The sequence below is a fragment of the Corallococcus sp. AB018 genome (assembly GCF_003986945.1).
Taxonomy (GTDB): domain Bacteria; phylum Myxococcota; class Myxococcia; order Myxococcales; family Myxococcaceae; genus Corallococcus; species Corallococcus exiguus.
Genome location: NZ_RAWR01000081.1, coordinates 1 through 40463 on the forward strand (window position 1 = coordinate 1; position 40463 = coordinate 40463).

The following is a 40463-nucleotide window of genomic DNA, read 5'->3' on the forward strand; positions in this document are numbered from 1 at the left end:
GGTTCATGAAGGGCTCCTCTATCACGCGACGCTCGCCTACCGCGAAGGGGAGGGGAAAGCTTCCCGGAACAGGCGCCGGGCATTCTCGGTCGTCCGCTGGGCGAGCGCCTCCACCGGCTCTCCCAGCACGTGCGCCATGCCCGCGAGGATGTGGGGCAGGTAGCCGGGTTCGGACCGCTGCCCCCGGAAGGGCGTGGGCGCCTGGTCCGGCGAGTCCGTCTCCGACACCAGCCGATCCGCCGGAATCACGCGCAGGGCGTCCAGCGGCTTGCGCGCCTCCGCCCAGGTCACCGGGCCCGCGAAGGAGAAGTGGCAGCCCTTCTGGATGTAGAAGCGCGCCAGCTCCGCGCCGCCGCTGTAGCTGTGCATCAGGATGCCGGCCTCCGGCCAGGCTTCCGCCTTCAGGAACTCCATCATCGCCGGGTGCAGCCGGTGGCAGTGCATCAGCACCGGCAGCCCGTGCTTGCGCGCCAGGGCCATGTGTCCGCGCAGCACCGCCAACTGCCGCTCCAGCGGGGCGCCGGGGAGGGATGGGCCATCCAGGCCGCACTCGCCCACCGCCACCGCGCCGCCTTGCGACAGCAGCGCGTCCAACCGCTCCAGGTGCGCGCCGTCATCCTCCGCTGGCAGGTCCGGCAGGAACTGGGGATGGATGCCCAGCCCCACCTGGATGCGCGCGTCCTTGCGCGGCAGCGCGAGCAATGGCTCCCACGTGTCCGGGCCCACCGCCGGAATGAGGATGCCGTGCAGGCCCGCGGCCCAGGCGCGCGCGACAACGCTGTCGCGGTCCGGGTCGAAGCGCGAGGCGTCCAGATGGCAGTGCGTGTCGATCATTGAGCACCCTTCTTCTCAATCCAGTTCAATCACCGACAGCCTCGGATGCCATGCCCTTCAAGGCCTGCCGGCACCCGTGAACGCGAAGCTAAGACGCGCCCCCTGACTTTGGAGCATCGCGACCTGGGAGGCGTGGAAATGATCAAGCGAGTGGTGTTGGGGGCGTTGTTCGGGGCGCTGACGGTGCTGGGGACGGGCTGCGGCGACGAGTGCGTCGATCAGTTCGACTGCCGTGACAAGGGCGCCGCGCCGGCGGGCCAGGAGTGGATCTGCAACGCGGACGACAAGTGCGAGCTGCAGAACCTCGTGCTCCCGCCGGAAGAGGACGCGGGCACGGAGGTTGATGCCGGCACGGAGGTCGACGCGGGCACGGAGGTTGATGCCGGCACGGAGGTCGACGCGGGCACCGAGGACGCCGGGACGGAAACCGATGCCGGCACCGACGCGGGGATGAACGTGGCCAAGGGCGGCGCGTGCACCGCGTCCGCGGAGTGCATGGCGGGCCTGCGCTGCGAGGCCGCCACCTGCCAGTCGCTCCTCATCGCCGTGACGGGCAACGACGGCGGCACGCGCGCGCTGGTGACGGAATACGACGTGCCGGGGATGACGTCGCTCAGCGCCGACGGTGTCGCCAGCGCCTACCCGCGCTTCGGCCCGGACGGCGCCCAGGTGGCCTTCGTGCAGGGCGACGTCACCGCCGCCGCGGGTGAGCTCGCGGTGCGCCCGGTGCCGCTCACGGCCGCCGCGCCCACCGTGCTGACCACGGGCACGGCCTCCAGCAGCACGCGCATCCGCTACATGGAGTGGGAGCCGGGCAACCTCATCACCTGGGTGCGCGGCAGCACGGGCATCTCCACCATCGCGGCGACGGGCGGCTCGCCCACGCAGGCCACCGTCAACGGCACCTTCCCGGACCTGGCGCCCAACGGCACGGACTACGCCTACAGCGCCGCGGGCAACGGCATCTACGTCTCCACGGGCGGCGGTGTGCCGGCTCCGCTGGCGGGTTCGCCCACCTCGGGCGAGCAGCCGCACTACAACCGCACCACCTCGCAGCTGCTCTTCCTGGCCAACCCGGACAACCTCACGGTGACCTTCGGCACGGACACCACCCCGGTGCTGCGGCTGTACTCGCTGCCGGTGACGGGTGGCGGTACCCCGGCGCTGCTCGCGGACAGGACCTCCGATAGCGCGACGGGCGGCACCGTGGACTCGTACATCGCGAACCCGAACTGGGCGCCGGATGGCAGCTGGGTGGCGTACGTGCGCGCCTACTACCAGAACATCAATGGCGCGGCCACGCTGTGCGGCAACACCGGCGCGACGCTGTGCGGGACCACGCCGGGCAACGTCATCTTCCTGCAGCGCGTGAACACCACCACGGGCGCGGCGGACGGCGCCCCGGTGAAGCTCGCCGACAACGCCACGCTGCCGTCCTTCTCCCCGGACGGTCAGCTCGTGGCCTACGTCTTCGGCGGAGCGCTCTACGTGCAGCCCATCGACCCGGCCACCGGCCAGCCCACCGGCACCCTCATCCAGCACCCGAAGGACACGTACACGGTGCTGACCAACGAGGGTGACGACTACCGCCCGCGCTGGCAGCCCCGCTAGTCCCAGGCACCCAAAGCCCCGCGCTCCGGGGTTTCCCGGCCCGTGTTCCCGGTTTTACGAGGGAGCACGGGCCTTCGTGTTTCAGGTGCGAAGCGCGCAGCACACCCGGCGCGAAGTGACGAACGCGGGCAGTCCAGGGTCCGGATGAACCCCAAGTGGATCCATTACCCCGTCCAAAGGATCCAGGTTCCAGGACGAAAAGAAGGGGAGAAGGACTCCACCCGCGCTCACGCGAAACGCGGCACCTGGTGGAGAAAGGCTGACAGCCGTGTCGCGACAGCTCCGCGCCCGCGCGCTCCGTTTCAGCGGAGCACGGCCTGGGGCTTCGCGGGGCCGGGACGCGGGCGCTTCAGCCTTCGACGACGATGCGGCGGCCCAGCGCGCGGGTCATCTGCGGGGAGGTGACAAGCTCCAGCACGCCACTCATCTCTCCGCCCGCGGTGTCGAACGCCGCCGCGATGACCTCGCCGAGGGTGAGCTGGGCCTTCTGGGCAGCCACCCGAGCGCGCTTTGCCGTGCGACGCAGCGCGGGCATCACCCGCCGACCCTGCCGCCGCACCGTGCCACCCTTCGTCTTGCCTGCGGTCCGCTTCGCCATGGTTCCTCCCGCTACTGCCGATACGCGGGTGAGTACCTCGTCGGTCTGACACCATGCAGGCGAGGTGCCAGGGCTCAGCCTCCCCGTCAGGTCCCTGAATCCAGGGGTTTTCCTCGCGGGTAGCGGGTTTCCGAGGGGCGGAAGGGCCTTCCTTTTTTCAGCCCTTCAGGGTCGTTCCTCGTTCTGTCGAGTTTTTCGTTCATCCAGCGCGGTGATTTCCACGCATCGTTCAATGGAGCGCACCCGCCCGAGGCCGTGCGACGACAGGGCTGGGTCGGGTGTCACCCCCTGGCCACAGCCCCTGCGGGCAGGCGACCGCGGTGCGGTTGGGACGCGGCGGGGATTCGCGGTAGAGGGCGGGCGCCCATGCGAGTCCAGGTCCTCTTCCACGACAACTGTTTCGACGGCGCGGCCAGCGCCGCGGTCTTCACCCGCTTCTACCGGGAGCGCGTGCGCGCCGACGCGACGTTCAGCTACCGGGGCCTCGCCCACAAGCCGGGGGCGGAGGGCATCGACCCGGCCGTCTTCACGGGCGACGAGAACGTCATCGTCGACTTCCGCTACAGCCAGGACGCGCGGCTCACCTGGTGGTTCGACCACCACGCCTCCGCCTTCCAGCAGCCCGGCGACGAGCCCCACTTCCAGCGCGACACCAGCGGCCGGAAGTTCCACGACCCGCATCGCAAGAGCTGCACGCTGTACCTGGCGGACGTGGCGCGCGAGCGCTTCGGCTGGGACGCGTCCCCGCTGAAGGACCTGCTGCACTGGGCGGAGATCATCGACGGAGCGCAGTTCCCCAGCCCCCAGATGGCGGTGGCGCTGGAGGAGCCCGCGCTGCGCATCATGACGGTGCTGGAGGCGACGAAGGACGACACGCTCATCCCGGAGGTCATCCGGCGCATGCAGACGGACTCGCTGGCGGACATCGCCCGCTCACCGCTCATCGCCGCCCCGCTGGAGCCGCTGCTCTTCAAGCACCAGCGCAACATCGACCTCGTGCGTGAGAAAGCCCGCTACGAGAACGGCGTCGTCTCCTTCGACCTGGTGGACGAGGGCGTGGACAGCCTCAACAAGTTCATCGCGTACGCGCTCTATCCGGACGCGCGCTACACGCTGTGGGTGGGGAAGGGCGCGTCGCGCGCCAAGGTCTCGCTGGGTTCCAACCCGTGGCGGCCGGAGACGCGCAAGCACGACCTGGCGGCCATCGCCGGCCGCTACGGCGGGGGCGGCCACCCGGTGGTGGCCGCGGCGAGCTTCAAGGCGGACCAGGCCGACAAGGCCCGCGCCGCGTACCAGGAGATTCTCGCGGAGCTGTCCGGCGCGCGCTGAGCGCCGGGGCTTAGGGGCGGGCGAAGAGGTCGAAGCCCGCCTGCCGGAGCAGCCGTACCACCGATAGCATGGGCAGTCCCTGCACGTTGGTGCGGTCGCCCTCCAGCTTCTGGAGCAGCGCCTGCCCCCGGCCCTCCACGCGGTAGCTGCCCGCGCAGCCCTCCCACTCGCCGGTGTCCAGGTAGCGCTCCAGCTCCTCCGGAGGGACGGGGAAGAACGTCAGGCGCGCGTCCTCCAGCGTCTCCGAGTGATGGCCGCCCGGCCCCAGCAGGCACACGGCGGTGTGGATGACATGGGTGTTCCCCAGCAGGCGCGTGAGCTGCGCGCGCGCCGCGTCCCGGTCCTGGGGCTTGCCCAGCACGTCGCGGCCCACCTCCACCAGCTGATCCGCCGCCAGCACCCAGGACTCCGGGTGGCGCTCCTGCACCGCGCGGGCCTTGCGCACGGCGAGCATCCGCACGGCCTCGTCGGCGGGCATGTCCTCGGGGACTTGCTCGTCCACGTTGGGGGCTTCGGTGCGGTAGGGCACGCCCAGCCCGTCCATCAGGACTCGTCGCGCGCTGGAGGTGGATGCCAGGATGAGGTCTCTCATGGGAGGCCGGAGGGTAATGCAGCCGGGGAGGGGATGGGACCCCTCAGGCGGGCAGGCACGTCCCCGCTTCCTGTGCATGGGGCGGATGCCATAGCCTCCCCGCCCATGTCGCGGCGCGGTCTGCTCGCTGTCTGTCTCCTCCTGCTCGCCTCCTGCAAACGGCCCCCTCCGGCGAACGCCGACGCGGGCACGGATGCGGGCACGGCCACCACCGCAGTGGCGGCTGACGCGGGCGCGCTCGCGGAAGGCCCCGTGGACGCGGGCCCCCTCGCCTCCGTGAGGCGCCCGGACGACGCGGTGGCGGAGGTGCACCCGCTGGCGGTGTGCGACGCGCGGGGTGGTGCGCCCCTGGACGCGGCCCGCGACTACTACGACTCCGGCCACTACGAGGAAGCACTCTCCTGCGCCGCGCAGGCCGCCGCGCAGGAGCCGGACCTCGCCGCCGCCCACGCGGAACGGGGCTCCGCGCTGGCCGCGCTCAACCGCGAGCCGGAGGCGCAGCTCGCCTACGCCCGAGCGCTGGCCATCGACCCCGGGGACGCGGACGCGCTCCTGGGCGCCGCGCACCTGTACGCGGTGCAACTGCCCTCCACGCGCGAGCGGGACGAACTGGGCGCCCTCTACGCCGAGCGAGGCCTGTCCCAGCCCTCCACGCCCCCGGAGCTGGTGCCGTCGCTGGCGCTGGTGGCCGCCATGGCCTTCAACGACCTGGGACAGGCGGAACAGGCGCTGGACCGCGCCGCCATCGTGCTCGCCCGCGAGCCGGGCAACGCCGAGGCGAAGTACGAGAAGGCCCTGGCCCTCTTCGAGCTGTGCCGCTTCCGCGAGGCGAAGGCGGCCTTCGCGTCGCTCCTGAAGGACAAGGACCGCGCGGCGCACGCGCACCAGCACCTGGGCCTGCTCCTGGAGCGCGAGGGCCAGTGGGCCAAGGCGGACGACCACTTCCAGAAGGCCCGCGCGCTGGAGCCCGAGGACTTCCCCCCGCCGCCCCTGCCGTCGGCGGACGAGTTCAAGGCCCAGGTGAAGCGCGCGCTGGCGGCCCTGCCCGCGGACATGCGCCGGGACCTGGAGGGCGTTCCGGTGGCCACGGAGGAGATTCCCTCCGAGGACGACCTGCTCGCCAACCAGCCGCCCCTGTCGCCCACCATCCTGGGCCTGTTCCGGGGGCCCTCCCTCCAGGAACCGTGCGACGGCTCGGAGACGCCCTGCCGCTCGGTGGCCCTCTACCGGCGCAACCTGGCCCGCGCGGTGCGCACCCCCGAAGAGCTGCGCGAACAGATTCGCGTGACACTGCTGCATGAAATCGGGCATCTGCGCGGGGAAGACGACGAGGAACTGGCCGCACGCGGCCTGGAGTGAGCCCCGACATGCCTTCTCTTCCCACTGCCCGGGTCAGCCTCAAGGGCGCCAAGACACTGCGTCGCGGCACCCCCTGGGTGTACCGCACGGAGCTCACCGACGCCCCCGCCACCGACACCCCGGGCGCGGTGGTGGCCGTGGTGGACCCTCAGGGAAATCCCATCGGCCAGGCGCTCTACGCCCGCCGCTCCCCGCTCGCCCTGCGGCTGCTCACGCGCAAGGGGCCGAATGAAGAGAAGGTGGATGACGCCTTCTTCATCCGCCGCCTGGAGGCCGCGCTCGCCCGCCGCGCGGTGCTGCCGGGGCGGGACGGCCTGCGCCTGGTGCACGGCGAGGCGGACCTGCTCCCCGGCTTCTTCGTGGACCGCTACGGCCAGGGCCTCACGGTGCAGACCCTGTCGGAGGGCATGGACGCGCGCAAGGAGATGCTCGCGCGAGCGCTGGTGGAGAGGACCGGCGCAAGCCACGTCGTGTGCCGCGACGACGCCTCCGGCCGCGACTTCGAGAGCCTGCCCCGCGAGGTGCGCCTGCTGCACGGCGAGGGCGCCGCGCGCTTCACCTACCACGAGGGCGACAACCGCTTCGAAGTGGACCTGCTGGGCGACATGAAGACGGGCGCGTTCCTGGACCAGGTGGACAACCACCTGCGAGCGGGCGAGCTGGGCCGTGGCGAAGCGCTGGACTGCTTCAGCTACCACGGCGGCTTCGCGCTCGCGCTCGCGAAGCACTGCACGTCGGTGCTCGCGGTGGAGCAGGACGCGAAGGCCTCCGCGCGCATCCAGACGAACGCGGAGGCCAACGGCCGCGCCAACGTGAAGGTGGAGAACGGCAACGCGTTCGACGTGCTGCGCCGCTTCGACCAGGAGGGCCGCCGCTTCGACACCATCGTCCTGGACCCTCCCGGACTGGCCAAGCGCCGCGAGGGCCTGGCCACCGCGCTGCGCGCCTACCACGAGCTCAACCTGCGCGCGCTGCGCTGCCTCAAGCCGGACGGCCTGCTGGTGACGTGCTCGTGCTCGGGGAAGCTGGACCGGCAGGGCTTCGAGTCCATGGTCCTGGACGCCGCCGCGGACGCGAAGCGCCCGGTGCAGATCCTGGAGCGGCGGGGCGCCGGCCTGGACCACCCGGTGCTCGCGGGCCTCACGGAGACGGAGTACCTCAAGGCCCTCTACGTGCGCGCCCTGTAGCCAGGGCGCGGCGGGGCAGGGGCTGGACTGCTACGGGATGCCCAGTTCCTTGCGCAGCCGGCCCACGACCTTGAAGTACTCGGTGCGGGAAAAGCCCACGTTGAGGATGTGGAAGTCCTTCTTGGACAGACCCACGCAGCCGAAGCAGTAGTTGCAGTCCTGCAGGTTCTTGCTCAGCACCACGTACGCGCTGCTGGAGCAGTTCTCGCTCTGCACGCAGTAGGCGCACGCGTGGCAGTTCTTGCACTCCACGCAGTGCGAGCAGTTGGTGCACAGCTCGCACCGCGTGCAGTGCGTGCACTGGTGGCAGCTGTCGCAGTCCTTGCAGAACATGCAGTTGGCGCAGCGCTGGCAGCCCTCGCACGCGTAGGAGCCGGGGTTGCCCGGGTCCACCGCGTAGCTCTTGGACAGCTTCTGGAACTGGTCCATGAACTCGCGCTTGCCCAGGGACGACACGCCCAGGCGCGCCGCCTTCTCCTGCTCCAGCAGCTCCTGGGCCGTCTGGGTCCGCGACCCCTTGTCCTTCACCGCCACAAACGCTCCTTGGACTCTTGAATCACTGCAGCTGGGCCAGTCCGGCCAGGTCGATGCCTCGCGCCACCCGCCGCACCTCCACGGTGCTGGGGAAGCCGCGGCTGGTGACGGCCACCACGAACCGCTCGCCTACCAGGAGGTTCGCCTCCGCGACGGCCTCGTCCGCGTCATAGCGCACGAAGCCCACGGCCTCCTTCCACTGGATGGGCGCCGTCGGGTCGCTCGCCGCGCGGCCCTTCGCCTTCTGCGCCGCCTCGCGGATGGCCTCCCCCAGCTTCAGCCCCATGGTGGTGTCCACGATGCGCACCTTCACCTCGCGGCCTTCGCCCCGGGTGTAGGTGCGCTCCGCCTCCGACACGGACACCTCGCCGTACTTCCCCGTGGAGCCCGCGGTGGAACCCACCGTGAAGCCCTCCAGCGACTCCGGCAGGAACGGCGCCAGGTCCTTGAAGTACACGCACGGTGCGGCGGTCGTCACCACGTCGCGCGGGGTGGGAGATGTCGTGCGTTCGTCGTCACGGCATCCGCCGCCCACGCCGAGCGCGAGCGATGCGATGGCCAGCCGTAGGAAATAGTCGCGCACGAACGAATCAAAGGGTATCCCTGGCCCGCGCGCAATGGACCTTTCGAAGCTCAATCCTCCTCAGCGCGAGGCCGTGGTGACGCTCCAGGGCCCCCTGCTCGTCCTGGCGGGCGCGGGCAGTGGAAAGACGCGGGTCATCACCCACCGCATCGTCCACCTGCTCAACGAGCGGCCGAACCACATCATGGCCCGCAACATCCTCGCGGTGACCTTCACCAACAAGGCCGCCACGGAGATGAAGGAACGGCTCATCCACATGGCCGGGCCGCGCGCCCAGGGCGTGCTGGTGTGCACCTTCCACGCGTTCGGCGCGGAGGTGCTGCGCGAGGACATCCACCGGCTGGGCTGGCCGAAGAAGTTCGCCATCGCGGACATGGGCGACCAGCTCTCCATCATCCGCCGCGCCATGCGCGAGAAGCGCATCGACGACCGCGCCTTCGACGCGCGCAAGGTCCTCACCCTCATCTCCAAGGCGAAGAACTCCGGCGAGGCGCCCCAGCCCAAGCCGGAGGGCATGGGGGACGACTACGACCTCATCACCTCCATGGTCTTCGCGGACTACCAGCTCGCGCTCAAGGCGCAGGGCTCGGTGGACTTCGACGACCTGCTGGTGCTGCCCGCGCGCCTCTTGCGCGAGCACCCGGACCTGCACCGCAAGTACACGGCCCGCTTCCAGTACCTCCTGGTGGACGAGTTCCAGGACACGAACCACGCCCAGTTGGACCTGCTCAAGCTGCTCGCGGGCGAGGCGAGGAACGTGTGCGCGGTGGGGGATGACGACCAGTGCATCTACTCCTGGCGCGGCGCGGAGGTGCGCAACATCCTGGACTTCGAGCGGCACTTCCCGGGCGGCAAGGAGGTGCGGCTGGAGCAGAACTACCGCTCCTCCCAGCGCGTGCTGGACGCGGCCAACGCCGTCATCGCCAAGAACCCGGAGCGCAAGGACAAGCGCATGTGGACCGACCGCAAGGGCGGTCCGCTGGTGAAGGTGGTGGCGTGCCCCAATGATGAAGAGGAGGCCCGCTTCATCGCGCACGAAATCCAGAAGCACATCTCGCTGGGTGTCCCCGCGGACGACATCGCGGTGCTCTACCGCACCAACGGCCAGGCCCACCCAGTGGAGGAGATGCTGCGTGAGAAGAACATCGCCTACGAAGTGGTGGGCGGCAGCGAGTTCTTCGACCGCAGCGAGGTGAAGGACGTCATCGCGTACTTCAAGGTCCTGGCGAACAAGCTGGACGAAATCTCCCTCATGCGCATCGTCAACGTGCCCTCGCGAGGCATTGGCGACGTCACCATGGAGCGGCTGCACGCGCACTCGCGCGCGGAGGGCGTGACGCTCTGGACGGCGATGCGCCGCGCGGACACCTATGACGACCTGCCCTCGGGCGCGGGCGGCAAGGTGCTGGAGTTCGTGGAGATGGTGGAGCGCTACCGCGACGCCTTCACCCAGACGCCCCGCCTGTCGGAGGCCACGCACAAGCTGCTGGAGGAGATTGGCTTCCGCGAGGCCACCCGCGCCAAGGCCGTCTCTGGCACCGCCGCGGACAAGAAGCTCAAGGGCGTGGACGGGGTGCTCGCGTCCCTGGAGAAATTCGAAAAGCGCGAGGGCCCCAAGGCCAGCCTCCTCACGTACCTGAACCGCCTCAGCCTGGACACGCGCCAGGAAGAGGAGGACGTCCCGGGGCAGAACAAGCGCGTGACGCTGATGTCCCTGCATGCCTCCAAGGGCCTGGAGTACCGGCTCGTCTTCTTCATCGGCATGGAGGAGGACCTGATGCCCCACGGCGGCATGCAGGGCGAGGCGCAGAACCTCGAGGAGGAGCGCCGCCTCTGCTACGTGGGCATCACCCGCGCCAAGGAGCTGCTCTACCTCACCCGCTCCACCGTGCGCGTGAAGCGCGGCAAGGAGGTCCCCCGAACGCCCTCGCGCTTCCTGGAGGACCTGCCCCCGGACGCCTTCGAGATCATGGACATGGACGCGCCGCGTCAGGGACCTCCGGACGAGAAGGAGAGGAACTTCTTCGCCAACCTGAAGGAGCGCTTCAAGAAGCCCGCCGCCGGGGGGCCGGGCCCGGGCACCCCTGGCCGGGCGCCCTGAGGGGTCCCCCGTACGCCCAACCTTGACTTGATCCCGCCGTCCTACTAGGAGGGTCAGCCTTTCCGGGCTTCTGTCGGAGTTTTGGACGGAGGACCCGCGGTTGGTTACGCACGAGCACGCGGCCCCTGGCATGCACCTGGGCGCCGCGCCGAAGTCTGGAGTGCACGAAATGTCGCAGAAGACCTACAGCGCCAAGGCTGGGGACATCAAGCGCCAGTGGCACGTCATCGACGTGTCCGACAAGGTGCTTGGTCGCGCCGCCAGTCAGATCGCCACCCTCCTGAAGGGCAAGCACAAGCCGACGTACACCCCGTCCATCGACACGGGTGACCACGTCATCGTCATCAACGCCGACAAGGTGAAGGTGACGGGCACGAAGGAGACGGACAAGCAGTACTACCGTCACCCGTACGCCGGTTTCCCGGGTGCCCTGAAGATCACCAACCTCCAGAAGCTGCGCCAGCGTCACCCTGAGGACATCATCCTCAACGCCGTGCGCCGCATGCTGCCCCGCAATGCCCTGGGCCGTCAGATGATGACGAAGCTCAAGGTGTATGCTGGTGACACTCATCCGCACACCGCGCAGAAGCCGGTGGCGTTCAAGGTCGAGGCGTAAGACAACCATGGCGATCAATCCTGAACTCGGTTTCTACGCCACGGGCCGCCGCAAGGAGGCCACCGCTCGCGTCTGGCTGCGTCCTGGCAACGGCGCTGTCGTCATCAACGGCCGCGACATCAACGAGTACTTCGGCCGTGAGACGTCGAAGATGGTGCTCAACCAGCCGCTGGAGATCCTGGAGCAGAAGGGCAAGCTCGACGTCACGGTCAACGTGCGCGGCGGCGGTCTCTCTGGCCAGGCCGGTGCCATCCGTCACGGCATCGCGCGCGCGCTGTGCGCCTTCAACCCGGAGTTCCGTCCGGCGCTGAAGAAGGCCGGCTTCCTCACCCGCGATGCTCGCGCGGTCGAGCGCAAGAAGTACGGCCAGCCCGGCGCCCGTCGTCGGTTCCAGTTCTCCAAGCGCTAATCGCGCTTGTCGGCCAGCTGTCCGGCCGTTCGTCGGCGGGGGTTTCCTTCGGGAAGCCTCCGCCGTCGTGCTTTGCGGGCAAGCGGGTGGGCGTCGCCCCGTCGCGACGCGCGCGGGCGTTCTGCTACCATCCCGGCACCCTCATGGAACTCAACGAAATCCTGCAGATCGCCCTGCGCGGCGGAGCCTCCGACATCCACCTGAAGGCGGGCCTGCCGCCCATGTTCCGCGTGGATGGTTCGCTGGTGCCGCTCAAGGACGGCCGCCGCCTGCCTCCGGAGGAGGTGGCGCGCATGGCGTTCGGCATCATGAACGAGTTCCAGAAGGAGAAGTTCAAGGTCAGCAACGAAGTGGACCTGGCCTACGGAGTGCCGGGCCTGGGCCGCTTCCGCGTGAACGTCTTCCAGCAGCGCGGCACGGTGGGCGCCGTGCTCCGCGTCATCCCCTTCAAGGTGATGACGATGAAGGACCTGCTGTTGCCCCCGGTGTTGGAGAAGGTGTGCGGCGAGGAGCGCGGCCTGGTGCTGGTGACGGGCACCACGGGCTCCGGCAAGTCCACCACGTTGGCGGCGATGATCGACTACATCAACTCCAACGAAACCAACCACATCATGACCATCGAGGACCCCATCGAGTTCCTCATCCGCGACAAGCGCTCCATCGTGAACCAGCGCGAAGTGGGTGTGGACACGATGAGCTTCTCGCAGGCCCTGAAGTCAGCGCTGCGCCAGGACCCGGACGTCATCCTGGTGGGCGAAATGCGCGACCACGAGACCATCGAAACGGCGCTCCACGCCGCGGAGACGGGCCACCTGGTGATGTCCACGCTGCACACGCTGGACGCCACGGAGACCATCAACCGCATCGTGTCCGCGTTCCCCCCGCACCAGCAGAAGCAGGTGCGCCTGCAGCTCTCCAGCGTGCTGCGCGGCGTGGTGAGTCAGCGCCTCGTTCCGCGCGCGGACGGCAAGGGCCGTGTGGCGGCGGTGGAGGTGCTGCGCGTCACCGCGCGCGTGCGCGAGATGATCGAGGACAAGGACCGCACGAAGGAGATCCACGACGCCATCTCGCAGGGCACGGACTCCTACGGGATGCAGACGTTCGATCAGTCGCTGATGAGCCTGGTGCGCAACGGCCTGGTCACCTACGAAGAGGCCCACCGTCAGGCCAGCAACCCGGACGACTTCGCGCTGCGCTTCTCTGGCATCAGCGGCACGTCCGACTCGAAGTGGGACAACTTCGACGCCAAGGCCGGCGAGGAGCGTCCCATCCCGGGCTCGGCGTCCTTCGCGCAGAAGGGCGCGCCCGCGCAGGCTGCCCCCGTGGCGCCCACGCCCGCGCCGGTTCCCCAGGCCCCGCGCCCCGGAGCGCCCATGGCCGCCCGGCCCATGACGCCTCCGCCCGGCGTCGCGGCGCCGCGTCCCGCTACTCCGCCGCCCGGCGTCGTCCAGGGCCGGCCGCTGCCTCCGCAGGTGGCGGCCCGTCCGCCCACGCCCGCCCCGGTGGCCGCGCCCGCTCCGGCGGCTGGCGGCGACGACGACTTCCAGATCGAACGCTTCTAGGAAACCCGGTGCGAAGGGGGAGGGCGCCGCTCAGGCGTCGTCGTCCCCCAACTGCGCACGCAGCCGGCTGAGGCGCATGGGCCCGATGAGCCCCTGGTGCGCCAGCGTCTGGAGCAGCGACACGGTGGCGCGCACGCGCGCGTCCTGCGCCTCGTCGGACTCCTGGAGGACCTCGTTGTCGAGCAGCGTCTCCAGGTGCTCCGGATTGATGGACGTGGGGCCTTCCGCCCAGGCGATGTCGAACAGCGCCCGCGCCATGTGCTCGCGCGCCTTGCGGTCCGCGTCGTTGGGCGCGGCCTTGGCGAACGCGAGGAACAGCGCGTCCACGGACTCCTTGGACAGCGCGGCCAGGGCGGGCACTTCGCCCAGGGACTCCTTCACGTAGTCCGCGTCGAAGTTGTCCACCTCCTGCTCGTAGCCGAAGGCCTCCTCCAGCAGGATGGACGCGAGGAAGGAGTCCGACTCCTCGTCGCTCGCGCCCTCCTCCTTAAGCGCCTCGCGCGCCTTCTGCGTCGCGGCGGACAGGGACTCGTCCTGCGTGAGCGCGCGGGCGGCGGCGTGCGCGGCCAGCAGCACCAGCGCGGCCTGGGCGTCGGAGGACAGCGCTCGTCCGCTCACGCCCTGCAGCATGGCCTTCTGCCTGGGGTTGGCGTTCGCGGCGGTCGCGAAGTGCTGCTCCTCCGGAGTCAGCGGTTCCCCCGCCTTCTCCTTGCGGAGCGTTTCCCTGGCGGCGTCTGCGGTGAGGAAGCGGGCGAGGATGGGGTGCATGGCGGGGCCTGTTACCACATGGTAGGGACTCCGCGATGGTTGACGAGCCCGAAGGCCCCGAGGCTGTCCAGCGCGCCACCGATGCCTGCCTGCGCCTGCTCAAGGCGCGCGGCCGCAGCCGGCATGAGCTGTCGCTCGCCCTGGAGCGCAAGGGCTTCTCCGAATCCGTGCGTGAAGCGGTGCTCGCCCGCCTCGCGGAGTGGGGCTACCTGGACGACGCGAAGTTCGCGCGTGAACGCGCCCAGGCCCTGCTGGGCAGGGGCAAGCTGGGCCCCCGGGCCGTGCTTCAACGGCTCCAGGCCCACGGGCTGGAGGGCACGGAGGCACGGCGGGCACTGTCGGAGGCCAAGGACGCGGTGGGCTTCGACGCGCTGGAGGCCGCACGGCAGGTGCTGGAGCGCCGGCGCCTGGCTGGCCGCCCGCTGGACGCGAAGGAGCAGGCGAGGGCGGGGCGGCTTTTGCTCAGCCGGGGTTTCGCGCCGGACATCGTGACCCGGCTGGTGGGAGAACCTTCGCTGGACCCCTCCGGGCAGGACGAATAGTTTGGAGGCGTGATGCGCTCCGTCGTCCTCGTCCTGTCCGCCCTGATGTTGTCCGCCTGTGCCGCCCTCTCCGCGGGGCCCGCAGGCGAGCCTGATTACGCCACCATGGCCGCGGAGAACCTGGCGCTGGGCGAGGCCGCCATGGAGGACAACGACTACTTCAAGGCGGAGAAGTACTTCGACCACGTCCGCGCCAAGTTCCCCTACCTGGAGGCCGCGCGCGAGGCGGAGCTGAAGCTGGCGGACCTGGACTTCGCCCGGGAGATGTACCCGGAGGCGCGCGAGAAGTTCGACTCCTTCATGCGGCTGCACCCCACGCACCCCAAGGTGGACTACGCCGCCTACCGCGCGGCCCTCTCCTACGTGCAGGAGTTCCCCTCGGAGTTCTTCGCCCTGCCGCCTTCCTACGAGAAGGAGCAGAAGCCCATGTACGACGCGCTCCGGGCCATGAACGTCTTCCTGCGCCAGTACCCGGATTCGCAGTACGTGAAGGACGCCACGGCGCACCGGAATGACGCCCGCCAGCGCCTGGCCCGCCATGAGCTCTACGTCGCGTCCTTCTACGCGAAGCGCGAGCGCTGGAAGGCCGTGGCCCAGCGCCTGGAGGGGCTGCTCAAGGACTACCCGGGCACGCCGCTGGAAGAGGAGGCCCTCTTCGACCTCCACAACGCGTACGTGAAGCTCAACGACACGGAGCGCGCGCAGAACACGCTGCGGGAAGTCGTCAAGCGCCTGCCGGGTACGCCCGCCGCCCAGCGTGCCCAGAAGATGCTGGGCTCGTGAGGCGCTCGGAGGACTGGGGCCGGCTGGGGGGCATCGGCATCGCCGTGCTCGCCGCCGCCTGTGTCCTCCTGTTCCTGGGCTCGCGCCTCCTGGGCGCGGCCGCCGGACCGGAAGCGGAGATCATCACCACCCTGAAGCAGGCCGAGCACGACGGCGTGTCCCTGCCCGTGCCCGGTGCACAGGCTCCGCTCGTCTCCCGGAAGCTCCAGTACGCCCGCATCTCCGTCTCCGTGGCGCCGGACGGCCAGCGCGCGGAGGCCTTCGCCACGCTGGACTTCGAGGGCGCGCTGGGCGCCACCACGGTCAGCACCGCCGGCGTGGAGGCGGTGGCCTTCACCCGAGCGTCCGGCCGGTGGAAGCCCGCGTCCTCGGTGGCGCCCCGGCTGGTGGCGGTGGTTGCGGCACTGGAGGCGCGGCGGCAGGCCCTGGCGCAAGGGCGGCCGGAGGCGCTGTCACGGCTGGCGGGCCCGGGAGGGGACGGCGGTGCGGGGCGTGCGTGGGCGGAGGTGGCCCCCTTGAGCAAGCGGCGGCTGACGGTCCAGGCGTGGTACGCGCGCCTGGAGCGGGACGAGGTGACGGTGACGGAGCACTACCGGTTGGAGGGCGATCTCCCGGCCCGGCCGGTGGACACCCGGGGTGAGCGACCGCTTTTGCTCGTGCGCGAGGGCGATCAATTCTTGTTTTCGCCCGGGCTGATGTAGGCTTCCCGAGGAGGCAGGGGCCCGCGCGGGCCGAGTCATGGACGAAGCCCTCAAGCAGCTACTGACCCTCGGGCGCGGCTCCTTCGAGAAGAAGCAGTACGCCCAGGCCGAGCAGTTCTTGACGAAGGTGGTCGAGCAGAATCCGACCTTCGCCGACGTCTACAACATGCTCGGCATCATCTACCACGACCAGGGCCAGTTCGCCCGGGCGCAGCGGGCCTTTGAGTCCGCGCTGCGGCTCAACCCCGCGTACACCGAGGCCGCGCTCAACCTGGCGGTCATCTACAACGACATGGGGAAGTACGCGGAGGCGAAGGAGGTCTACCAGGCCGCCTTGTCCCGCCAGAAGGGCGCCCCCGGCGAACTGGACCCCTACGTCATGAAGAAGGTGGCCAACATGTACGCCGACATTGGCGACGTTTTCGCCTCCAGCGGCGTGTGGGCCAAGGCCATTGAAGAGTACCGCCGCGCGCTGGCCCACTTCCCGGAGTTCGTGGACATCCGCCTGAAGCTGGGCAATGCCCTGAGGGACGCTGGCGACAATGCGGCGGCCCTGGCGGAGTACGAACAGGTCATCGCGCAGAATCCGTCGTACATTCCTGGACGGATCAATTATGGAATCGCCCTGTACTCGGCGGGACGCCGTGACGAGGCGGTGAAGGTCTGGGAAGACGTGCTCGTGCGCAGCCCCGGCAACAAGAGCGCGCAGATGTACCTCAACCTGGTGAAGGACCCGGGCAAGGCGGAAGTAACGGGTTGAGCACCATGGCAACTTCCATCATCGAGGTCGCGGCACCGTGAGCACTCCTGGCGGTACGGCGAAGTCCTTTGCCCTCAAGTTCATCTCCGGGAAGTACCAGGGCGGTGAGTTCCCGCTGAAGGCCAACAAGCAGATCGTCGTCGGACGGTCGAGCGAGTTGGACATGGTGCTCGTGGAGGACATGGTCTCGCGCAAGCACGCGAAGATCCTGTTCTCCGACGGAGCCATCACCATCGAGGACCTGGGGTCCACCAACGGCACCTTCGTCAACGGCGAGAAGGTCAAGCAGGCCAAGCTGAAGGAGGGGGACCGCATCCTCATCGGGACCTCCATCCTCAAGCTCGTGCACCAGGGCGCGGAGAGCGCCGCCGTGGACGAGAGCGTCGTGAAGCAGAAGCTGGAGGAGGCCGCCGCCGCACAGGCCGCGCGGACCACCAAGGCCAGCTCCATGACGGGGAAGATTGAGGAGATTCCCCTCCCGGACCTGCTCCAGCTCTTCCACACGTCCAAGAAGAACGGCGTGCTCGTGGTGAACAACGCCCACGAGGGTCGCATCTACCTGCGCCAGGGCCGCGTGTACTACGCGGTCATCGACGACAACCACAACCTGGGCCCGCAGAAGAGCTTCAACCGCATCGTCACCTGGGAAGAGGGTGACTTCGAGCTGCGCCCGGCGGACTCGCAGGAGTTCATGGTGGAGCTGGACTCCTCCACCGAAGCGCTCCTGATGGACGCCCTGCGGCAGCTGGACGAGTTCAAGCGGCTGCAGCCGAACCTGCCGCCCATGGCCACGGCGCTGCGCATCGCGCAGCCGCTGACGGCGCCCTTGAAGGAACTGACGCCGGAGCATTTGGACGTGCTGCAGCTGGTGCACAACCACGGCTCACTGGGCGGCGTGCTGGACCACTCGGACGGCGACGACGTGCTCACCGCCGAAACGGTGGTGCAGCTCATGAAGCGCGACTACGTGCGCGCGGAGTAGGGCGCGGGGGAACACCATGGCGGGCGAGAAACCGGTGAAGGCAAAGCGCCTCACCGAGATGAGCCACTGCGCGGGCTGCGCGGCGAAGCTCAAGGCGGGGGACCTGGCGAAGGTCCTGGGCGGGCTGAAGGGGAAGACGTCTCATCCCCGGGCCCTGGTGGGGTTCAACACGAATGACGACGCCGCCGTGTACCAGGTGGCGCCGGGCATGGCCGTGGTGGAGACGGTGGACTTCTTTCCGCCGCTCGTGGACGACCCGTTCCAGTTCGGCGCCATCGCCGCGGCCAACGCCCTGTCGGACATCTGGGCCATGGGCGCGAAGCCGCTGTTCGCGCTCAACCTGGTGTGCTTCCCGGACGAGCTGCCGCTCAAGACGCTGCAGAAGATTCTCGCGGGCGGCCAGTCCAAGGCGGACGAGGCGGGCATCCCCATCCTCGGCGGCCACAGCATCCGCGACCCGGAGCCCAAGTTCGGCATGGCCGTCACCGGCGTGGTGCACCCGAAGAAGGTGCTCACCAACGCGGGCGCGAAGCCGGGGGACGTGCTGCTGCTCACCAAGCCCGTGGGCACGGGCATCGCCACCACCGCCATCAAGCGGGGCCTCGCGTCCAAGGCGCTGACGAAGCGCGTGACGGCGCAGATGGCCACGCTCAACAAGGCGGCCGGTGAGGTGTTCGCGTCGGGTGCGTTCAAGGTGAACGCGCTCACGGACGTGACGGGCTTCGGCCTGCTGGGCCACCTGTTGGAGATGATGAACGGCGCGAAGACGCGCGCGGCGGTGGACCTGGAGCGCATCCCGCTCATCGCGGAGGTGCCCGCGCTGGCGGAGGCCGGTGTGATTCCAGGCGGCACGAAGACGAACCTCGCCCACGTGAAGAAGCAGGTGACGTTTCCGGAAGGGCTGCCGGAGCACATCCAGTGGCTGCTCGCGGATGCGCAGACCAACGGCGGCCTCCTGGCCAGTGTGCCCGCGCGCCATGCGCTCAAGGCCATCCAGGCGCTGGAGAAGGCGGGCGTGGACGCGGCCCTCATCGGCGAAGTGCAGGCGGGCCGCCCCGGCATCGACGTCATCGGCTGAGGCGACCGCGTCCGGGAGCGGATTTCGCCTCCGGGCCGGGCCTCCGCTAACATCCCTGCGCGAATGTCGCCGCGCCGCTTCCCTCTCGGTCTCGTCATGCTCGCGTGCCTCCTGCCGGCCCTCGCCGGCGCTGGGGAGCGCGGCGCTCGCATCGTCATCGACCCGGGACATGGCGGGGCGAAGGAGGGCGCGAAGGGGCCCGGCGAAATCTGGGAGAAGGAGGTCGCGCTCCAGATTGCCCAGCGCCTGCGCGACAAGCTGGAAGCCGCGGGCAGCGAGGTGTTCCTCACGCGTGACCGCGACACGCTGATGGCGCTGTCGGAGCGGGTGGAGTTCTCCAACATCCAGCGGCCGGACCTCTTCCTCTCCATCCACGCCAACTCCATGCCCACGAAGCGGCTGCGCGAGCGCACCGAGGGCATCGAGACTTACTTCCTCTCCGCCAACGCCTCCGGTGAGGCGGCGCGCGCGGTGGCGGACCGAGAGAACGCGGAAGCCCCCACGGCCCGTGCGGCGCGTGGACACTCCACGCTGGCCTTCATCCTGGATGACCTGGCGCGCACGGAGGCGCACTCGGATGCGTCCCGGCTGGCCTACGCCATCCACCCGCGGCTGGTGTCGAAGAGCGGCGCGGCGGACCGGGGCGTGCAGCAGGCGCCCTTCTTCGTCCTCACGGGCGTGGAGGCGCCGGCGGTGCTGATTGAAGTGGGCTTCATCTCCCACCCGCAGGAGGGCGCGCGGCTGGGGAAGGCCGCGTACCAGGAGACGCTGGCGGAGGCCATCGCGGACGGGGTGCAGGCCTTCCTCCGGGAGACTCGGCGGCGGGACTCCTCGCCCTCGCAACCGGTGGCTGGATCCACCGCGCCCTGATAAAGCGTGGGGGCTTCGCCTGTCCCTCCCTGTCAGGAGCCTTTCCCCGTGCGTTCGTTCAACCGTGGTGCGCTGGACCTCCGGCCTGTCACCCTCACGCCCAACGTCAACCGCTACGCGGAGGGCTCCGTCCAGGTGGAGTTCGGCCACACCAAGGTACTCGTCACCTGCTCGGTGGAGGACCGCGTCCCGCCGCACCTGATGGGCAAGGGCAGCGGCTGGGTGACGGCCGAGTACGGAATGCTCCCGCGTGCCACGCACACCCGTGGCGCCCGCGAGGCCGCCAAGGGCAAGCAGTCCGGCCGCACCATGGAGATCCAACGGCTCATCGGACGCGCCCTGCGCGCGTCGGTGGACCTGCAGGCGCTGGGCGTGCGCACCTTCACGTTGGACTGTGACGTCATCCAGGCGGACGGTGGCACGCGCACCGCGTCCATCACCGGCGCGTACGTGGCGCTGGTGCTGGCCATGCGCTCGCTCAACAAGCCGGGCCTGTTGAAGGGTCTCACCCCGCTGGCCGCGGTGTCCGTGGGCGTGGTGAACGGCGAGGTTCGCGTGGACCTGGACTACGACGAGGACTCCACCGCGGAGGTGGACCTGAACCTCGTGGCCACGAGCGACGGCCGCATCGTGGAGGTGCAGGGCACCGCCGAGCACAAGCTCTTCGACCGCAAGGCGATGGACGCGATGCTGGACGGGGGCCTGGCCGCCATCCAGCAGCTCGCCGTCGCGCAGGCGAAGGTGCTGGGATGAAGCCCCGGCTGCTCTTCGCCACCGGCAACGCCGGCAAGCTGCGCGAGCTGCGCGCGCTCGTGGGCGACGCGGTGGAGGTGGTGTCCCTCCAGGACCTGCCCCCTGTGCCCGAGCCCGTGGAGGACGGCGCCACCTTCGAGGAGAACGCGGTGAAGAAGGCCCGCGAGTACTCGGAGGCCACCGGGCTGCCCGCGCTGGCGGACGACTCCGGGCTGTGCGTGGACGCGCTGGACGGACGGCCCGGCGTGCTCTCCGCCCGGTACGCGCCGGGGGACGACAAGGCCCGGTACGAGAAGCTCCTCGCGGACCTGGCGGACGTGCCGGATGAAAAGCGCACCGCGTCCTTCCGCTGCGCCCTGGCGCTGGTGACGGGGAAGGGGGACGAGCCCCGGGTGGAGGTGGGCCGCTGCGAGGGCGTCATCCTGCGGGCTCCGAAGGGCACGAACGGCTTCGGCTACGACCCCGTGTTCCAGGTGGAGGGGGAGGGCGGGCGCTCCATGGCGGAGCTGGCGCCGGAGGAGAAGTCGCGGGTGTCGCACCGGGCCCGGGCCTTCCAGTTGATGCGGCGCCATCTGTTGGCGCTTTGACCGGCCGGGCGGGCGTCAGGAAGAGCAAGCTTGCGCGTCCGTCCGCGTTAGGCGAAGAATGCAGCACTTCTCGGGGCGTAGCGCAGCCTGGTAGCGCACCTGCCTTGGGCGCAGGGGGTCGGAGGTTCGAATCCTCTCGCCCCGATTTGAAGTGCCGTGATGTTTCAGCAGTGAGGACCGGCCAGCTCCAGTAGCTCAGCTGGATAGAGCACCGACCTTCTAAGTCGGGGGTCGCAGGTTCGAGCCCTGCCTGGGGCGCTAATCTGCTGGCCGGTGGTTTTGGGCCTTGAACAGCCCCGGTTTCCACGGTAGGAGACCGCCGCAGCAACGCCGTGAGACGTGCGAAGTGACGGCGAATGTAGCTCAACTGGTTAGAGCGCCGGACTGTGACTCCGGAGGTTGCCGGTTCGATCCCGGTCATTCGCCCTTCTTTGCTTCCCCGCGCCTATAGCTCAACTGGATAGAGCATCGGCCTTCGAAGCCGAGGGTTGGGGGTTCAAGTCCCTCTGGGCGCACTGTCTCAACCCTCTTGAAGCCGCGTCAGACGCCGCCTCCCGGCTCCGCGCTTCGGTTCCCCACAGTCCAAACGCATCCACCGCACCCCGTGCGGCACTGGAATCGTTCACGGGGAAATAATTCCTGTCATCGACGTCTGGTTTGTCTAAAAGGCGCCTCATCTTTCGTAGAAGGGGCATATGACAAACAAGACGAACGCCAGGCGTTGGGACGCGTGGCGATGTGTTGCGAGGTTCGTGGTCGCGGTGTCTGCTTTCAGCACGGTTGCGTGCGGACCTGAAAGCGCCCCAACCCTGGCGCCAGCCAATCCGAAAGCCAGTGAATCGGCGCTCACGGACTTCACGGATGATCGCGTGGATGTCTATGGGACGGCGAATATCAACCTGCTGGACCTTGCGATGAATTCAACGCCCAGCCGGATGTACACAGGGGGGGCACCTACCGCGGCCCAGCTGGCCGCGAGCACACCGCTGGGGACCGCGAAGAATCTCTGCCCCAGTGAGCGCTTCCTGAGCGACCCGACGTTGGCGGATTGCTCGGGCGTGCTCATCGACGACGACGTCGTGCTGACCGCGGCGCATTGCCTGAGCTCCATCTGCGATGGGAGCTGGGTCTTTGGCTACTACCACACCTTCACCGGGTACATTCCCCCCATGACGAGCGCGGATGCATTCCAGTGCTCGAGTGTCATTGTCAAGGGAGCTGCCTGGGTCAACGACTACGCGGTCATCCGATTGAATCGTGCCGCGACGCCCCGGTTCAAGCCGGCGCGGGTTGCCTTCGGCAACAATCCATTCCCCGTGGGTCACCCCATGGGAATGATTGGTTCGCCTTCGGGGATGCCGCTGAAGATCGACGCGGCAGGGGTCCTGCACGCGGACACCACGTCCACCAAGATCGCAGCGTCCCTGGATGCATTCGGTGGGAACTCAGGAAGCGCGGTGTACGATCTGTCGGGCTACACCGTCGCGGGCGTCCTCTATGCCGGCCGGGGCGGGGATGACTACGTGCCGGGCCCTGGGGGGACCTGCAACGTGGTGAACCGGGTGCTGTCGAGTTATACCGGCTCCGCCTACCCCATCCGGCTCGTGTTGAATGACCTCTGCGCAACGCCCGGCTTCACCAGCGATCGCCTCTGCTTCAAGCACAAGGGTGCGCTGGAAAGCATCGACAGCGCGGGCTGGGTGTCAGGGTGGATCTTCGACCGCAGGACGCCGGAGGCCCCGGTCACGGTCTCGATCAACATCACCCGCACGACCTTCCCCCCTGCCGCTACGACGCTCACCGTTCTGACGGATCAAGTCCGGACGGACATCAACCAGGAGTTCGGCCTCACGGGAGCCCATGGTTTCCGCTTCCAGCTGCCGGCCTCGTACCGCACGACAGGGTTTGTGGGCGCTCAGGTCTCGGAAGTCACCTTTCCCGTCTACGTCTACAATCTGCCTGGGAGTGGCATGTTCTACAACCTGACGCCGTGAGCCGCATCGAGGCCGCCAACGTGTAGCAAGACGCCCGCGTCCCCTCTTCGGGAACGCGGGCGTTCTTCAGCTCAGCGAATGACGCGGCCTCAGGCCTCCGGGTTCGTCCCGGCGCGGTCCTTGGAGGACGGCGCCTGGCAGCGCAGCTCCGTCTCCGCCTCCAGCGCGGTGAGGTTCTCGCGCATGGCCTTCGCCCAACGGGCCCGGGGCTGCTCCATCAGCTTCTCGTGAGCCAGGTCGATGGTCTCGCTCAGCTCGTCGTCGGACAGCTCGGACGTCGTCTTTCCCTTGTGGGGGCCGAACGCCACCACCACCGCGCTCGCCTTCGAACGCTCGGGCGTCTGGGACACGGGCACCGCCGCCACCGTCGTGGCCGGCGCCAGCGGCACGTCCACGTCGAGCCGCGCCTCCTCCTTCTCCATCGTCCGCGCCGTCTCCACCGCCTTGGCGGCTTCCGCGGGGGCGGGGGCCGGAGCCAGGGTGGGGAAGGACGCCTTCACCGGGCCCGGCTTCGAGCCCAGCACCTCATAGGAACCGGAGGCGGGCGCGGGTTCGTCGTGCGCGTCGTACTCCTCGGCCGGCATCTCCTCGCGCACGTACAGTCCGCCGAAGGCCTCCGGGTACGCCTTGCGCAGCGCCGCCACGCGCGCGCACTTCTCGATCATCGTCGTGGGAATCTTGGCCCACAGCGGCGTCTGCTGGACGTAGCCGGAGAAGTCGAGCCACACGACGACGGGCAGCTTCCCCTCGCGCACCACTCGCGACCAGGCACCCACCAGGGCGCCCTTGCGCTTGGCCGGGTTGAAGCGGTGCACCACTTCGCCCTTGCCCTGGTCCACGACGATTTCGTCCTCGGCGAACACCGCGCTCGCCTGGATGCCCTTGAAGTCCGGAAAGCGCTCCGCCCGGGCGAGCATCCCCGCCTCCGAGGGCTGGAACTCGTACTTCGTCACCCAGTTGGGCCGCTCCCGGTTGCCCACGTTCTGCCGGCGCGCCACGCAGAACGCTTCCTTGAGGAGCGGATCCAACCCGCTGCGCTTGCACTGCTCGATGAAGAGGGCGAACTCGTCCTCGCTGATTCCCCGGGGGCAGATGGTCCGCTTCACCAGGTCCACCCGCTCCCGGTTCCAGGCCGCGCCCTGCGGCGACGTCGTTCCTTCCGCCTTCACATTCGCATCCATCACTGTGTCTCCAGCACCGCTCGAAAAGGCGGACGACCCTCGCCCGCCCACATGGTTGCCCGGGCACACGGCGCACGACCCGTGGAGCAGGGGCCTGGACGGTCCCCCTGCTACAGGCCTGCAGCGCGACCCGAGGCGTGGATCAACATGCGAGCCGGGCAGGCCCTTCGCATCGCTTCCCGGACGCGGGGACGGCCGGCCGCACGCCGGGCATCCGGTTCCACCGCGGAGAATGTGAGGGGGGTGCAAAAACGTTTTGACAGAGCGGGCGGCGACCGGTATTCACCGCGCCACCTCGGACGTCGCGAAGCCAACGCGGCCGAAAGCAAAGCCGGGAGCGTAGCTCAATTGGCAGAGCAATGGACTCTTAATCCATAGGTTGTGGGTTCGATTCCCTCCGCTCTCACTCGCAGGGCCCCTTCTGGAAACGGAAGGGGCCCTGTGTCTTTTCCGGCACTCCCTGACGGGGAGGTCCGCTCGGGAAAGCCCCTGTCGTCCGCGGACGTTTCGGAGTAGGACGGCGGTCGCGCGACGCGTCGGGCGGGTGGCGAAACTGGTAGACGCGCCAGACTTAGGATCTGGTACCGCAAGGTGTGAGGGTTCGAGTCCCTCCTCGCCCATTTCGCGTTGACCCGTTCGTGCCTATCCCCTAAAGCCGCACGTCCCACTTTCCGGTTGCCGCCCCGGGACGTATAGCCCGTGGAGGCGGCGAGCGAGGCCCGCATGAAGGTCCAGGTCGAAGAGCTCTCTCCCATCGAGAAGAAGCTCTCCATCGAGGTCGACTCCGCCCGCGTCGTTGAGGAGCTCAACCGCGCGTACGCCGCGCTCAGCGGCCAGGTGAAGATGCCCGGCTTCCGTCAGGGCAAGGTCCCCCGCCGCATCCTCGAGCAGAAGTACCGCGAGCAGGTGGAGGACGACGTCATCCAGCGCGTCGTGCAGAAGGCCTACCTGGACGCCGTGCGCGAGCACAAGGTGGAGGCCGTCGCCTCTCCCCAGGTCACCAACTCCGGCCTCAAGCCCAACGCCCCCTTCAGCTTCGAGGCCCGCGTCGAGGTGAAGCCGAAGGTGGAGGCCAAGGACTTCGAGGGCCTGTCCCTCACGAAGGTGGACACCGCCGTCGCTGACGACGCGGTGAACCAGCAGATTGAGAACATGCGCCAGAACCTGGGCCGCATCGAGCCCGTCACGGACCGCGACACCGCGGCCCAGGACGACCAGGTCACCATCGACTTCGAGGCGAAGGTGGACGGCAATGCGTTCCCCGGCAGCAAGGCGGACGGCATTGGCGTGCGCGTGCAGGACGGCGACCTCATCCAGGGCAACATCCCGCAGCTGGCGGGCGTGAAGGTCGGCGAGTCCAAGGACGTCGAGTACACCTTCCCCCAGGACTACCAGGCCGAAGAGGTCCGCGGGAAGACGGCCATCTTCCACATCACCGCCAAGGAGCTGAAGAAGGCGGTGGTGCCGGAGCTCAACGACGACTTCGCCAAGCAGACGGGCGTCGCGCAGACGGTGGATGAGCTGCGCGCCAAGGTGCGCTCGGACCTGGAGAAGGCCAGGAAGAACCAGTCCACCGTGGACGAGCGCGACGGGCTCATCAAGGCGCTGCTGGAGAAGAACCCGTTCGACGTGCCCCGCGCCATGGTGGAGCGCGCCATCGACTCCATGATGGAGGGCGCCTTCCGCCAGATGCAGCGCCAGGGCATCGACCCGCGCCAGCTGGGCCTGGACTTCAACCGCCTGCGCGACGAGATGCGGGAGAAGGCCACCCTGGAGGTGAAGGGTACGCTCCTCTTCGAGGCCATTGCCCAGCAGCAGAACATCCAGGCGTCCGACGAGGACGTGGAGAAGCGCATCGAGGACCTGGCCATCGAGGCCAACCAGCCGGTCGCCCAGGTGAAGAAGTACTTCAAGGGCCCGGACGAGCGCCTTGGGTTGTCTCTGCGACTCCGCGAGGAAAAGACGATTGAATTCCTCAAGGGCCGGGCGAAGTATTCTTGAGGTCTTTTCCTCAAGCCTTCTGAGTTCCTTCTAGAGGTCCATCCGACATGCCCTTCATGCCCGTCCCCTACGTCATCGAGCAGACCCACCGGGGTGAGCGCTCGTACGACATCTACAGCCGGCTCCTGAAGGACCGCATCGTCATGCTGGGAACGGAGATCGACGATGACGTGGCCAACGCCATCGTCGCCCAGCTCCTGTTCCTGGAGTCCGAAGACCCGGACAAGGACATCAACCTCTACATCAACTCGCCCGGTGGTTCGGTGACGGCGGGCCTCGCCATCTACGACACGATGCAGTACGTCAAGGCGCCCGTCTCCACCATCTGCGTGGGGCAGGCGGCCTCCATGGGTGCCGTGCTGCTGCTCGCCGGCGCGAAGGGCAAGCGCTACTCGCTGCCCTCCAGCCGCATCATGATCCACCAGCCGCTGGGCGGCGCGCGTGGCCAGGCGACGGACATCGAAATCCAGGCCCGTGAAATCCTTCGCATGAAGGCCAAGCTCAACGAGCTCATCGTCAAGCACACCGGCCAGACGATCGAGCGCGTGGAGAAGGACACGGACCGCGACTACTTCATGGGCGCCACGGAGGCGAAGGCGTACGGCATCCTCGACGCCATCCAGGACCCCCGGAAGGTCGTGGGCGTGAAGCCGGAAGAGAAGAAGTAGACACACCGACATCCGAGCGGACCGGGGTGTCAACCACCCGGTCGGCGGCCGGGGGTGCTGGGAATCTTCTCCCGCGCCTCCGGCCTTCTGTTTTCTCCCATCACCGGTATTTTCCCCTTGTTAAGTACCCGGAAGGTGCGTGGACGTTCCGGATGGGGGCTGACTAGATTGGTGTGGGCAGGGGACCGGACGCGAAGCGGGTTGGGGCCTTTCAGGCGCAGCGAGGGATTTCATGGCGGGTAAGAACGTGGAGAAGCGAGACAACCAGACCCTCTGCTGCTCCTTCTGCGGCAAGTCGCAGAAGGAGGTGAAGAAGCTCATCGCGGGCCCGACGGTCTACATCTGCGACGAGTGCATCGGGCTGTGCAACGACATCATCGCGGAGGAGATCGACCGCGAGGAGACCAAGGACACCAAGCTGCGCATCCCCCGGCCCTCTGAAATCAAGGCCGTGCTGGACGAGTACGTGGTGGGCCAGGAGCGCGCGAAGAAGACGCTCTCCGTGGCGGTGCACAACCACTACAAGCGCATCGAGTCCAAGGTTGCCATGGACGATGTGGAGCTGCAGAAGAGCAACATCCTGCTGCTCGGCCCCACGGGCTCCGGCAAGACGCTGCTCGCGCAGACGCTGGCGCGCATCCTCAACGTCCCCTTCACCATCGCGGACGCCACGTGCCTCACGGAGGCCGGCTACGTCGGTGAGGACGTGGAGAACATCATCGTCAACCTGCTCCAGGCCGCGGACCACGACATCGAGCGCGCGCAGCGGGGCATCGTCTACATCGACGAAATCGACAAGATTGCCCGCAAGTCGGAGAACCCCTCCATCACCCGCGACGTGAGCGGCGAGGGCGTGCAGCAGGCGCTGCTGAAAATCATTGAAGGCACGGTGGCCAACGTCCCGCCCAAGGGTGGCCGCAAGCACCCGCAGCAGGAGTTCCTGCAGGTGGACACCACCAACATCCTCTTCATCTGCGGCGGCGCGTTCGGCGGCCTGGAGCAGGTGATTGAGCGGCGCATGGGTGGGCGCAGCCTGGGCTTCGGCGCGGAGATTCAGTCGCGCAAGCAGCGCAACCTCAGTGAGCTGCTCAAGCAAGTGGAGCCGGAGGACCTGCTCAAGTTCGGCATGATTCCGGAGTTCATCGGCCGTCTGCCCATCATCACCGCGCTGGAGGAGCTGGACGAAGGCGCGCTCGTGAACATCCTGGGCGAGCCCAAGAACGCGCTCACCAAGCAGTACCGCAAGCTCTTCGAGCTGGACGGCGTGTCGCTGAAGTTCACCGACGGGGCCTTGAAGGCCATCGCGTCGGAGGCCATCCGCCGCAAGGCGGGCGCTCGAGGCCTGCGCTCCATCCTGGAGACGGCCATGCTGGACGTGATGTACGAAATCCCGTCCCGCAAGACGGCCCGCGAGGTGCTCATCTCCGAGGAGGTCATCCTCAAGAAGAGCGAGCCCGTCGTCCTGCACTCGCAGGACAACAAGGAGACGCCGGAGCCAAAGAAGGAATCCGCCTGAATCGAGGCGGAGCATCCTCTAGGGGCACGCAAGGGCCTGATGGGGATGGCGGGGCGCGTCACGGTCATTGGACCGGGACGCGCCCTTCGTCTTTCCAAAGCGGGCATCCGGGCGTGGGGACGGGCCACGCTTTTTTGCGGCCGGGGCGGGGGGCTTCTTGTATCTGCTGTCCCCCATGAGAAAGCTCCTCATGCCTGCCCTGTTGTCGCTCGTGGCCTGCACTTCCTCGAAGGAAGCCACGCGTGATGAAGCCCCCGCCGCGTCCTCAGCGACGCAGAGCGCTCCGGCCCAGGAGGGCCCTTCCCGCATGGCCTACCCGGCGACCCGTTCCGACGCGGTGGTGGACACGCTGCACGGCGAGCAGGTGGCGGATCCGTACCGCTGGCTGGAGGACGAGAAGGCCCCGGAGGTGCAGGCCTGGATGAAGTCGCAGGACGGCTTCACCCGTGACGCGCTGGCGAAGATGCCGGGCCGCGACGCGCTGACCAAGCGCTTCACGGAGCTGTTCTACGTGGACTCGGTGACGGCGCCCTTCCGCCGGGGCAACCGCTACTTCTACATGCGGACCCACAAGGACAAGGAGAAGGCCATCGTCTACTGGAAGGACGGCGAGTCCGGACAGGAGAAGGTGCTGCTGGACCCGAACGTCATGAGCAAGGACGCCCCGGTGTCCCTGGGCCGGTGGGTGCCGTCGTGGGATGGCAAGCGCGTGGCCTTCCCGGTGCGCCCCAACGCCGCGGACGAGGCCACCCTGCACGTCATCGACGTGGACACCGGTGAGTGGTCCAAGGTGGACGTGATTGAGGGCGCGAAGTACGCCAACACCAACTGGACGCCGGACGGCAAGGGCTTCTACTACGAGTGGCTGCCCACGGACTCCTCCATCCCGGTGGACGCGCGCCCGGGCTACACCACGCTCAAGTTCCACAAGCTGGGCCAGGACCCGAAGAACGACGTGGTGGTGCACGAGCGCACCGGTGACCCGACGACGTTCCTCCAGGGCGACCTGTCGCGTGACGGCAAGTACCTCTTCGCGTCCATCCTCCGCGGCTGGAGCGAGAACGACGTCTACTGGAAGCACCCGGCGGACAAGGACTGGCGGCTGCTCGTGAAGGGCAAGGGCGCCAAGTACACCGTCCTCGCCTGGAAGGACCGCTTCTACGTCGTCACCGACGAGGGCGCCCCGCGCCAGCGCGTCTTCGCCGTGGACCCGAAGAAGTCCGAGCGCGCGAACTGGAAGGAGCTGGTGCCGGAGGACCCCAAGGCCACTCTGGAGAGCGTGTCGCTGGTGGGCGGCCACCTGGCGCTGGAGTACCTCAAGGACGTGACGACGGAGCTGCGCATCACCACGCTGGAGGGCAAGCCGGTGCGCACCGTGCAGCTGCCGGGCGTGGGCGCCGCCAGCAACCTGCTGGGCCTGGAGGACCAGGACGACGCCTACTTCGCCTACAGCTCCTTCACCACGCCCCGTCAGGTGTACCGGACGTCCGTGAAGAGCGGGAAGGTGGACCTGTGGGCGAAGGTGGAAGTGCCCATGGACCCGGACGCGTACACCACGGAGCAGGTCTTCTACCCGTCGAAGGACGGCACGAAGGTGCCCATGTTCCTCGTCTACAAGAAGGGCCTGAAGAAGGACGGCACCGCGCCCACGCTCCTGTACGGGTACGGCGGCTTCCTGGTGAGCATGCAGCCGGGCTTCCGCGCGAGCATCCTGCCGTGGCTGGACGCGGGCGGCATCTACGCGGTGGCCAACCTGCGCGGCGGCGGTGAGTACGGCACCGCGTGGCACGAGGCGGGCAAGGGCGCGCACAAGCAGAACGTGTTCGACGACTTCGCCGGCGCCGCCGAGTACCTGGCGAAGGAGAAGTACACGCAGGCGAAGAAGCTGGCCATCTACGGCGGCAGCAACGGCGGCCTGCTGGTGGGCGCGGCCATGACGCAGCGCCCTGAGCTGTACGGCGCGGTGGTGTGTGGGGTGCCGCTCCTGGACATGGTGCGCTTCCACCTGTTCGGCAGCGGGCGGACCTGGGTGCCGGAGTACGGGTCGGCGGACGACGCCGGGCAGTTCAAGACCCTGTACGCCTATTCGCCCTACCACCATGTGCGCCAGGACGTGCGCTACCCGCCCCTGCTGATGATGAGCTCGGACCACGACGACCGGGTGGACCCCATGCACGCGCGCAAGTTCGTGGCGGCGGTGCAGAACGCGAAGGGCAATCCGGCGCCCACGTTGCTACGCATCGAGGCGAACGCAGGCCATGGTGGGGCGGACCAGGTGGCCAAGGCCATCGAGTCCAGCGTGGACATGTATGCCTTCCTCTTCCAGGTCCTGGACGTCGCCCGGTCGGATGCCGGGGTGGCGGCCGAGAGTCGCTAGAATCGGGGCAGGACACACTCCTGCCTCTCGGTGTTCCCTTGAAGGCAGGGTGCGGACCCCCAATCTTGAGCGGGGAACGGGTCCTGCGACCGGCGTGTTATAGAGCAGCGTTTCACCCTGCATGAGCGCTTGGGCGCCATGTGGGCAACTCTTGAAGGGCCTGCCTGTACGGCTGGCCAGCGGGTGGCGGATACATGTTCTTCGGACGTGACGACAAGAAGGAAGCCCAGAAGCGGGGCCTCACCATCCCGCTCTTGCCCCTTCGGGACATCATCGTGTTCCCCCACATGGTCGTTCCGCTGTTCGTCGGCCGGGAGAAGTCCATCGCGGCGCTGAAGGACGCGATGGCCCACAAGGGGCCGGATGACAAGGCGGTCATCCTGCTGGCCGCCCAGAAGAAGGCCAAGACGAACGACCCCTCGCCCGACGACATCTTCCACTTCGGCACCATCGGCCACCTCATCCAGCTCCTTCCGCTGCCTGACGGCACGATGAAGGTCCTGGTGGAGGGTGTGCGCCGCGCCAAGGTGAAGAAGTTCCACCCGAACGACGCCTTCTTCATGGTCGAGGTGGACGAGGTCGAGGAGACGCTGGAGAAGAGCGTGGAGCTGGAGGCGCTGGTGCGCTCCGTCCACTCCGTCTTCGAAGCCTTCGTGAAGCTCAACAAGCGCATCCCGCCGGAGATGCTGATGCAGGTCGCCAGCATCGACGACCCTGCGCGCCTGGCGGACACCATCGTCGCGCACCTGTCGCTGAAGCTGAACGACAAGCAGGCGCTGCTCGAGACGGAGTCCCCGGCCAAGCGCCTGGAGAAGCTCTACGAGCTGATGCAGGGCGAGATCGAGATTCTCCAGGTGGAGAAGAAGATCCGCACGCGCGTCAAGAAGCAGATGGAGAAGACCCAGAAGGAGTACTACCTGAATGAGCAGATGCAGGCCATTCAGAAGGAACTGGGTGAGCGCGACGAGTTCAAGAACGAGATCCAGGAGATTGAAGAGAAGCTGAAGAACAAGCGGATGAGCAAGGAGGCCACGCTCAAGGTCAAGAAGGAGCTGAAGAAGCTCCGGATGATGAGCCCGATGAGCGCCGAGGCCACGGTCGTCCGCAACTACATCGACTGGATCATCAGCCTGCCCTGGTACGACGAGACCCAGGACCGGCTGGACGTCACCGAAGCGGAGCGGGTGCTCAACGAGGACCACTACGGCTTGAAGAAGCCGAAGGAGCGCATCCTCGAGTACCTGGCCGTGCAGCAGCTGGTGAAGAAGCTGAAGGGCCCCGTGCTGTGCTTCGTCGGCCCCCCGGGCGTGGGCAAGACGTCGCTGGCGCGCAGCATCGCGCGGGCCACGGGCCGCAAGTTCGTGCGCCTGTCGTTGGGCGGCGTGCGTGACGAGGCGGAGATCCGCGGCCACCGCCGCACGTACATCGGCGCGATGCCGGGCAAGCTCATCCAGTCCCTGAAGAAGGCGGGCAGCAACAACCCCGTGTTCCTCCTGGACGAGATCGACAAGATGTCCACGGACTTCCGTGGCGACCCGAGCGCGGCGCTGCTGGAGGTGCTGGACCCGGAGCAGAACCACAACTTCAACGACCACTACCTGGACCTCGACTACGACCTGTCCAAGGTGATGTTCATCTGCACCGCGAACACGATGCACAACATCCCCGGTCCGCTGCAGGACCGCATGGAAGTCATCCGCATCGCGGGGTACACCGAGCCGGAGAAGCTCTCCATCGCGCGGCGCTACCTGATTCCGAAGGAGCAGGAGGCCAACGGCCTCGCGGACCTGAAGATCGACATCACCAACGACGCGCTGAAGACCATCGTGCACCGGTACACGCGCGAGTCGGGTGTGCGTTCGCTGGAGCGTGAGATTGGCGGCGTGTTCCGGAAGATTGCCCGCGACGTGCTGAAGAACGGCAAGCGGGACCTCATCGAGGTGGACCGCAAGCAGGCGATGAAGTTCCTGGGCACGCCCCGCTTCCGCTACGGCGTGGCGGAGAGCGAGGACCAGGTGGGCATCGTCACGGGCCTCGCGTGGACGGAGCTGGGCGGTGAGATCCTCACCACGGAAGCCACGTCCATGCCGGGCAAGGGCAAGCTCATCATCACCGGCAAGCTGGGCGAGGTGATGCAGGAGTCCGCCCAGGCGGCCATGTCCTACGTGCGCAGCCGCGCGGAGCGCTTCGGCATCGACCGCAAGGTGTTCGAGAACTACGACATCCACGTCCACCTGCCGGAGGGCGCGATTCCCAAGGACGGTCCGTCCGCGGGCGTCACCATGGCCACTGCACTGGTGAGCGCGCTGACGCGCGTGCCGGTCCGCAGGGACGTGGCGATGACGGGTGAAATCACGCTGCGTGGCCGCGTGCTGCCCATCGGCGGTCTGAAGGAGAAGACGCTGGCGGCGCACCGCGCGGGCATCAAGACGGTCCTGATTCCGAAGGCGAACAAGAAGGACCTGAAGGACATCCCGCTGAAGATCCGCAAGGCGCTGCGCATCGTCCCGGTGGAGTTCGTGGACGACGTGCTGCGTGAGGCGCTGCTCCTGGAGAAGCCGGAGGAGTTCGGCCGCAAGGGCGCCGGGGACAACCTGAAGATGGGGCTGTCCGTACCGGATGCGGTGTCCACGCCTTCCGTGCCGGCCTCCTGAGGCCTTCAGTCCCGGGCCCCTTGAGGGGGCCTGGGATGGGTGGTGACGAAGCCAGGATGCCGGCCGACCAGGAGTCGCCGGTCTCCTGGCTTCTCTCTTTTTTACGAGCAGGTCGGGTACAACGCGGGGAGTGGCTCCCCGCGCGCGAATCCTGTCCTACTCCCTGGTGCTGGTGATGGCCGCGGCCTGCGGGCCGTGCGGCTTCCAGCCCGAGCCGGGCGTGAAGGTGGTGGTGCCGGCGATGCCCACCACGCTCGACTGGAGTCATTCGGATCCGCAGAGCTGGGTGAACTACCCGGTGATGCTGGCCACGCAGAAGGGGCTCACCACGTTGGGGGCGGACCACTCGGTCCAGCCGGGCCTGGCGGAGCGGTGGGAGCGTGAAGCGGACGCGTCCGGGCATGAGGTCTACACGTTCCACCTGCGCGAGGACGTGACGTGGTCGGACGGTTCTCCCGTCACGGCGCGCGACTTCGTCTTCGGGTGGCACCGGGCGCTGCTGGGCCGCGAGCGCGGCGAGATGGCGGACCTCCAGGGCGCGGAGGAGGTGCTCGCGTTGCAGGAGCGCGGGGCTCCGGCGGCGGAGGTGAAGGCGGCGCTGTCTCGGGTCGGGGTGGAGGCGGTGGAGGCGCGGACGCTGCGGGTGACGCTGGAGCGGCCTCGGAGCTACTTCCTGGCGCGGCTCGCGAACGTGTACCTGTTCTTTCCAGCGCCTTCGGCCGACCTGGAGGGGAAGTCGGACGAGGCGGTGCGCGACTACTTCGACCGGCCTCGCGACGGGCGTCCGCTGGCGGTGGGGCCTTATCGAGTCGAGCGGTGGGACCGCGCGGGCGAGCGCGTGCGGCTGGTCTACAACCCGCGCAGTGCGTTCCTCCCGCCGATGGGACCCGGGGAGACGCCGGCGCCGGTGCTGACGCTGATGAAGTCGGAGATTGGTCCTGCGCTGTATGAGCGGGGCCGGGTGGACTTCGTCTTCGTGGACAGCGCGGCGGCGCTGCGCGGGATGAAGGCGGCGGACCTGAAGCGGGAGCCGCTGTTGTCCACGTACTTCCTGGGCTTCAACACGGAGCGTCCGCCGTTGGACCGGCCGGAGGTGCGCCGGGCGCTGGCTCGGGCGTTGGACCGGGAGGCGCTGCTCGCGGGGCTGCTGCCGGCCGCTCGCGCGACGAATGTGTTGCTGCCTCCGGAGCTGCCGGATGCGGCGACGCCGGAGCAGGCGGCTCGGCTGCCTCGCTACGAGCCGGAGCGGGCGAAGGCGGAGCTGGCGGGGGCGAAGGGGCTGGACCGTCCGCTGCGGCTGGTGGTGAAGGCGGGGGATTCGTTCGTGCCGGAGGAGGCGCTGGCGGAGCGCATCGCGGCGCAGCTCGCGAAGGTGGGCGTGCAGGTGGTGGTGGATTCGCGGTCGGACTTCTCCGCGGAGGTGGCTCGCAGGACGCCGCAAGGACCGCGCGCGTATGACCTGTTCCTGCGTCGGCTGGGCGCGGACTACGCGCACCCGAACACGTTCTTCACGTTGTTCGAACGGCAGGGCAACCACCAGACGGGATGGGAGACGCAGGGCGGCGGCGAGCCGATGCGCCGCTTCGAGCAGTTGCTGGAGGAGGCGGACGGCGACCCCGACCCCGTGCACGCGCGCGAGCTGTACGCGAAGGCCCAGGAGGTGCTGGTGGGGGAGGAGGCCGTCATCGCGCCGCTGTACCACCCGGACCGCTACTTCCGGGCTCGGGCGCGGCTGCATGGCCTGGACGTGGATCCGTTCAACTTCCTCGCGCTGCGCGCGCTGCGGCTGGGACCGGATGAGGCAGCCACGGCCCGCGCGGAAGGGCAGGGGCCGTAGCGCATGCGCCTCATCGCGACGCGCCTCGTGCGCCAGCTCGTGCTAGTTCCGGTGGTCGCGGTGGCCTCGTACTTCCTCATGGCCGCGCTGCCGCTCACCACGGAGAGCGACAACAAGCGGCAGGTGTCTCCGGAGCTGGCGGCTTCGTACCAGCGCGACCTGGGCATTGGTGAGCCGCTTGGGTTCCTTCGGCCCTGGCGGAAGCTCTTCGCGGGGGAACGCCTGGGCACCAGCGCTCAGGGCATCACCGGCGATGAGCTGCTCCAGAAACTCTCCGGCAGCGTGGGCGTGGGCCTGGTCGCGCTTCCCCTCGCGCTTGGCTGGGCGGTGGGCTTCGCGCTCCTGCGCACCCGCTGGCGGCGGGGACGCTTCGCAGTGCTCGGGGACGTGCTCCCTGCCATCGCGTTCGGGACGCCCGTGTTCATCCCCGCGCTGCTCCTGGCCCCGGCCGTGGTGGAGCGCGGACACCTGCTGCCGGAGCTGTGCGCGGCGGTCGTCATCGCCATCTGGCCGGGGACCTTCCTGGGCACGCTCGTGGGGGATGCTCTAGAGACCGAGCTGTCCCGTGACTACGTGCGCACCGCGCTCAGCAAGGGCCTGGACCCCGGCACCGTGCTGCGCCGCCATGTCCTCCCCAACGTGTGGCCCGCGCTCCTGGACGCCGTGACGCCTGTCGCCACCGCGCTGCTCGCGGGCTCGTTCGCCGCGGAGCGCGTCTTCGGCCTGCCGTACTTCGGCCAGCTCTACGTGCTCGCCGTCCTCAACAAGCAGGTCGCCGTCGTCGTCGTGTCCACCACCACCTTCGCCACCGTGCTCGTCGTCGTGAGCCTCACCGTGGAGCTCTTGCGCATGCTCGTGGATCCACGTGCCCGGGAGGCCCGCGCTTGAGCCGCATCCCCTTGCGCGCCTGGGTGGGGCTGGTCCTCCTCGTCGGCCTGGGCGCCTTGAGTCTCGTGGCCGGCCGCCTGTTCCCCGAAGCACTCGTGAACACCTGCCCGCTCGGCTGGGACCTGAACCGCCCGGACCGGAGCGTGTGCGAGCTGGCCTTCGGTGGCCTTTGGGTGTCCCTGGCCATCGGGCTCGCGGCCGGCGCGCTGTCCACCGTGCTGGGGCTGGCCGTCGCGGCGCTCGCGCGGCTGTCCGGTGGCGTGACAGAGCAGGTGCTCCTGCGTGCGGTGGACGCCGTGTTCGCCCTGCCGGATGTCCTCGTGGTGATGGTGCTCCAACTCGCCGGTCAGTCCCTCATGGACGCGGGCATGGGTAGCGGCCTGGGCCCCTTCGGCTTGATGGTGACGTCGCTGGCCCTGGTGGGCTGGGCCGGCCCCGCGCGCATGTTCCGCGACCGCCTGGCCACGCTGGAGGGCCAGGAGTACGTGGCCGCCGCGCGGGCCCTGGGCGGTGGTGGCGTGCATGTCCTTCGCGTGCACCTGTGGCCGCTGTTGCGCCCCTTCGTGCTGGCCGTGTTCTTGAGCCGCCTGCCGAGCGCCATCCTCACTGAGTCCACGGTGAGCTTCTTCGGCATCGCTCGCATGGAGCCCATGTCCCTGGGCCGCTACCTGGGCACTTCCTACGCCGCGCTCATCTACGAGGGCGGCGGCCGCGTGGTGATTCCCGCCTGGGGACTGCTCGTCCTGCTGGTGCTTGGCGCCTCGCTCGCTTCCCAGGCATTGGGGGGAGGTAGCCGTCGCGAAGTGTGAGGAATGCAGCACATTGAGGCAAAGGTTTCACACGGACGGAACCCCTTTGCCCTCAGGTGAACATCATGTCCCTCCCCACGGAAGAAATCCCCCTCTCGCCTGCCCGTGATGAGCGTCCGCGTGACGACGGTCTGAGCAAGGAGACCGTCCGGGGTTCGGTGCTGGTGGTCGAGGACGACGCCGCGCACCGCGAGCTCCTGGTGGAGCTGGTGAGCACCTGGGGCTACAACGCCATGCCCGTGGGCAGCGCGGAGGAGGCCGAGTTCGCCGTGCGCAACAAGCGCATGGACGCCGCCATCGTGGACGTGTTCCTGCCCGGCCGCAGCGGCACCACGCTCATGTCCAAGCTGCGTGAGAAGTTCCCGCAGGCCGTGCTCATCGGCGTGAGCGCCATGAGCGACGCGGCCACCGCTCGCAAGTGCAAGGGCCTGGGCGCGGACCTCTTCATCGGCAAGCCGTTGGATCCGGAGAAGCTGGCCAAGGCGCTGAAGTCCAAGCACCAGAGCTGGCACTGAGCGCGGCAGGGGAGCGGGTTCCGGTTGCACACCCCCGCCGGACGGTCGATGCTCCCTGGCGTGAAGAACATCGCCTCCGGCTTCCTGCTGGCCATGCCCCAGCTTGGAGACCCGAACTTCTACCGGTCGGTCATCCTGATGATCGAACACGGGGAGACGGGCTCCATGGGGCTCATCGTGAACCGGGGAGCGCCCCTGACGCTGGGTGAGCTGGCGCGCGGTCAGTCGATGGACATCTCGACGGACCGCGTGTCGCAGCCGGTGTTCGTGGGCGGCCCGGTGGAGCCCCAGCGGGGCTTCGTCCTGCATGACGACGAGTCCGTCGCGGAGAAGCACTCCGTCCTGCCGGGCCTCTACCTGAGCGTCACCCTGGATGCGCTGGGCCCCCTCCTTCAACGGACGGACCCGCGCGTGCGCTTCTGCCTGGGGTACGCGGGCTGGGGCCCCAAGCAGCTGGAGAATGAAATCGCCGCGGGCTCGTGGCTGTACGCCGACGCCACCGCGGACGCGGTGCTGGGTCAGGACCCGGCGAAGTTGTGGGATGCCACCCTGCGCGGACTGGGCGTGGACCCGGCCATGCTGGTGATGGGAAAGGGGATGAACTGATGCTCGACGCCGAGGCGCTTCGCCGTTACCTCCTGGACGCCCTTCCGGGCTCGGAGGTGGAGTTCAACGACACCACGGGGACGGGAGACCACTTCGAAGCTCGCGTCGTCTCCCCCGCCTTCACTGGCAAGACGATGGTGGAGCAGCACCAGCTGGTGTACGCGCCGCTACAGCAGTGGCTCAAGTCAGGCGAGCTGCACGCGCTGGCGCTCAAGACCTATTCGCCCGAGCAGTGGAAGAAGCTCGGGCCCCGCTGAAGAAGGAGCAACGATTCATGGATCCGACCCTCAAGGCCCAGTTCGACGAGACGGTGAAGTCACACCCCATCGTCCTCTTCATGAAGGGCAATGCCCTGTTCCCCCAGTGCGGCTTCTCCGCGCGCGCCCTCCAACTGCTCCAGCCGCTGGGCCCGGTGCACACGGTGGACGTGCTGGCGGACCCTGCCGTGCGCCAGGGCATCAAGGACTACTCCAGCTGGCCCACCATTCCGCAGGTCTACATCCACGGGAAGTTCGTGGGTGGGTCGGACATCCTGACGGAGCTGGCCGAGCGCGGCGAGCTGCAGGACCTGGTCGCCGCCGGCGGCAAGTAGGCGTTTGAGCGGGAGCGGGGCCGGGGGGAAGACCCGGGCCCCGTCCCCCGCGTAGACTGGGCGGCGGTCGCCAAGAGGGGTTGAAAGCCGCCGTGCTCACCGTCACACCGCCTGAGTCGAAGCCGCAGGACGCGTCCACCGAAGTGCCCGGCGTGCCGGTCGAGGGGGGCCCCCTTCCTCTTGGCGCGAACGTCGCGGTCGCCACGCCCGGCGCCGCGGTCGCGGATCCGGACGACCTCGTCAGCACGGAGAAGACGCCCACGCTGGTGGACCGCGTGCAGGCCTTCCGCGCGAAGTACGAGAAGCAGGAGATGGCCCTCTTCTTCTTCGCGGGCTTCCTCTACGACGTCCTCACGCTGAGCCCCGTCGACGATGCGCTCACGGAGGTGCAGAACTTCGTCTACCTGGCCATCCTCGCGGGCCTGCTGGTGCTGGAGCAGCGCTACCCGGAAGGCGTGGAGCCGCCGAAGCTGCTGGTCAAGGTATGGCGCTTCCGCGAGGACGCGCTGCACTTCTTGATGGGCAGCCTGCTGAGCGCGTTCACGCTGTTCCTGTTCAAGAGCTCGTCGGGCTTCACGCCGCTCCTGTTCATGGCGGGCATGTTCGGGTTGCTGGTGGCCAACGAGCTGCCGCGCTTCCGCCAGCTGGGCCCCGTCATCCGTGTGGCCGTCTTCAGCCTGTGCGTGACGCTGTACTTCGCGTCGCTGCTGCCGGTGCTGTTCGGACGGGTGGGGTGGTGGATCTTCACGCTGTCCGTCGTGCTGGGCTGCGGGAGCATCTATGGGCTGCTTCGCGTGCTCAAGCGGTGGCGGCCGGATGAGAAGGCGCTGCTGCGCACGGTGGCGGTGCCCGGCTTCGGCGCGCAGGCGCTCCTGCTCGGGTGCTACTTCCTGGGCGTGATTCCGCCGGTGCCCCTGGCGGTGCAGTACAGCGGCATCTACCACGCGGTGGAGAAGGTCCCCCAGAGCGTCTATGGCACCTCGGGCGTGTATCGACTGACGTCGGACGAGCAGCCCTGGTGGAAGGTCTGGACGGCGTTCCACCACGGCGACCAGGAGTTCACGGCGCGCAACGGCGAGCAGCCCGTGTACTTCTTCCGCATCTTCGCGCCCAAGGGCTTCGAGAGTTACTACGTGGTCGTGCGCTGGTTCCATGACCACCCGGAGAAGGGCTGGACGGCGCTGGGCAAGGGCTATCGTGCCCCGGTGAGCAGCAACGGCTCGGAGGGCGGCTTCCGCTACTACGCGCGGCCGGGCATCCCTCTCAAACCGGGCGACTGGCGCGTCGTGGTGGAGACGGAGAGCGGGCATGAAATCAACCGCCTGAACTTCACCGTCATCGACGGCACGGGCACAGAGAAGCCCACCAACAAGGTGGAGGTGTCCGTGCTCAAGACCACCAAGCCGCTGCCGCTGGAGGCCTGGGAGAAGGACCATCCCCCGAAGGCCGCGGCTCCTGCGGCTCCCGCGGCTACGGCGCCGGCGCCTTGAGCAGCGTCACCTGACCCAGCAGCACCGGCACCGCCGTCTCCACGCGCAGGATGCGGGGGCCCAGCGAGAAGGGCAGGAAGCCGTGGGCTTCCAGCAGCTGGGTCTCGAAGGGCACCCAGCCTCCGTCCGGGCCGATGGCGAGCACCACCCGCGTGGCGCGCGTGATGTCCCGGGCCTGGAGGGAGAGGCTGGCGGG

39 protein-coding genes and 6 tRNA genes are annotated in these 40463 nt (G+C 68.6%); 37 read left to right on the forward strand and 8 right to left on the reverse strand.

Annotated elements, in window-relative coordinates; translation table 11 throughout:
- Positions 1–36 precede the first annotated feature (36 nt).
- Positions 37–834, reverse strand: a complete 798-nt coding sequence (locus D7Y11_RS18415; protein WP_121754528.1) for a TatD family hydrolase — start codon at positions 832–834, stop codon at positions 37–39.
- A 138-nt stretch (positions 835–972) separates the two neighbouring features.
- Here D7Y11_RS18415 and D7Y11_RS18420 point away from each other — a divergent pair, with 138 nt between their 5' ends.
- Entirely contained in the window at positions 973–2445 is a 1473-nt protein-coding gene (locus D7Y11_RS18420) for a PD40 domain-containing protein (protein WP_126934343.1), read from the forward strand.
- A gap of 349 nt (positions 2446–2794) precedes the next feature.
- Here the strand turns inward: D7Y11_RS18420 and D7Y11_RS18425 are convergent, their stop codons facing one another.
- Positions 2795–3043 (reverse strand): hypothetical protein, encoded by a 249-nt coding sequence (locus tag D7Y11_RS18425; protein WP_120577024.1) that lies wholly within the window; start codon positions 3041–3043, stop codon positions 2795–2797.
- A gap of 366 nt (positions 3044–3409) precedes the next feature.
- Here D7Y11_RS18425 and D7Y11_RS18430 point away from each other — a divergent pair, with 366 nt between their 5' ends.
- Positions 3410–4372 (forward strand): DHHA1 domain-containing protein, encoded by a 963-nt coding sequence (locus D7Y11_RS18430; protein WP_126934344.1) that lies wholly within the window; start codon positions 3410–3412, stop codon positions 4370–4372.
- Between the two features lie 10 nt (positions 4373–4382).
- Here the strand turns inward: D7Y11_RS18430 and D7Y11_RS18435 are convergent, their stop codons facing one another.
- Positions 4383–4964 (reverse strand): nucleoside triphosphate pyrophosphatase, encoded by a 582-nt coding sequence (locus D7Y11_RS18435; protein ID WP_120577026.1) that lies wholly within the window; start codon positions 4962–4964, stop codon positions 4383–4385.
- Positions 4965–5069: 105 nt separating this feature from the next.
- On the opposite strand from D7Y11_RS18435, the gene D7Y11_RS18440 reads away from it, so the two are divergent.
- Both D7Y11_RS18440 and D7Y11_RS18445 read left to right on the forward strand, forming a co-directional pair.
- A complete protein-coding gene (locus D7Y11_RS18440) occupies positions 5070–6323 on the forward strand; it encodes a metallopeptidase family protein (RefSeq protein ID WP_126934345.1) in 1254 nt (417 codons plus the stop codon).
- Between the two features lie 8 nt (positions 6324–6331).
- Positions 6332–7510 carry a class I SAM-dependent rRNA methyltransferase gene (locus tag D7Y11_RS18445; RefSeq protein ID WP_120577028.1) on the forward strand — a complete coding sequence of 393 codons (1179 nt, stop codon included), beginning with the start codon at positions 6332–6334 and terminating at the stop codon, positions 7508–7510.
- Positions 7511–7540: 30 nt separating this feature from the next.
- On the opposite strand, the gene D7Y11_RS18450 is transcribed toward D7Y11_RS18445, so the two are convergent.
- Together D7Y11_RS18450 and D7Y11_RS18455 are read right to left on the reverse strand one after the other, a co-directional pair.
- Positions 7541–8038 carry a caib/baif family protein gene (locus D7Y11_RS18450; RefSeq protein ID WP_120577036.1) on the reverse strand — a complete coding sequence of 166 codons (498 nt, stop codon included), beginning with the start codon at positions 8036–8038 and terminating at the stop codon, positions 7541–7543.
- A gap of 28 nt (positions 8039–8066) precedes the next feature.
- Positions 8067–8627 (reverse strand): hypothetical protein, encoded by a 561-nt coding sequence (locus D7Y11_RS18455; protein WP_233597000.1) that lies wholly within the window; start codon positions 8625–8627, stop codon positions 8067–8069.
- Positions 8628–8661: 34 nt separating this feature from the next.
- On the opposite strand from D7Y11_RS18455, the gene D7Y11_RS18460 reads away from it, so the two are divergent.
- The 4 genes from D7Y11_RS18460 to D7Y11_RS18475 all read left to right on the forward strand — a co-directional run bounded on the left by D7Y11_RS18460 (position 8662) and on the right by D7Y11_RS18475 (position 13315).
- Positions 8662–10728, forward strand: a complete 2067-nt coding sequence (locus tag D7Y11_RS18460) for an ATP-dependent helicase (protein ID WP_126934346.1) — start codon at positions 8662–8664, stop codon at positions 10726–10728.
- Between the two features lie 169 nt (positions 10729–10897).
- Positions 10898–11344 carry a 50S ribosomal protein L13 gene (rplM, locus tag D7Y11_RS18465; RefSeq protein ID WP_120577030.1) on the forward strand — a complete coding sequence of 149 codons (447 nt, stop codon included), beginning with the start codon at positions 10898–10900 and terminating at the stop codon, positions 11342–11344.
- A gap of 7 nt (positions 11345–11351) precedes the next feature.
- Complete coding sequence (gene rpsI, locus D7Y11_RS18470; protein WP_120549158.1) at positions 11352–11753, forward strand: 30S ribosomal protein S9; 402 nt, start codon at positions 11352–11354, stop codon at positions 11751–11753.
- Between the two features lie 143 nt (positions 11754–11896).
- On the forward strand, positions 11897–13315 hold the full coding sequence (locus D7Y11_RS18475; RefSeq protein ID WP_120577038.1) for a type IV pilus twitching motility protein PilT: 1419 nt from the start codon (positions 11897–11899) through the stop codon (positions 13313–13315).
- Positions 13316–13345: 30 nt separating this feature from the next.
- On the opposite strand, the gene D7Y11_RS18480 is transcribed toward D7Y11_RS18475, so the two are convergent.
- On the reverse strand, positions 13346–14083 hold the full coding sequence (locus tag D7Y11_RS18480) for a hypothetical protein (RefSeq protein WP_120577031.1): 738 nt from the start codon (positions 14081–14083) through the stop codon (positions 13346–13348).
- Positions 14084–14118: 35 nt separating this feature from the next.
- Here D7Y11_RS18480 and D7Y11_RS18485 point away from each other — a divergent pair, with 35 nt between their 5' ends.
- From D7Y11_RS18485 to D7Y11_RS18550, 14 genes are all read left to right on the forward strand, one after another.
- Positions 14119–14625 carry a regulatory protein RecX gene (locus D7Y11_RS18485; RefSeq protein WP_120577032.1) on the forward strand — a complete coding sequence of 169 codons (507 nt, stop codon included), beginning with the start codon at positions 14119–14121 and terminating at the stop codon, positions 14623–14625.
- Positions 14626–14637: 12 nt separating this feature from the next.
- Positions 14638–15408 (forward strand): outer membrane protein assembly factor BamD, encoded by a 771-nt coding sequence (locus tag D7Y11_RS18490; RefSeq protein ID WP_120577033.1) that lies wholly within the window; start codon positions 14638–14640, stop codon positions 15406–15408.
- Positions 15405–16109, forward strand: a complete 705-nt coding sequence (locus D7Y11_RS18495) for a hypothetical protein (protein ID WP_126934347.1) — start codon at positions 15405–15407, stop codon at positions 16107–16109. Before D7Y11_RS18490 ends, D7Y11_RS18495 begins: the two co-directional genes overlap by 4 nt.
- Positions 16110–16146: 37 nt before the next feature.
- Positions 16147–16869 carry a lipopolysaccharide assembly protein LapB gene (locus D7Y11_RS18500; RefSeq protein ID WP_014394857.1) on the forward strand — a complete coding sequence of 241 codons (723 nt, stop codon included), beginning with the start codon at positions 16147–16149 and terminating at the stop codon, positions 16867–16869.
- 37 nt (positions 16870–16906) lie between these two features.
- Positions 16907–17851: a DUF4388 domain-containing protein gene (locus tag D7Y11_RS18505; RefSeq protein WP_120581232.1), complete on the forward strand. Its 945-nt coding sequence runs from the start codon at positions 16907–16909 to the stop codon at positions 17849–17851.
- Positions 17852–17867: 16 nt separating this feature from the next.
- The gene (gene selD / locus D7Y11_RS18510; RefSeq protein WP_120581231.1) at positions 17868–18929 is read left to right on the forward strand and encodes a selenide, water dikinase SelD; all 1062 of its coding nucleotides are present in this window, start codon (positions 17868–17870) and stop codon (positions 18927–18929) included.
- Between the two features lie 96 nt (positions 18930–19025).
- Positions 19026–19799 (forward strand): N-acetylmuramoyl-L-alanine amidase, encoded by a 774-nt coding sequence (locus D7Y11_RS18515; RefSeq protein WP_233597497.1) that lies wholly within the window; start codon positions 19026–19028, stop codon positions 19797–19799.
- A 48-nt stretch (positions 19800–19847) separates the two neighbouring features.
- The gene (gene rph, locus D7Y11_RS18520) at positions 19848–20552 is read left to right on the forward strand and encodes a ribonuclease PH (RefSeq protein ID WP_126934348.1); all 705 of its coding nucleotides are present in this window, start codon (positions 19848–19850) and stop codon (positions 20550–20552) included.
- Positions 20549–21139 carry an RdgB/HAM1 family non-canonical purine NTP pyrophosphatase gene (gene rdgB / locus D7Y11_RS18525; RefSeq protein WP_126934349.1) on the forward strand — a complete coding sequence of 197 codons (591 nt, stop codon included), beginning with the start codon at positions 20549–20551 and terminating at the stop codon, positions 21137–21139. The genes rph and rdgB overlap by 4 nt, the downstream gene beginning before the upstream one ends.
- A 71-nt stretch (positions 21140–21210) precedes the next feature.
- Positions 21211–21284, forward strand: a tRNA-Pro gene (locus tag D7Y11_RS18530).
- Between the two features lie 39 nt (positions 21285–21323).
- Positions 21324–21397: transfer RNA gene (locus tag D7Y11_RS18535), tRNA-Arg, on the forward strand.
- 94 nt (positions 21398–21491) lie between these two features.
- A tRNA-His gene (locus tag D7Y11_RS18540) sits at positions 21492–21565 on the forward strand.
- A gap of 15 nt (positions 21566–21580) precedes the next feature.
- Positions 21581–21654: transfer RNA gene (locus D7Y11_RS18545), tRNA-Arg, on the forward strand.
- 180 nt (positions 21655–21834) lie between these two features.
- On the forward strand, positions 21835–23133 hold the full coding sequence (locus D7Y11_RS18550) for a serine protease (RefSeq protein ID WP_120581227.1): 1299 nt from the start codon (positions 21835–21837) through the stop codon (positions 23131–23133).
- A gap of 89 nt (positions 23134–23222) precedes the next feature.
- Here D7Y11_RS18550 and bet read toward each other — a convergent pair whose 3' ends face one another.
- Positions 23223–24314: a phage recombination protein Bet gene (gene bet, locus D7Y11_RS18555; RefSeq protein WP_121754522.1), complete on the reverse strand. Its 1092-nt coding sequence runs from the start codon at positions 24312–24314 to the stop codon at positions 23223–23225.
- 333 nt (positions 24315–24647) lie between these two features.
- Here bet and D7Y11_RS18560 point away from each other — a divergent pair.
- From D7Y11_RS18560 to D7Y11_RS18630, 15 genes are all read left to right on the forward strand, one after another.
- Positions 24648–24720, forward strand: a tRNA-Lys gene (locus D7Y11_RS18560).
- A 132-nt stretch (positions 24721–24852) separates the two neighbouring features.
- A tRNA-Leu gene (locus D7Y11_RS18565) sits at positions 24853–24934 on the forward strand.
- Between the two features lie 103 nt (positions 24935–25037).
- Positions 25038–26315 (forward strand): trigger factor, encoded by a 1278-nt coding sequence (tig, locus tag D7Y11_RS18570; protein WP_126934350.1) that lies wholly within the window; start codon positions 25038–25040, stop codon positions 26313–26315.
- A gap of 47 nt (positions 26316–26362) precedes the next feature.
- A complete protein-coding gene (clpP, locus tag D7Y11_RS18575) occupies positions 26363–26983 on the forward strand; it encodes an ATP-dependent Clp endopeptidase proteolytic subunit ClpP (RefSeq protein WP_120557687.1) in 621 nt (206 codons plus the stop codon).
- 232 nt (positions 26984–27215) lie between these two features.
- The gene (gene clpX / locus D7Y11_RS18580) at positions 27216–28499 is read left to right on the forward strand and encodes an ATP-dependent Clp protease ATP-binding subunit ClpX (RefSeq protein WP_120595429.1); all 1284 of its coding nucleotides are present in this window, start codon (positions 27216–27218) and stop codon (positions 28497–28499) included.
- 190 nt (positions 28500–28689) lie between these two features.
- Positions 28690–30876, forward strand: a complete 2187-nt coding sequence (locus D7Y11_RS18585) for a prolyl oligopeptidase family protein (RefSeq protein WP_233607327.1) — start codon at positions 28690–28692, stop codon at positions 30874–30876.
- 194 nt (positions 30877–31070) lie between these two features.
- Entirely contained in the window at positions 31071–33530 is a 2460-nt protein-coding gene (lon, locus tag D7Y11_RS18590) for an endopeptidase La (protein ID WP_120580738.1), read from the forward strand.
- Positions 33531–33705: 175 nt separating this feature from the next.
- Positions 33706–35367, forward strand: a complete 1662-nt coding sequence (locus D7Y11_RS18595; protein ID WP_121781106.1) for a peptide ABC transporter substrate-binding protein — start codon at positions 33706–33708, stop codon at positions 35365–35367.
- 3 nt (positions 35368–35370) lie between these two features.
- On the forward strand, positions 35371–36255 hold the full coding sequence (locus tag D7Y11_RS18600) for an ABC transporter permease subunit (protein WP_121781098.1): 885 nt from the start codon (positions 35371–35373) through the stop codon (positions 36253–36255).
- Positions 36252–37064, forward strand: coding sequence for an ABC transporter permease subunit (locus D7Y11_RS18605; protein WP_121781099.1), 813 nt, complete (start codon positions 36252–36254; stop codon positions 37062–37064). Before D7Y11_RS18600 ends, D7Y11_RS18605 begins: the two co-directional genes overlap by 4 nt.
- A gap of 65 nt (positions 37065–37129) precedes the next feature.
- Positions 37130–37579 (forward strand): response regulator, encoded by a 450-nt coding sequence (locus D7Y11_RS18610; protein ID WP_121781107.1) that lies wholly within the window; start codon positions 37130–37132, stop codon positions 37577–37579.
- Between the two features lie 60 nt (positions 37580–37639).
- Entirely contained in the window at positions 37640–38185 is a 546-nt protein-coding gene (locus tag D7Y11_RS18615) for a YqgE/AlgH family protein (protein ID WP_121781108.1), read from the forward strand.
- On the forward strand, positions 38185–38442 hold the full coding sequence (locus D7Y11_RS18620) for a BolA family protein (RefSeq protein WP_120580735.1): 258 nt from the start codon (positions 38185–38187) through the stop codon (positions 38440–38442). Before D7Y11_RS18615 ends, D7Y11_RS18620 begins: the two co-directional genes overlap by 1 nt.
- A gap of 17 nt (positions 38443–38459) precedes the next feature.
- Positions 38460–38777, forward strand: a complete 318-nt coding sequence (gene grxD, locus D7Y11_RS18625; RefSeq protein WP_120580734.1) for a Grx4 family monothiol glutaredoxin — start codon at positions 38460–38462, stop codon at positions 38775–38777.
- 92 nt (positions 38778–38869) lie between these two features.
- The gene (locus D7Y11_RS18630) at positions 38870–40267 is read left to right on the forward strand and encodes a DUF2914 domain-containing protein (protein WP_126934351.1); all 1398 of its coding nucleotides are present in this window, start codon (positions 38870–38872) and stop codon (positions 40265–40267) included.
- Here the strand turns inward: D7Y11_RS18630 and D7Y11_RS18635 are convergent.
- On the reverse strand, positions 40248–40463 hold a 216-nt coding region (locus D7Y11_RS18635; protein WP_126934352.1), incomplete at its 5' end, for an RsmE family RNA methyltransferase. The genes D7Y11_RS18630 and D7Y11_RS18635 overlap by 20 nt on opposite strands.

Coding starts and splice junctions, on each gene's coding strand:
- D7Y11_RS18415 (WP_121754528.1), bottom strand. CDS start 834: ATGATCGACACGCACTGCCATCTGGACGCCTCGCGCTTCGACCCGGAC.
- D7Y11_RS18420 (WP_126934343.1), top strand. CDS start 973: ATGATCAAGCGAGTGGTGTTGGGGGCGTTGTTCGGGGCGCTGACGGTG.
- D7Y11_RS18425 (WP_120577024.1), bottom strand. CDS start 3,043: ATGGCGAAGCGGACCGCAGGCAAGACGAAGGGTGGCACGGTGCGGCGG.
- D7Y11_RS18430 (WP_126934344.1), top strand. CDS start 3,410: ATGCGAGTCCAGGTCCTCTTCCACGACAACTGTTTCGACGGCGCGGCC.
- D7Y11_RS18435 (WP_120577026.1), bottom strand. CDS start 4,964: ATGAGAGACCTCATCCTGGCATCCACCTCCAGCGCGCGACGAGTCCTG.
- D7Y11_RS18440 (WP_126934345.1), top strand. CDS start 5,070: ATGTCGCGGCGCGGTCTGCTCGCTGTCTGTCTCCTCCTGCTCGCCTCC.
- D7Y11_RS18445 (WP_120577028.1), top strand. CDS start 6,332: ATGCCTTCTCTTCCCACTGCCCGGGTCAGCCTCAAGGGCGCCAAGACA.
- D7Y11_RS18460 (WP_126934346.1), top strand. CDS start 8,662: ATGGACCTTTCGAAGCTCAATCCTCCTCAGCGCGAGGCCGTGGTGACG.
- rplM (WP_120577030.1), top strand. CDS start 10,898: ATGTCGCAGAAGACCTACAGCGCCAAGGCTGGGGACATCAAGCGCCAG.
- rpsI (WP_120549158.1), top strand. CDS start 11,352: ATGGCGATCAATCCTGAACTCGGTTTCTACGCCACGGGCCGCCGCAAG.
- D7Y11_RS18475 (WP_120577038.1), top strand. CDS start 11,897: ATGGAACTCAACGAAATCCTGCAGATCGCCCTGCGCGGCGGAGCCTCC.
- D7Y11_RS18480 (WP_120577031.1), bottom strand. CDS start 14,083: ATGCACCCCATCCTCGCCCGCTTCCTCACCGCAGACGCCGCCAGGGAA.
- D7Y11_RS18485 (WP_120577032.1), top strand. CDS start 14,119: ATGGTTGACGAGCCCGAAGGCCCCGAGGCTGTCCAGCGCGCCACCGAT.
- D7Y11_RS18490 (WP_120577033.1), top strand. CDS start 14,638: ATGCGCTCCGTCGTCCTCGTCCTGTCCGCCCTGATGTTGTCCGCCTGT.
- D7Y11_RS18500 (WP_014394857.1), top strand. CDS start 16,147: ATGGACGAAGCCCTCAAGCAGCTACTGACCCTCGGGCGCGGCTCCTTC.
- selD (WP_120581231.1), top strand. CDS start 17,868: ATGGCGGGCGAGAAACCGGTGAAGGCAAAGCGCCTCACCGAGATGAGC.
- D7Y11_RS18515 (WP_233597497.1), top strand. CDS start 19,026: ATGCTCGCGTGCCTCCTGCCGGCCCTCGCCGGCGCTGGGGAGCGCGGC.
- rdgB (WP_126934349.1), top strand. CDS start 20,549: ATGAAGCCCCGGCTGCTCTTCGCCACCGGCAACGCCGGCAAGCTGCGC.
- D7Y11_RS18550 (WP_120581227.1), top strand. CDS start 21,835: ATGACAAACAAGACGAACGCCAGGCGTTGGGACGCGTGGCGATGTGTT.
- bet (WP_121754522.1), bottom strand. CDS start 24,314: ATGGATGCGAATGTGAAGGCGGAAGGAACGACGTCGCCGCAGGGCGCG.
- tig (WP_126934350.1), top strand. CDS start 25,038: ATGAAGGTCCAGGTCGAAGAGCTCTCTCCCATCGAGAAGAAGCTCTCC.
- clpP (WP_120557687.1), top strand. CDS start 26,363: ATGCCCTTCATGCCCGTCCCCTACGTCATCGAGCAGACCCACCGGGGT.
- clpX (WP_120595429.1), top strand. CDS start 27,216: ATGGCGGGTAAGAACGTGGAGAAGCGAGACAACCAGACCCTCTGCTGC.
- D7Y11_RS18585 (WP_233607327.1), top strand. CDS start 28,690: ATGCCTGCCCTGTTGTCGCTCGTGGCCTGCACTTCCTCGAAGGAAGCC.
- lon (WP_120580738.1), top strand. CDS start 31,071: ATGTTCTTCGGACGTGACGACAAGAAGGAAGCCCAGAAGCGGGGCCTC.
- D7Y11_RS18595 (WP_121781106.1), top strand. CDS start 33,706: ATGGCCGCGGCCTGCGGGCCGTGCGGCTTCCAGCCCGAGCCGGGCGTG.
- D7Y11_RS18600 (WP_121781098.1), top strand. CDS start 35,371: ATGCGCCTCATCGCGACGCGCCTCGTGCGCCAGCTCGTGCTAGTTCCG.
- D7Y11_RS18610 (WP_121781107.1), top strand. CDS start 37,130: ATGTCCCTCCCCACGGAAGAAATCCCCCTCTCGCCTGCCCGTGATGAG.
- D7Y11_RS18620 (WP_120580735.1), top strand. CDS start 38,185: ATGCTCGACGCCGAGGCGCTTCGCCGTTACCTCCTGGACGCCCTTCCG.
- grxD (WP_120580734.1), top strand. CDS start 38,460: ATGGATCCGACCCTCAAGGCCCAGTTCGACGAGACGGTGAAGTCACAC.